The 50,263-nt window shown below is 67.6% G+C and carries 51 protein-coding genes and 1 tRNA gene; 13 read left to right on the plus strand and 39 right to left on the minus strand.

Features of this window, described 5'->3' with window-relative positions; genetic code table 11:
- Positions 1–86: 86 nt before the first annotated feature.
- From BM436_RS26345 to gpmA, 17 genes are read right to left on the minus strand one after another with little or no spacing between them, the layout of a single operon-like run.
- Positions 87–647, minus strand: coding sequence for a type II secretion system protein N (locus tag BM436_RS26345; RefSeq protein ID WP_093558508.1), 561 nt, complete (start codon positions 645–647; stop codon positions 87–89).
- 19 nt (positions 648–666) lie between these two features.
- Complete coding sequence (gene gspF, locus BM436_RS26350; protein WP_093558509.1) at positions 667–1,887, minus strand: type II secretion system inner membrane protein GspF; 1,221 nt, start codon at positions 1,885–1,887, stop codon at positions 667–669.
- Between the two features lie 3 nt (positions 1,888–1,890).
- Positions 1,891–3,318 (minus strand): type II secretion system ATPase GspE, encoded by a 1,428-nt coding sequence (gene gspE / locus BM436_RS26355; protein ID WP_093558510.1) that lies wholly within the window; start codon positions 3,316–3,318, stop codon positions 1,891–1,893.
- Positions 3,315–5,540: a type II secretion system secretin GspD gene (gene gspD / locus BM436_RS26360; RefSeq protein WP_093558511.1), complete on the minus strand. Its 2,226-nt coding sequence runs from the start codon at positions 5,538–5,540 to the stop codon at positions 3,315–3,317. Before gspD ends, gspE begins: the two co-directional genes overlap by 4 nt.
- The gene (gene gspN / locus BM436_RS26365; protein WP_093558512.1) at positions 5,540–6,316 is read right to left on the minus strand and encodes a type II secretion system protein N; all 777 of its coding nucleotides are present in this window, start codon (positions 6,314–6,316) and stop codon (positions 5,540–5,542) included. The genes gspD and gspN overlap by 1 nt, the downstream gene beginning before the upstream one ends.
- A complete protein-coding gene (locus BM436_RS26370) occupies positions 6,313–6,834 on the minus strand; it encodes a type II secretion system protein M (RefSeq protein WP_093558513.1) in 522 nt (173 codons plus the stop codon). The genes gspN and BM436_RS26370 overlap by 4 nt, the downstream gene beginning before the upstream one ends.
- Positions 6,831–8,069 (minus strand): type II secretion system protein GspL, encoded by a 1,239-nt coding sequence (gspL, locus tag BM436_RS26375; protein ID WP_093558514.1) that lies wholly within the window; start codon positions 8,067–8,069, stop codon positions 6,831–6,833. Before gspL ends, BM436_RS26370 begins: the two co-directional genes overlap by 4 nt.
- A gap of 16 nt (positions 8,070–8,085) precedes the next feature.
- Positions 8,086–9,090, minus strand: coding sequence for a type II secretion system minor pseudopilin GspK (gene gspK / locus BM436_RS26380; RefSeq protein WP_093558515.1), 1,005 nt, complete (start codon positions 9,088–9,090; stop codon positions 8,086–8,088).
- A complete protein-coding gene (locus BM436_RS26385) occupies positions 9,087–9,758 on the minus strand; it encodes a PulJ/GspJ family protein (RefSeq protein ID WP_093558516.1) in 672 nt (223 codons plus the stop codon). The genes gspK and BM436_RS26385 overlap by 4 nt, the downstream gene beginning before the upstream one ends.
- A complete protein-coding gene (gene gspI, locus BM436_RS26390) occupies positions 9,755–10,141 on the minus strand; it encodes a type II secretion system minor pseudopilin GspI (RefSeq protein ID WP_093558517.1) in 387 nt (128 codons plus the stop codon). The genes BM436_RS26385 and gspI overlap by 4 nt, the downstream gene beginning before the upstream one ends.
- A gap of 1 nt (position 10,142) precedes the next feature.
- Complete coding sequence (gspH, locus tag BM436_RS26395) at positions 10,143–10,670, minus strand: type II secretion system minor pseudopilin GspH (RefSeq protein WP_093558518.1); 528 nt, start codon at positions 10,668–10,670, stop codon at positions 10,143–10,145.
- A 36-nt stretch (positions 10,671–10,706) separates the two neighbouring features.
- Positions 10,707–11,147 carry a type II secretion system major pseudopilin GspG gene (gene gspG / locus BM436_RS26400; protein WP_093558519.1) on the minus strand — a complete coding sequence of 147 codons (441 nt, stop codon included), beginning with the start codon at positions 11,145–11,147 and terminating at the stop codon, positions 10,707–10,709.
- 55 nt (positions 11,148–11,202) lie between these two features.
- On the minus strand, positions 11,203–13,314 hold the full coding sequence (locus BM436_RS26405; RefSeq protein WP_229490742.1) for an amidohydrolase family protein: 2,112 nt from the start codon (positions 13,312–13,314) through the stop codon (positions 11,203–11,205).
- A 47-nt stretch (positions 13,315–13,361) separates the two neighbouring features.
- Entirely contained in the window at positions 13,362–14,168 is an 807-nt protein-coding gene (locus tag BM436_RS26410) for a HesA/MoeB/ThiF family protein (RefSeq protein ID WP_093558521.1), read from the minus strand.
- A 9-nt stretch (positions 14,169–14,177) separates the two neighbouring features.
- Positions 14,178–15,617 carry a S41 family peptidase gene (locus BM436_RS26415; RefSeq protein ID WP_093558522.1) on the minus strand — a complete coding sequence of 480 codons (1,440 nt, stop codon included), beginning with the start codon at positions 15,615–15,617 and terminating at the stop codon, positions 14,178–14,180.
- 58 nt (positions 15,618–15,675) lie between these two features.
- Entirely contained in the window at positions 15,676–17,265 is a 1,590-nt protein-coding gene (locus BM436_RS26420) for a murein hydrolase activator EnvC family protein (RefSeq protein ID WP_093558523.1), read from the minus strand.
- A 19-nt stretch (positions 17,266–17,284) separates the two neighbouring features.
- Positions 17,285–18,031, minus strand: a complete 747-nt coding sequence (gene gpmA / locus BM436_RS26425; protein ID WP_093558524.1) for a 2,3-diphosphoglycerate-dependent phosphoglycerate mutase — start codon at positions 18,029–18,031, stop codon at positions 17,285–17,287.
- A 93-nt stretch (positions 18,032–18,124) separates the two neighbouring features.
- Here gpmA and BM436_RS26430 point away from each other — a divergent pair, with 93 nt between their 5' ends.
- The 5 genes from BM436_RS26430 to BM436_RS26450 all read left to right on the plus strand — a co-directional run bounded on the left by BM436_RS26430 (position 18,125) and on the right by BM436_RS26450 (position 21,019).
- Positions 18,125–18,526, plus strand: coding sequence for a rhodanese-like domain-containing protein (locus tag BM436_RS26430; RefSeq protein WP_093558525.1), 402 nt, complete (start codon positions 18,125–18,127; stop codon positions 18,524–18,526).
- 20 nt (positions 18,527–18,546) lie between these two features.
- Entirely contained in the window at positions 18,547–18,807 is a 261-nt protein-coding gene (grxC, locus tag BM436_RS26435; RefSeq protein WP_093558556.1) for a glutaredoxin 3, read from the plus strand.
- Positions 18,808–18,944: 137 nt separating this feature from the next.
- Positions 18,945–19,433, plus strand: coding sequence for a protein-export chaperone SecB (gene secB, locus BM436_RS26440; protein ID WP_093558526.1), 489 nt, complete (start codon positions 18,945–18,947; stop codon positions 19,431–19,433).
- Positions 19,434–19,522: 89 nt separating this feature from the next.
- Entirely contained in the window at positions 19,523–19,966 is a 444-nt protein-coding gene (locus BM436_RS26445; protein WP_093558527.1) for an SH3 domain-containing protein, read from the plus strand.
- Positions 19,967–19,981: 15 nt separating this feature from the next.
- Positions 19,982–21,019 (plus strand): NAD(P)H-dependent glycerol-3-phosphate dehydrogenase, encoded by a 1,038-nt coding sequence (locus BM436_RS26450; protein ID WP_229490744.1) that lies wholly within the window; start codon positions 19,982–19,984, stop codon positions 21,017–21,019.
- Here the strand turns inward: BM436_RS26450 and BM436_RS26455 are convergent.
- The 11 genes from BM436_RS26455 to petA all read right to left on the minus strand — a co-directional run bounded on the left by BM436_RS26455 (position 21,000) and on the right by petA (position 28,015).
- Entirely contained in the window at positions 21,000–21,329 is a 330-nt protein-coding gene (locus tag BM436_RS26455) for a cupin domain-containing protein (RefSeq protein ID WP_093558529.1), read from the minus strand. The genes BM436_RS26450 and BM436_RS26455 overlap by 20 nt on opposite strands.
- 66 nt (positions 21,330–21,395) lie before the next feature.
- Positions 21,396–21,527 carry a hypothetical protein gene (locus BM436_RS38355; protein WP_259741444.1) on the minus strand — a complete coding sequence of 44 codons (132 nt, stop codon included), beginning with the start codon at positions 21,525–21,527 and terminating at the stop codon, positions 21,396–21,398.
- A gap of 50 nt (positions 21,528–21,577) precedes the next feature.
- Positions 21,578–21,934, minus strand: coding sequence for a hypothetical protein (locus BM436_RS36465; RefSeq protein ID WP_143133314.1), 357 nt, complete (start codon positions 21,932–21,934; stop codon positions 21,578–21,580).
- Between the two features lie 893 nt (positions 21,935–22,827).
- Positions 22,828–23,232: a hypothetical protein gene (locus BM436_RS26460; RefSeq protein WP_093558530.1), complete on the minus strand. Its 405-nt coding sequence runs from the start codon at positions 23,230–23,232 to the stop codon at positions 22,828–22,830.
- Positions 23,229–23,732 (minus strand): Panacea domain-containing protein, encoded by a 504-nt coding sequence (locus BM436_RS26465; RefSeq protein ID WP_093558531.1) that lies wholly within the window; start codon positions 23,730–23,732, stop codon positions 23,229–23,231. Before BM436_RS26465 ends, BM436_RS26460 begins: the two co-directional genes overlap by 4 nt.
- Before the next feature lie 128 nt (positions 23,733–23,860).
- Positions 23,861–23,936: transfer RNA gene (locus BM436_RS26470), tRNA-Thr, on the minus strand.
- A gap of 25 nt (positions 23,937–23,961) precedes the next feature.
- On the minus strand, positions 23,962–24,465 hold the full coding sequence (locus BM436_RS26475; RefSeq protein ID WP_093558532.1) for a ClpXP protease specificity-enhancing factor: 504 nt from the start codon (positions 24,463–24,465) through the stop codon (positions 23,962–23,964).
- Positions 24,466–24,469: 4 nt separating this feature from the next.
- Positions 24,470–25,081 (minus strand): glutathione S-transferase N-terminal domain-containing protein, encoded by a 612-nt coding sequence (locus BM436_RS26480; RefSeq protein WP_093558533.1) that lies wholly within the window; start codon positions 25,079–25,081, stop codon positions 24,470–24,472.
- A 116-nt stretch (positions 25,082–25,197) separates the two neighbouring features.
- The gene (locus BM436_RS26485; protein ID WP_093558534.1) at positions 25,198–25,962 is read right to left on the minus strand and encodes a cytochrome c1; all 765 of its coding nucleotides are present in this window, start codon (positions 25,960–25,962) and stop codon (positions 25,198–25,200) included.
- A 29-nt stretch (positions 25,963–25,991) separates the two neighbouring features.
- Entirely contained in the window at positions 25,992–27,404 is a 1,413-nt protein-coding gene (locus BM436_RS26490; RefSeq protein WP_093558535.1) for a cytochrome b, read from the minus strand.
- Positions 27,405–27,406: 2 nt separating this feature from the next.
- The gene (gene petA, locus BM436_RS26495; RefSeq protein ID WP_093558536.1) at positions 27,407–28,015 is read right to left on the minus strand and encodes a ubiquinol-cytochrome c reductase iron-sulfur subunit; all 609 of its coding nucleotides are present in this window, start codon (positions 28,013–28,015) and stop codon (positions 27,407–27,409) included.
- A gap of 234 nt (positions 28,016–28,249) precedes the next feature.
- On the opposite strand from petA, the gene mscL reads away from it, so the two are divergent.
- The 4 genes from mscL (at position 28,250) to BM436_RS26515 (ending at position 31,500) form a co-directional block, all read left to right on the plus strand.
- Positions 28,250–28,672: a large conductance mechanosensitive channel protein MscL gene (gene mscL / locus BM436_RS26500; RefSeq protein WP_093558537.1), complete on the plus strand. Its 423-nt coding sequence runs from the start codon at positions 28,250–28,252 to the stop codon at positions 28,670–28,672.
- Positions 28,673–28,717: 45 nt separating this feature from the next.
- On the plus strand, positions 28,718–29,875 hold the full coding sequence (locus BM436_RS26505) for a Do family serine endopeptidase (RefSeq protein WP_093558557.1): 1,158 nt from the start codon (positions 28,718–28,720) through the stop codon (positions 29,873–29,875).
- 13 nt (positions 29,876–29,888) lie between these two features.
- Positions 29,889–30,581: a DUF2461 domain-containing protein gene (locus BM436_RS26510; RefSeq protein WP_093558538.1), complete on the plus strand. Its 693-nt coding sequence runs from the start codon at positions 29,889–29,891 to the stop codon at positions 30,579–30,581.
- A 157-nt stretch (positions 30,582–30,738) separates the two neighbouring features.
- Complete coding sequence (locus tag BM436_RS26515) at positions 30,739–31,500, plus strand: GIN domain-containing protein (protein WP_093558539.1); 762 nt, start codon at positions 30,739–30,741, stop codon at positions 31,498–31,500.
- 23 nt (positions 31,501–31,523) lie between these two features.
- Here BM436_RS26515 and BM436_RS26520 read toward each other — a convergent pair whose 3' ends face one another.
- The 10 genes from BM436_RS26520 to BM436_RS26565 all read right to left on the minus strand — a co-directional run bounded on the left by BM436_RS26520 (position 31,524) and on the right by BM436_RS26565 (position 40,904).
- Entirely contained in the window at positions 31,524–32,453 is a 930-nt protein-coding gene (locus tag BM436_RS26520) for a type II secretion system F family protein (RefSeq protein ID WP_093558540.1), read from the minus strand.
- Positions 32,450–33,424, minus strand: coding sequence for a type II secretion system F family protein (locus BM436_RS26525; RefSeq protein WP_093558541.1), 975 nt, complete (start codon positions 33,422–33,424; stop codon positions 32,450–32,452). The genes BM436_RS26520 and BM436_RS26525 overlap by 4 nt, the downstream gene beginning before the upstream one ends.
- Before the next feature lie 10 nt (positions 33,425–33,434).
- A complete protein-coding gene (locus tag BM436_RS26530) occupies positions 33,435–34,790 on the minus strand; it encodes a TadA family conjugal transfer-associated ATPase (RefSeq protein ID WP_093558542.1) in 1,356 nt (451 codons plus the stop codon).
- A gap of 10 nt (positions 34,791–34,800) precedes the next feature.
- Positions 34,801–35,976: a CpaE/TadZ family protein gene (locus tag BM436_RS26535; protein WP_093558543.1), complete on the minus strand. Its 1,176-nt coding sequence runs from the start codon at positions 35,974–35,976 to the stop codon at positions 34,801–34,803.
- A 31-nt stretch (positions 35,977–36,007) separates the two neighbouring features.
- Entirely contained in the window at positions 36,008–36,331 is a 324-nt protein-coding gene (locus tag BM436_RS26540) for a DUF3613 domain-containing protein (protein WP_093558544.1), read from the minus strand.
- 8 nt (positions 36,332–36,339) lie between these two features.
- Positions 36,340–37,839: a type II and III secretion system protein family protein gene (locus BM436_RS26545; protein ID WP_229490746.1), complete on the minus strand. Its 1,500-nt coding sequence runs from the start codon at positions 37,837–37,839 to the stop codon at positions 36,340–36,342.
- Positions 37,840–37,848: 9 nt separating this feature from the next.
- Positions 37,849–38,697 (minus strand): Flp pilus assembly protein CpaB, encoded by an 849-nt coding sequence (gene cpaB / locus BM436_RS26550; protein ID WP_093558545.1) that lies wholly within the window; start codon positions 38,695–38,697, stop codon positions 37,849–37,851.
- Entirely contained in the window at positions 38,694–40,061 is a 1,368-nt protein-coding gene (locus BM436_RS26555; RefSeq protein WP_177307523.1) for a DUF8689 domain-containing protein, read from the minus strand. The genes cpaB and BM436_RS26555 overlap by 4 nt, the downstream gene beginning before the upstream one ends.
- Before the next feature lie 69 nt (positions 40,062–40,130).
- Complete coding sequence (locus BM436_RS26560; RefSeq protein ID WP_093558546.1) at positions 40,131–40,673, minus strand: A24 family peptidase; 543 nt, start codon at positions 40,671–40,673, stop codon at positions 40,131–40,133.
- A 54-nt stretch (positions 40,674–40,727) separates the two neighbouring features.
- Positions 40,728–40,904, minus strand: coding sequence for a Flp family type IVb pilin (locus BM436_RS26565; protein ID WP_093558547.1), 177 nt, complete (start codon positions 40,902–40,904; stop codon positions 40,728–40,730).
- A 414-nt stretch (positions 40,905–41,318) separates the two neighbouring features.
- Between BM436_RS26565 and BM436_RS26570 the strand changes: the two genes are divergently transcribed.
- Entirely contained in the window at positions 41,319–42,368 is a 1,050-nt protein-coding gene (locus BM436_RS26570; protein ID WP_093558548.1) for a GGDEF domain-containing protein, read from the plus strand.
- On the opposite strand, the gene BM436_RS26575 is transcribed toward BM436_RS26570, so the two are convergent.
- Complete coding sequence (locus BM436_RS26575) at positions 42,365–43,585, minus strand: HD-GYP domain-containing protein (protein WP_093558549.1); 1,221 nt, start codon at positions 43,583–43,585, stop codon at positions 42,365–42,367. The two genes, BM436_RS26570 and BM436_RS26575, sit on opposite strands and share 4 nt — an antisense overlap.
- A 98-nt stretch (positions 43,586–43,683) precedes the next feature.
- Here BM436_RS26575 and BM436_RS26580 point away from each other — a divergent pair, with 98 nt between their 5' ends.
- The 3 genes from BM436_RS26580 to BM436_RS26590 form a co-directional block, all read left to right on the plus strand.
- The gene (locus BM436_RS26580; RefSeq protein WP_093558550.1) at positions 43,684–44,613 is read left to right on the plus strand and encodes a LysR substrate-binding domain-containing protein; all 930 of its coding nucleotides are present in this window, start codon (positions 43,684–43,686) and stop codon (positions 44,611–44,613) included.
- A gap of 271 nt (positions 44,614–44,884) precedes the next feature.
- Positions 44,885–48,442 carry an indolepyruvate ferredoxin oxidoreductase family protein gene (locus BM436_RS26585; protein ID WP_093558551.1) on the plus strand — a complete coding sequence of 1,186 codons (3,558 nt, stop codon included), beginning with the start codon at positions 44,885–44,887 and terminating at the stop codon, positions 48,440–48,442.
- 143 nt (positions 48,443–48,585) lie between these two features.
- The coding region (locus BM436_RS26590) for a cobalamin-dependent protein (protein ID WP_177307525.1) at positions 48,586–50,263 on the plus strand (1,678 nt) is incomplete at its 3' end.

Consider the following 50,263-nt stretch of genomic DNA (forward strand, 5'->3'; position numbering starts at 1 on the left):
CGGGGACAGACCCGCGACCAGAGCCACGTGCCTCTGCGACAGCTTGTGGCGCGAGGGTCTGTCCCCTCGGATACGACGTACCTACTTTACTGGCGCGGCGGCACGTTGGTCGGCGGCGGCATGTCGACGCCGGGCCGCATCGACGGCGTGACCACCGGCGGCGCGGGAGGCTGCTGCGGCTGCTGCACGGGCGGCGGCGCCTGCTGCTGCATCGGCATCGGCGGCGCCATTTCCGCGCCGCCGGAACCCGGCGCGTCCTGCATCAGGTCGACCCGCTTGGGGACGCCGCCCTCGGCCAGCACCACGTGCTTCGCGTGCACCTCCTGCACCCTGACGCCGCTGGCCACCTCCGATCCCACCGGGTAGGCCTTGGCCGGCTGGCCGTCGGCGGCGATGATGGCGACGCTCTCGCGCCCGACGCCGGAGGCGACCACGCCGCGCAGCTGGTAGTTGCTGGGCGCGGCGACGGCGGTGTCGCCGCCGAACAGGCCCTTGGCCGCCGTGATCAACGGTTCCGGCGCGGCCTGCATCGGCACCGCGGCGATCGGCCGTTGCTGCGGCTTGAACAGCTGCAGCCCCCAGTAGGCGCACGAGGCGGACAAGGCCACCACGGCGACGAATACGGCTATGACAGGCAAACGCTTCATGAGGTCTTTCTAACGTGGTTCAGCGCACGAGCTGGTTGATTTCGATAATGGGCATCAGCACGGCCAGCACGATCAGCAGCACCACCACGCCCATGGCCAGGATCAGCGCCGGCTCCAGCAGGCCGGCGATGCGCAGCGTGCGGCGCTCCAGGTCCGCCTCCTGGGCGGCGGCGGCGCGCTCCAGCATGGCCGGCAGTTCGCCGGTGATCTCGCCGGCCCGTATCATGTGGATCAGCATCGGCGGGAAGTGCTTTTGCGCCGACAGCGCGCGCGCCAGGCTGACGCCCTCGCGCACCGAGTCGGTCGCGTCCTCCACCAGGTGCTGCATGGCGACGTTGGTCAGCGTGTCGCGGCTGGTCTGCAGCGCGCGCAGGATGGGCACGCCGGAACCGCTGGTGATGGCCAGCGTGCTGGCGAAGCGCGCCGTGTTCAGGCTGCGCTCGAACTTGCCGTACAGCGGCGCCGTCAGCAGCCAGGTGTGCCAGCGCGTCTTCAGCGCGGGGTTCTGCAGCGCGCGGCGCCACGCGAACCAGGCGCCGATCAGCAGCACCAGCACGATGACGCCGTAGTTGCGCACGAAGTCCGACACGGCCAGCATCACCACCGTCAGCACCGGCAGCTTCTGCTTGGTGTTGGCGAACACGGACACGATCTGCGGCACCACATAGGTCAGCAGGAAAATGACGATCGAGAACGCCACCACGGTGACGATGGCCGGATAGGTGAAAGCCAGCTTGACCTTGTCCACCAGCGCGTTGCGGCGCTCGATGTAGTCGGCCAGGCGCGACAGCACGCGCGACAGGTGGCCGATCTGCTCGCCCGACGCGACCAGCGCGCGGTAGATCTCGGCGAAGTCGCGCGGGTGGCGCGCCAGCACGTCGGACAGCGCGGCGCCGCCGATCACCTCGGAGCGGATCGACGCGATCAGGTCGCGCACATAGGGGCGCTCGGCCTGCTCCAAGAGGGCCGAGAAGGCCTGCTCCAGCGGCAGCCCCGCCTCCAGCAGGCTGGCCATCTGGCGCGTGAACAGCGCCAGCTCGGTGGTGGACAGGCGCTCGCCGAAGCCGTGCCGCGTGGCTTTGCCGGCCGCGTCGACCTGGGCCGAGATGGCGTCCACCTTCAGCGGCGTCAGGCCCTGCGTGCGCAGGTCGGCGCGCGCCGAGCGCGGGCTGTCGGCGTTGACCACCCCCTTCCTGGTGGCGCCGCCGGCGTCGACGGCTTCGTAGCGGTAGGCCGGCATGGCTTAGTCCTTCGCCACGCGCAGCAGCTCGGCGCGGGTGGTCACGCCCTGCGCCAGCCAGCGTTCGCCGTCCTCGCGCATGGTGATCATGCCGTCCTTCTGGGCGGCGCCGCGCACCTCGGCCTCGGACGCGCGGTCGTGGATCTGCGCGCGTATCGGCTCGGTGGTCTGCAGCAGCTCGTAGATGCCGACCCGGCCGTGGTAGCCGGTGTGGCCGCACTGCTCGCAGCCGACCGCGTGCCACTGGCCGTCGCGCTCGTCGTACTTTTTGCAGGACTCGCACAGCTTGCGCACCAGGCGCTGCGCCAGCACCCCCAGCAGCGAGGACGACAGCAGGAAGGGCTCGATGCCCATGTCCAGCAAGCGGGTGACGGCGGCGGCGGCGTCGTTGGTGTGCAGCGTGGCCAGCACCAGGTGGCCGGTGAGCGAGGCCTGCACCGCGATCTGCGCCGTTTCCAGGTCGCGGATCTCGCCGATCATGATCACGTCCGGGTCCTGGCGCAGGATGGCGCGCAGGGCCTTGGCGAAGGTCATGTCGATGCGCGCGTTGACCTGGGTCTGGCCCACGCCCTGCAGGTCGTACTCGATCGGGTCCTCCACCGTGAGGATGTTGGTGGTGGTCGAGTTCAGCATGGACAGCGCGGCGTACAGGGTGGTGGTCTTGCCGGAGCCGGTCGGCCCGGTCACCAGCACGATGCCATGCGGCTGGTTGATCAGTTGGTCGAACCGCGGCAGCATCGCCGCGCTCATGCCCAGATGGTTCAGGTCCAGCCGGCCGGCCTCCTTGTCCAGCAGGCGCAGCACGGCGCGCTCGCCGTGGCCGGTGGGCAGGGTCGAGACGCGCACGTCCACCGGCTTGCCGCCCACGCGCAGGGTGATGCGGCCGTCCTGCGGCAGGCGCTTCTCGGCGATGTCCAGCTGCGCCATGATCTTGATGCGCGAGATCAGCGAGCCGTGGATGGCCTTGCGCGGCTTGACGATGTCGCGCAGCGCGCCGTCGACGCGGAAGCGCACCACCGAGGTCTGCTCGAAGGGCTCGATGTGGATGTCGGACGCGCCCTCGCGCAGCGCCTGCGTCAGCAGCGCGTTGATCATGCGGATCACCGGCGCGTCGTCGGACGATTCCAGCAAGTCCTCGATGGCCGGCACGTCCTGCAGCAGCTTGGTCAGGTCCAGGTCGGCGTCGAACTCGTCGGCCACCTGCGAGGCGTCGCCGCCGGCGCCGGCGTAGGCGGCGGCGATGGCCTCCTCCAGGTCGGCGCGGCCCAGGTGCCGGATGTTGACGCGGCCGAAGCGGCGCGACACCTCGGCGATGGCGGCCGGCGCGGTGGCGGCGGACACGAACACGTCCACCGCGTGCTCGGCCTGCTCGCCCGGCTTGGCGAGCACCGCGTAGTCGCGGGCGAAGGCGTAGGGCAGCAGGTTGCTCATTCTGGTTGCTTGTTGTCGGTGGGCGGGACGGGCACGGGTGCGGGGGCGCCCGGCGCGACCGGCAACGCCAGGTGGCCGTTGCCCGGCAATGGCTGGCCGTTGTTCAGTTGCGGCAGCATGGGCTGGCCCAGGTCCTTGATCAGCACCGAGTCCTCGGGCTTGACGGCCTGCTGGGTGGCGCGCATGAAGTCGTAGCGGTCGGTGGCCAGGTTCATGCCCTGCTCGCGGTTGCGCATCACGACCGGGCGCAGGAACACCATCAGGTTGGTCTTCTTGCGGGTGCGCGACTGGTACTTGAACAGGTTGCCGATGACGGGCAGGTCGCCCAGGCCGGGCACCTTCTCCACGCCGCCGTTGGCGTCGTCCGAGATCAGGCCGCCCAGCACGACGATCTGGCCGTCGTCGGCGATCACGTTGGTCTCGATGGCGCGCGTCTTGAGGATGATGCCGCTGCTCGATGTGACCGAGGTGTCGATGCTGGAGCTCTCGTTGTAGATCGCCAGCTTGATGGTGCCGCCCTCCGAGATCTGCGGCCGCACTTTCAGCGTCAGACCCACGTCCTTGCGGTCGATGGTCTGGAACGGGTTGGTGGTGGTGCCGGAGGTGGTGGTGAACTGGCCGGTCAGGATGGGCACGTTCTGGCCGACGCGGATGGTGGCCAGTTCGTTGTCCAGCGTGACCATGTTCGGCGTCGACAGGATGTTGGTGCCGCTGTCGGCCTGCAGGGTGTGCGCCACCGCGCCCAGGCCCAGCGTGCCGTTGGCCAGCTGCTTGAAGATGCCGACCGAGAGGCCGTTGCCCACCACCGGCGTGTTGTTGGAGATGCCGGCGGCGATGTTGAGCAGGTTGTTGTTGCCGCTGCTGAGCGATTGCAGGCCGCCCACGCGGTAGGTGCTGTTCTCGTTGCCGCTGGCGCCCACCCACTGCACGCCGAATTCGGACGTCTTGTCGGCCGTGACCTCGACGATCAGCGATTCGATGTAGACCTGGGCGCGGCGCACGTCGAGCTGGTCGATCACGTTGCGCAGGTTGCGGTACACCGATTCCGGCGCCGTGATGATCAGCGTGTTGGTGGACGCGTCGGCCTGGATGAAGCCGCCCGCGCCGCCCGCGTTCAGCTGGTTGCCGGTGTTGCCGCCGCCGCTCAGCAGCGGATTGGTGGAGCCGGTGGTGGCGCCCATGCCACCCTGGCCCTGCGCGCCGGTCATGCTGTTGCCGCCGGCCTGGCCAGTGCCGCCGGTGCTCTGGTTGTTCAGGCCGGCCGCGCCCAGCGCGGCGCCGGTCAGCGAGCTGTCGCCCGAGATCACCGAGCGCAGCGTCTGCGCCAGCTTGGTGGCCTCGGCGTTCTTCAGGTACACCACGTGCACATTGCCCAGCTGCGCGGTCGGCTGGTCCAGCTTGGCGATCAGCGACTTGGCCAGGTTGGCGCGCGCCAGCGACGGCGCGCGCAGCACCAGCGAATTGGTGCGCGGGTCGGCCAGCGCGCTGACGCGGCCGGCGTCCGCGCCGCCGGCGCCGCCCGGCTCCATCAGCTTGTTGACCATGGTGGCCAGGTCGCTGGCGATGGCGTAGCGCACCGGGATCACGTCCAGGTCGGAGCTGGCCGGCGCGTCCAGCGCGGCGACGATCTTGCCCAGGCGTTTCAGGTTGTCCGCGTAGTCGGTGATGACCAGCGAATTGTTGCCGATGTTGGCGTTGATGGTGTTGTTGGGCGTGATCAGCGGGCGCAGCACGGTCACCAGGTTGGCGGCCGACTCGTAGTTCAGCGGGAACACCTGGGTCGCGATCTGGTCGCCCTTCAAGGTGGTCGCGCCGATCTGGGTCGGCGTGGCCTGCAGCTTGGCCTCGGCCTCCGGCACCACCTTGGCGTAGCCGTCGCCGCTGACGATGGCGAAGCCCTGCAGCCGCAGCGCCGAGGCCAGCAGCGCGAAGGCCTGCGACTTGCTCAGCGAGCCCTCGGACACCAGGGTCAGCGTGCCTTTCACCCGCGGATCGATCAGGAAGGTGATGTTGGTGTAGTGGCCCACCGCCTTGATCACCGACTCGATGTCGGCGCCGACGAAGTTGAGCGCGGCCTGGTCGGCCGGCGCCGGCGCCGCCCACGCGGCCAGCGGCGCCAGCAATGGCGCGGCGGCCGCCGCGCAGCACATCAATGCGGCCGCGCTCACGCGGCGGGAAACACGCATTGGAAGGGTCGATTTGCCTACAGACTGTTTTTTCATTATCTGAACTCTAAAGCGATGATGTTCTTGCCGTCACTGGTGGGACGGCGCTGGCCCAGCAAATTCAACAGATTGCCCAACGTCTGCTCATAACCGTCGGCCGCCTGGGCCTGCCCGGAGAACTGCAGGCGCCCGTTTTGCAGGCTGCCTTTCCCGCTCAGCAGCAGCGGGCCTTTCAGGGAATGCAACTCCAGCTGCGCCTGCTGGCCGCGCCAGTCCAGCGCCAACTGGTACGTGCCCAGCGGCTTGATCGGCGACAGCTTGGACGACATGTCCGCCATCTCCAAGGTGGTGCGGCCGTTCACGTCCACCCGGTCGCCCTGCAACGCCAGCTCCAGCGTGGTCCACGACAGCTTGACCCTGCCGCTGGGCGCCAGCGTGTTCAGCGGCGCGCCCAGCCCGGCCAGGCCGTCGGCCGGCAGCAGCAGCGCCGACGGGCTCAGGCGCCACTGCGTCCAGCCGCCGTTGAAGTTGACCGGCTGCGCCAGCGCCTGCTCGTTGGCCAGTTCCAGGTCCACCACGCCCGCCAGCGCCAGCGGCGACAGCTTCCACGCGAAGCGGCCCGGCAGCAGCGGCGTGACCGCCCCGCCGGCGCTGGCCGCGCCGCCGATGAAGGCCGAACCGCGCCACAGGGTACCCTGTGCGTCGCCCAAGGTCAAACGCCCGCCGGTCTGCTTCTCGACCATGCTGGACATCCACGCCGCCGGGAAGAACAGCAGCAGCGTGGCCGCCGCCCCCAGCAGCGCCGCCAGCAGCCAGAGCAGGCTGCGCCTCACCGCGCCCCGCCCGCCGGCTGGTGCAGCGTGAGCGCCGCGTCCACCGTGCCGGGCGCCGCCAGGCCGGTGATCGCGCTTTCCTGCACCACGATGCCGGCGCCGCGGCGCTGCGCGTCCAGCCAGGCCACCAGGGCGGCGAATTGCGCGCCCTTGAGCTCCAGCTTGGCGTATTCGCCGGTCAGCGCCAGCGACTGCGCCTTCAGGCCGTTGGCGGCCAGGCTGGCCGTCATGCTCTCATTGGTCATGCGCGGCGCCTGGATGGGCGGGCGGGCCGCCAGTTCGGCCGCCGTGCGCGCCAGCGCCTGCAGCTCGGCGGCCTCCTGGCGCAGCAGCGGCAGCGAGGCGCGCAGCTTGGCGCGGCCCTCCAGCGCGGGGTCGATCAGCAGGCCGTACACCAGCGCCAGGCCGACCACGGCGCCGCCGACGCCGAGCATGCGGCGTTCCTGTTCCGTGCGCTCCTGCCAGAAGGCGGTGGCGGCGGCTTGCAGCTTGTGCGCTTTCACGCTGAGTTCGCTCACGATTTGCCTCCAGTGCGGGTTTGCGAGATCTGCCAGACGCCGGCCCCGGTCTCGGTCAGCGCCAGGCCGCGCGCGGCCAGCGCCGCCTGCGCCTGCGCCAGCGTGTTGGCGTCCACCGCGTTCGGTTTCAGTTTCACGGTCAGCACGCGCTGCTTGTATTCCAGCCCGGCCACCACGTCGCGCTTGCCCAGGCCCGCCAGCGCCTCGCCGAAGGCGGCCGCGACGGCGGTGAACTCGTCGGCGGCGATTTCGCCGCTGCCGGCCTTGGCCAGCGCGATGTTCTTGCGCATCTGCGCGGCCGCGTCCAGGATCACGGTTTCCTTCGGATAGGCGGCGCGGAAGGTCTGGTCCATCGTCTTGCGCACCTCGGCCGCCTCGCGCTTCATGCGCAGCCAGTCGGCGTTCAGGCCGGCGATGTTGACCGCCACCGCCAGCAGCGCCAAGCGCAGCGGCCAGCGCCAGCGCTGCCAGGCGCGCGACTGCGCGCCGGTGGCGCCCAGGCCGGCGGCCAGGTCCGGTCCCGCCGTCTTGGCGCCCGCCATCCAGTGCTCCCACTGGTCCGCCTCCAGCGCCACGCCCGGCATGGCGCCGGCCAGCGGCTCGAACTGCGGCGCCAGCGAGCCCGGCACGTACACCGTCAATGGCGCGTCGCCGGCCAGCGCGCGCAGCGTTTGCAGCGCGGCCTCGGGCTGCGGCGAGACGGTCAGGCCCAGGCCCTGCTGCTGGTCGGTGCGCAGGGTCAGTTCCAGGCCGGCGCCGTCCTGCGCCAGCGCGGCGGAGACGCCGCCCGGCTGCAACGGCAGGCACAGCTGCGCGGGCAGCGCGGACACGCCGTGCGCGCCCTGCGCCACCAGCGTCTTCACCAGCACCTCCAGCCAGGCGCGCTGCACCACGGCCACCACGCGTGTTTCGACGTCGCCCAGCACCGGCGCCAGGGCCAGGACGCAATCGGCCGGATCGCCCAGCAGCTGGTCCTCCACCAGCGCCGGCAGGGCCGCCTTCAGGCGCGACGCAGACAGCGGCGGCACCTTCACGGTCAACAGCGTGACGTCGGCGGCGGCCAGCAGCAGCACCACGCGGCGCGCGGACGCCACCAGCTCGGCCAGGTTGCCGAGGGCGGACACGCCCTGCTGCGTCACGCCGCCGCTGTCGCCCAGCAGCGCGTAGTGGCAGGGCTGGACGGCGCCGCTGTCGGAGGCGGCGCGGGCCGGATACCGGATGTATAGTGTCGTCAAAGGTTCTCGCTTTCGTTCAATTTTCCCGTATCCACACCAGGGTGGCCTGCTTGTTCGCGCGCCGTATCAGCGACTCCGCGTCCAGCGCCGCCCGGCCCAGCCGTATATGGCTGAGCACCAGGAAGAAGTCGCTCTTCACGGTGATCTTGTCGCTGCGCAGCGTCTTGCCGGTGAGGGCCGCCTTGAAATCGTCCGTCCTCAAGAACGGCGTGCGCTTGCGGAACTGCACCAGCGACGCCGCCTCCGACACCGAGTAATTCTCCACCAAGGCCGCCAGCAATTCGGGCTTAGCCATGTTTACGTTGATGGCCGTCACTCCGGTGCCCGTGTCGGGCAGCACCACCACGAATTCGCGCAACCGCTCTATGCCCTGCTGCGTGAAGCCGCTGACCGCCAGCAAGTCCTCCACCCGCATCAGTTCCACCGGCTCGGTGCCGTCGGTGCCCACGGGCTGCGGCGTGCCGGCGGGCGGCGCCGTGCCGCCGGTGTCCGGCGCCTTCCCCTTCTGGCTGCGCGCCACCCGTTCCGCCACCGCCTTGGCCAGCGCGGGATTGAGCTGCAGGTTTTCCAGCAGCTTGCCGAACACGGCCACCTGCCCCGCGTCCAGCAACCTGTCCGCCGCCAGGTTGGCGAGATTGTAACGCGCCTGCGCGTCCGTGATCTGGCCCGACAGGGTGGCGTCGTACCGTTCGTTGTCGGTGCGCTCGCGCTCGACGTAGTCGTCCAGCCGCGTCTCGGCCAGCGCGGTCGCCCACACGCTGGTCTCGGCCGTGATCGAACTGTCGCGGTCGTCCTGCTGCAGGATCAGCCGCGCCCAGTCCAGCGCGCCGCGCAAGATCCACTTGGTCTGCAAGTGCAGGCGCTGGTTCTCGATCGAGCGCACCTGCACCTGCTGCTGCCAGAACAGGCTGGCCACGATGGTGACCGCCAGCGTGGTCAGCAGCAGCGCGGTGATGATGGCCACGCCGCGCTGGCGGCCCGGCGCGCGGAAGCGGGAGCGGAACCCCAGCTGCGCCGTCATTTTGCCCCCAGCAGGAAGATCTTGACCAGCGGATTTGCCTGGTTTTGCAATTGCAGGGACCACTCCAGCCCGGCCGGACCGGCCGCCACGCCCAGCGCCGCCGTCACCATCGCCGGCTGCGGCTGCGCGGTGGCCGCGCCGCCGGCCGCCTGCGGCGTCGGCGCCGGCTGCCAGTCGCCGTTCTCCCACAGCCGCGTCGTCATCGCCTGCACGCCGGCCTGCAAGGTCACGTCCGGCGCCGGGTCGGTGTCGCCCAGCGCGGCCTGCCACAGCTTGTCCAGCTGCAGCAGGTCCAGCGTGCCGGCCGACTCGCGTCGCAGCAGCACGCCGTCGCGGATACGGTAGGAGACCACCTGCAAGCGAGAAGGTTCCCCTTCCATGAACACGGAGCGCACGAAATCGATGCGGGTGGCGTCGGCCACCAGCTGCCGCCGCTGGCGCAGCGACGGCACGGTGGCCAGTTGCTCCAGGTCGCTTTGCAGCTGGGCGAAGGCCAGCTGGGCGCCGCGGGTCTGGTCCATCTGCTCGGTCAAGGCCTGGCGCGAGCGGACGATGCCGTCCAGGCCGCGCCAGCCCAGCACGGCGACGATGGCCAGCACCGCCACCGCCACCAGCAGCTCGACCAGGGTGAAGCCGCGCGGCGCGCGGCGGCTGCGCGCCGCGTTCATTCCTGCAGCACCAGCTGCACCAGCTTGATGATCAGGCGGTCCGGCTGGCGCTCGTCGAACACGCTGACCTCCAGGCGGCGCAGGCGCGGATTGGGGGTGGCGATCACCTCCTCCTGGCAGATCAGCCGCATCTCGCCCTGCGGGCATTCGAAGGAGGTCTTGCCGATGGCCGGATAGCGCTTGGCCAGGCGCACCAGCACCAGCCGGTTCTCGGCCGACCAGGTGGCCATCATGGTGGCGCGCAGGCCGTCGCTGTTCTGGGTCAGGCTGCCGACCGCGCGCAGCGAGGCGCCCAGCGCGGTGCCGACGATGACCAGCGCCACCAGCACCTCCAGCAGGGTGAAGCCGCGCGCGCGGCGGAGCGGGGGGAAAAGGCGCGCCATGTCAGTCCACCGTGAAATGGCCGATGCCGTCGGCGCGGATGGCGACGCTGATGTCGCCGCTGGCCATGGTCAGCACAAAGGGTTTGTCGACCGGTTCGCGGCCGAAGATGATGCGCAGCGTGTCGCCTGGAACCGTCGAGGCCGGCTGCAGCAGCAGGGTCACCGGGCTGTTCTTGAACGGGCGCTCGCGCAGCAGGTCGTCCTGCGTGACCGGCTCCCACACGCGCTGCTCGCCGCGCACCAGGAAACGGTAGGATTCCGGCCCTGCCTCGAAGGCCACCAGGCGGTTGCGCACGATGGCCTCGTCGCGCGCCAGTTGCAGCAGCAGCGCGATGCGCTGCGCCTCCTGCTGCATGGACTGGCGCTGGCTGGGCGCCGAGTTCAGCGACACCAGCCCCAGCGTGATGCCGAAGATGACCAGCACCACCAGCAATTCGATGAGCGTGAAGCCGCGGGCCCGGCCGCGCGGACGGGAGGGGTGCGCAAGCGCGCGCGCGGTCGCGCGCGGCGGATGGCCCGGGGCCTGCATGGCGTTCGCCGACGCTGCCAGGTTGGCCTGGGACGCTTAGTTGTCCCAGGAGCCGATGTCGGCGTCGTCGCCGCTGCCGCCCGGCTGGCCGTCGGCGCCCAGCGAGAACACGTCGATCTCGCCCTTCACGCCCGGCGACAGGAACTGGTAGGGGGCGCCCCATGGATCCTTGGGCATCTTCTCCAGGTAGCCGCCGGCCTTCCAGCCGTTGGCGGCGGGGCCGGCGGTGGGCTTGCTCAGCAGCGCCTGCAGGCCCTGCTCGGTGGTCGGATAGCGCTGGTTGTCCAGCTTGTACAGCTTCATCGCCTGCATGATGGTGGCGATGTCCACCTTGGCGGCCGCGATTTTCGACTCGCCGGTACGGCTCAACAGCTTGGGCACGACCAGCGCGGCCAGCACGCCCATGATCACCACGACCACCATGATCTCGATCAGGGTAAAGCCGCGCGCGCGGCGGCGGAGTGTTACGTTTTGCATAGAAAGAGGACCAGTAAAGGATAAAAATGCGCGTAAGAGTGGCGAAGTATAAGCCTTAATCGTGGCGCCGTGCGGACATGCCGACACGCTTCGGCGCCGCCCCGTTGCCGCCCGCCGCGATGTTGGACGACACCGGCGCCAGCGCCTTCAGCCGCGGCGCGCCGGCGACGAAGGGCGCGATGCCCAGCGCCTGGTCGATCTCGTGCGGATACACCAGGTAGCCGCGCGTGATGACGGCCGCGACCTTGCGCACGTCGGCGATGTTGGTGGTCGGGTCGCCGTCCACCAGCACCAGGTCGGCCAGCTTGCCGGGCGCGACGCTGCCGCGCTCGTGGCTGGTGCGGGTGTACAGCGCGCCGTTGCGGGTGGCCACCTGCAGCGCCTGCGACGGCGTCAAGCCCGCCTGCACCAGCAACTCCAGCTCGGCCTGCAGCGTGAAGCCGGCCAGCTCGTCGGTGCCGGCCACGATGGGCACGCCCGCGCGGTGCAGGCGGCCGACGAAGTCCACCATCTTGGCGTAGGACTTCTCGTAGCGCCCCAGGGTCGCGTCGTCCGCGATCTTCATGGTGCCGACGTGGAAGTTGCGCTGCACGTCGGGCGGCATGTGTTTGGCGATGGGCGCGAACGGCGCGTTCATGTCGCCGTCCCTCTGCTTCAGGAAGGCGAAGGTGGCCAGCGTGGGGTCGATCACCGTCTTTTGTTTCGCCAGGCGGGCGATGAAGTCCTTGACCGGCTTCGAATCGAAGTCCAGCGCGGCGGTCTTGTCGGCCGGCAGGATGAAACGCTCCAGCGTGCGCGTCTCGGTGGCCGGCGTGGCCAGGAAGTTCAGCATCACCTGGTTGATGTGCTGGATCTCGTCGTAGCCCAGGTCCAGCGCCTCGAACGCGCGCAGGCCGGCCGGAACGTGGCCGGACACGCGCATGCCGCGGCTGTGCGCGTAGGCCACCGTGTCCTTCAGGATGGCCTTGGGGAAGGAATTGTAGATCTTCAACTGCGGATAGCCGTGCTCGGCGTACCAGTCGATGGCGTTCCTCGCCTCCGGCAGCGACTTGACGACGAAGCCGCCGTTGGCCGAATAGGCGCTTTCGCCCTCCAGGAAGCCGGTCGGCACGATCTGCGGCGACAGCAGCTTGCCGGCGGCGGTCTCGTCCAGCATCTGCTGCAGCTGGGCGTTGTCGTTGCCCATGTCGCGCACGGTGGTGACGCCGGCCGCGAGGTTCAGGCCGCCTTCCCAGCGGCTCACGTGGCCGTGCATGTCGAACAGGCCGGGCAGCATCACGCGGCCGGCGGCGTCGATCTCGTTGACGGCGCCGCGCACCGGCGAGCCGGCCGGCAGCACGGCGGTGACGCGGCCGCGCAGCACGTACACGTCGGACGGCTTGCCCAGCACCGCCTTCTCGCTGTCGAACACGCGCGCGTTGCGCACCACCGTCAGGCCGTTCAGCGGATGCTGCAGCGTGGCGGCCAGCTCGGCCAGCATCTTTTGCTCGGCCTCGTGCTGCAGCCCGGCCAGCGCCTTGCCGTTGGCTTCCCAGCCCGCCTCGATGGCGGTGAAGGAACCCGGCTCCACCACGGCGAACAGGCGCGGCTTGGCGCCGGTGGTGGCCCAGTAGAATTGCGGCGACAGGCCCAGGCCGGTCTGCGCCAGCAGCTGCACGGTCCGCTCCTCGCCGGCGTTGACGACCCTGGCCTCGACCAGCTTGCGCTGGGTCAGCGTGCCGGACGGCAGCAGCGGCAGCTTGCCGTCCGGCGCGGCGGCCAGCGCGGCGATGGAGGCCGACACGGGTTCGAAGGAGCTGTTCAGCGGCACGTACATGGCGCCGCCGGCCACGGCCAGCTCGCCCTTCTCGGTGGTCGAACGCCACGCGGCCCTGCCGTCCTTGTGCTCGAAGCGCTCGTCCACCACGGCGCCGTAGGTGGAATTGCCCTTGACGCTGTAGCTGGCCATGGTGCCGTCGGCGGCGTAGCGCAGCTCCTCGCTCAGTTCGGGGCCGCGGCCGTTGTCCTTGTAGATGAAGCGCACCCTGGTCAGCCCGTCGTCGCCGCGCTCGACCACCTGTTCGCCGGTCTGCTTGCCGTTCTCGGAGATGATCACGTAGCGCGTGTTCTGGTTCGCGGCGTGCGCGCCGGCCGGCGCGTAGGCGGCGAGCGCGGCGGAAAGGAGCATGGACAGGACTGCTGGGGTGCGTTGCTTGACAGACTGAATCATTCGCTTCATCGGACGGGTTCTCCTGGGGATGGTGGTGCGCCCGGCGCCGCGCTTGTGGCGCAAACCGGGCAGGATGCATTGCGGGCGATACCGATACTGGTCCATTCCATGCGCAGCCCGTCCAGCAGCAGCAGGCGGCCGGACAGCGGCTCGCCTATGCCCATCAGCAGCTTGAGCGCCTCGGCCGCCTGCATGGCGCCGACCACGCCCACCAGCGGCGCGAACACGCCCATGGTGGAGCAGGCCACGTCCTCGAAGGGCTGGTCTTGCGGGAACAGACAGGAATAACAGGGCTGGTTCGCGCCGCGGGCGGCGCCGCCGCGCGGGTCGAACACGCTGATCTGGCCGTCGAAACGGATCACGGCGCCGGACACCAGCGGCACCTGGCGCGCCACGCAGGCGCGGTTGACGGCGTGGCGGGTGGCGAAGTTGTCGGTGCAGTCCAGCACCACGTCGGCGCCGGCGATCAGCTCGGACAGGCGCGCCTCGTCGGCGCGCTCGACCAGCGCCTCGATGACGATGGTGGGATTGATGGCCGCCAGCGTGGCGCGCGCCGACAGCGCCTTGGGCTGGCCCACGCGCTCCATGTTGTGGGCGATCTGGCGCTGCAGGTTGGTGAGGTCGACCGTGTCGTTGTCGACCAGGGTCAGCCGGCCGACGCCGGCCGAGGCCAGGTACATGGCGGCGGGCGAACCCAGGCCGCCGGCGCCGATGACCAGGACGCGCGCGTCCAGCAATTTCTGCTGGCCTTCGATACCGATTTCGTCAAGCAGGATATGGCGCGAATAGCGCAGCAGCTGGTTGTCGTCCATGCGTCTTTCTTATTTTTTCTTCGGCTCTTTGACGGCGGTTTCCAGTTCGCGCACCACTTCGGTTTTCGACAGTTTGACCGGCAGTCCCTTGAAATGGTTCAGCGCCTGGGCCAGCTGGAAGTCGTCCTTGCCGCCGAACTCGACCGGCTTCTGGGTCCTGGCCAGCGCGGCGATGCGCTGCTCCTCCTCCAGCTCGTCGTGGCGGACCGGCGACGGCAGTTCCTGCTCGTCCTTGTTGCCGAGGTGCTTGACCAAGTCCGCCTCGCGCAGGCGCAGGCTGTTCAGGCCGTCGCCGTCGGCGGTCTCGTCGACCAGCATGTCGGGCACGATGCCGCGCGCCTGGATCGAGCGGCCGTGCGGCGTGTAGTAGCGCGCCGTGGTCAGCTTGACGGCGGTGTCGGCGGTGAGCTGGCGCAGCGTCTGCACCGAGCCCTTGCCGAAGGTCTGCGTGCCCATCACGACGGCGCGCTTGTAGTCCTGCAGCGCGCCGGCCACGATCTCGGACGCCGAGGCGGAACCGGAATTGACCAGCACCACCATCGGCACCGTCTTCAGCGCGGCCGGCAGCTTGGCCAGCGGGTCGCTGTTCTGGCGGCCGGAATAGTATTCGGGGCGAGCGTGGAACGATTGCTTGGAGTCGGGCAACTGGCCGTTGGTGGACACCACCACCACGTCCTTGGGCAGGAAGGCGGCCGAGACGCCGATCGCGCCCGGCACCACGCCGCCGGGATCGTTGCGCAGGTCCAGCACCAGGCCCTTGATGCCGGGGTTCTGCGCGTACAGCGCGGCCAGCTTGCGGGCCATGTCCTCCACGGTGGGCTCCTGGAACTGCGACACGCGCACCCAGGCGTAGCCGGGCTCGACCATCTTGGCCTTGACGCTCTGCACCCGGATCTCCTCGCGCATGATGGGCACCACCAGCGGCTTGTCCTCGCCCTTGCGCGACAGCGTCAGCACGATTTTCGATTGCGGCTCGCCGCGCATCTTCTTGATCGCGTCGTCCAGCGACAGGCCGCGGATGGGCGTGTTGTCGAGCCGGGTGATCAGGTCTCCCGCCTTGATGCCGGCGCGAAACGCGGGCGTGTCCTCGATCGGCGAGACCACCTTCACGTAGCCGTCCTCCATGCCCACCTCGATGCCGATGCCGACGAACTTGCCGAGCATGGTCTCGCGCATTTCCCGGAAGGCCTTCTTGTCCAGGTAGACCGAGTGCGGATCGAGCGAGGCCACCATGCCGGAGATGGCCTCGGTGACCAGCTTCTTGTCGTCCACGTCCTCCACGTAGTCGGACTTGATCAGGCCGAACACGTCGGACAGCTGGCGCAACTCCTCCAGCGGCAGCGGATTGCCAACCGATTTCTGCGCGACGGCGGAAAACTGCAGGGTGGCGGCCATGCCGGCCACCATGCCCAGGCCGATCAGGCCGAAACTATTGAACTTGTTGCCCATGATTCTTCCGCGATTGCGGCGCGCGCGCCGCTGGTCTGTTGCGTGGATATTGCGTGGATTAAAACTTGACCCAGCCCGCCGGATCGAACTCTTTACCCTTGTGCCTGAGCTCAAAGTATAAACCCGATTCCTCGTTGCCACCGGTATTTCCGGCCGCCGCGATGACGTCGCCGCCCTTGACGGCCTCGCCCGCGCGCCGCAGCAGCGACTGGTTATTGCCGTAGATGCTCATGTACTGGCCGCCGTGGTCGACGATGATCAGGTTGCCGAAGCCGCGCAGCCACTGGGCGAACACCACCCGTCCGGCGGCGACGGCGTGGATCTCGGCGCCCTCGGCGGTGCGGATGAACACGCCCTTCCAGCTGGGACCGTCGCCGCGCTTGCTGCCGAAGCGCGCCGCCAGCTTGCCCGACACGGGCGGGCGCAGCTGTCCCTTCAGCGCGGAGAAGGCGCCCTCCGGCGCGGCCGGGGCCAGCGCCACGTCGGCCGCGCGGGCCGGCGGCTCCTCGCGCGCCGGCGCGGCGGCGGGCTGGCCGGCGGCCGGCGCCGGGGGCGCGGACGGCGTGGCCGGCGGCGCCGGACGCGACGCCAGCGTGTCGCCCGCGCCGGCCGGGTCCGGCCTGTCGGGGCGGGGCTCCGGCCTCGGGTCCGGCTTGACCGGTTCCGGCGCCGGCAAGGGCTTGGGCGCGGGCTTGCCCTGCTGCCTGGCGATCCGTTCGCGCTCGGCCTGGGCCGCCTGCGCCGCCTTGGCGCGGGCCAGCGCGAGGGCGCGCGCCTGGGCCTGCGCCTTGGCCTCGGCGGCGGCCTGGGCCTCCGCCCTGGCCTTGGCGGCCTTGGCGGCCGCCACTTGTTCCTGGCGGCGCTTCTCGGCGGCGGCCGCCTTCGCCTGTTCCTCGATCAGCTTGTTCAGGCGGTCCACCAGCCCCGCCATGCGCTGCTCGTCCTGCGCCAGCTTGCCGGCCTCCTTGCGCTGCGCCACCAGGCGCTGCGACAGGCCGGCCAGCACGGCGGCGCGTTTCGCTTTTTCCTGTTCCAGCACGGCCTTCTGCTGGCGTTCCTCCTGCGCGATCTCCTCCAGCTCGTCGCGCGCGTTCTGCGCCTCGGCCTGGTTGCCCTCGACGGCCGCCAGGTTGGCGCGCAGCGATTCCAGCAACCGCGCCTGCGCCTGCGACACGTAGGCCATCATTTGCAGGTCGCGGTTGATGCGGTTCGGGTTGTCCCCGGACAGCAGCAGTTTGATGCGGTCCTCATTGCCCGCCACGTATTGCTCGCGCAGCAGCTTGGCCAGCTGGCGCTTTTGCAGCTCCACCGTGGCCTGCAGGCGCAGCTTCTCCTCCGCCAGCGTTTTCAGCTTGAGGTTGGTTTGCGACTGCTCCTCGGCCAGCTCGCGCAGGCTGCGGTTGGCGTTGGAGATCGCCTCCTCCGACTCGGCCAGGGTGTCGGCCGCGTCGTCCTTGGCGCTCTCGGTCTTGCCGATGTCGCGCTTGAGGTTGCTGAGCTTTTGCTGCAGCTCGGCGCGCTCTGCCTCGGCGGCCAGCTTCTGCTTGCTGCGCTCGGTGGCTTTGGGCGCGCCATGGGCGGCGCCCATCGCCAGCAGCGCGGGCAGCAGCAAGGCCCCCGCGCGGCGGGAAATGAAAGACCAGGACATCTCGTGGTTTACCGGAGCCTTACTTGGCCTTGCCCTGGTTGGCGACGGCGGCCTGCGCGGCGGCGATCGCGGCCGGGTCGCCCAGGTAGTAGTGGCGGATCGGTTTCAGGTCGGCGTCCAGCTCGTACACCAGCGGCTGGCCGTTGGGGATGTTCAGGCCGACGATGTCGCTGTCGCTGATGCCGTCCAGCATCTTGATCAGCGCGCGCAGGCTGTTGCCGTGGGCCGAGATGATGATTTTCTTGCCGGCGCGGATGGCCGGGGCGATCTCCTCGTCCCAGGCCGGCATCACGCGGGCCACGGTGTCCTTCAGGCATTCGGTCAGCGGGATGCTGGACTTCGGCAGGCCGGCGTAGCGCGGGTCGTTGTAGGAGGTGCGCTCGTCGTCCTCGGCCAGCGGCTCCGGCGGGGTGTCATAGCTGCGGCGCCACACCAGCACCTGCGCGTCGCCGTACTTGGCGGCGGTTTCCGCCTTGTCCAGGCCCTGCAGCGCGCCGTAGTGGCGCTCGTTCAGGCGCCAGTCGTGCTTGATCGGCAGGTACATCATGTCCATCTCGTCCAGCGTCAGCCACAGCGTGCGGATGGCGCGTTTCAGCACCGAGGTGTAGGCCAGGTCGAAGGTGTAGCCCTCGTCCTTGAGGACCTTGCCGGCGGCTTTGGCTTCCGCCACGCCCTTCTCGGTGAGGTCGACATCGGTCCAGCCGGTGAAGCGGTTTTCCAGATTCCAGGTGGATTCGCCGTGACGCATGAAAACGATTTTGTACATAGCTCTGTCTATAAAAGTGTGAAAAAAGCTGCTGAGGTGGGTTTCAAGCTTCTATTTTATAATGCGCGGATAACCTGTAACCATTGGAAACCCGTGAAATTCCTCATCGACCAAATCTTTCTGATCGGCATCGCCGTTCTTTCCGGCGGCGCGCTGCTGTGGCCAGTGCTGACCCAGCGCGGTAAAAAAGCCTCCCCGCAGGAGGTGACGCTGTTGATAAACCGCGCCAAGGCCACCATCTTGGACATCAGGGATGCGGCCGCTTACGCGGCTGGCCACTTGCCGGAGGCCAAGAACATCCCGTCCGCCGAGCTGGCCAACCGCGCCGGCGAGCTGGAAAAGTTCAAAACCCGCACCATTGTCGTGGTTTGCCAGACCGGCGGCCGCGCGTTTGGCGCCGCCAAGACCCTGGAAAAGGCTGGATATGAGAACGTGGTGGTCCTCGACGGCGGTCAAGCCGCCTGGCAGACCGCTGGCTTGCCTTTGGCCAAGTAAAGACATTGGAGGAAACCGACATGACAGCCCATGTATTGCTCTATAGCACCGCCGTGTGCCCCTATTGCGTGCGCGCCGAGCGCCTGCTGGAAAGCAAAGGCGTGACCGGCATCGAAAAGATCCGCGTCGACCTCGATCCGGAACAGCGCGTGATCATGATGCAAAAGACCGGCCGCCGCACGGTGCCCCAGATCTACATCGGCGACACCCATGTCGGCGGTTTCGACGATTTGTATGCGCTCGATCAAGCCGGGCGGCTGGACCCCTTGTTAAAAGGCTAAGCGCCCTCAAATTGGTTTTCGCGACATCGGTTTTTGATACAATTACCGGCGCGCCTGCGCGGGCCACGTTAGCGCTCGCAGCGAGCGCGACCGCCTGAGCGGCCCCGCCGCTCTTTTCCAATCTTAGAAAGCGTTCCATGTCTGACGAAAATCTGCAACCAGTATTCCAAATCCAACGCGTCTACCTGAAAGACATGTCGCTGGAACAACCGAACTCCCCGGCCGTTTTCCTGGAACAGGAAGCGCCTAGCATCGAAGTCGCGCTGGACGTGGCCGCCGAGCCGCTGGCCGAAGGCATCTTCGAGTCGACCGTGACCATCACCGTGACCGCCAAGGTCAAGGACAAAGTGGCCTTCCTGGTAGAAGGCAAGCAAGCCGGTATCTTCGAGGCGCGCAACATTCCGGCCGAACAGCTGGATCCGCTGCTGGGCATCGGCTGCCCGAACATCGTTTACCCTTACCTGCGCGCCAACATCGCCGACCTGATCACCCGCGCCGGCTTCCCGCCAGTGCACCTGGCCGAAATCAACTTCGAAGTGTTCTACCAGCAGCGTCTGCAAGCCCTGGCCGAACAGCAAGCGGCCACCGCCGCCGCCGCCGCGCCAGCGGATGGTGCGACGCACTAATTGTAATTCCAGTAATATGTAGTACCCCTCAAAGGCCGGCAGCGGCCTTTGAGTTTTTCCACACCCGATTTTCGCTACAGAGGCCAGGCATGACCGTATTCCGATTGATCGCAGGCGCAACGCTGATGCTGGCAGCCGCGGCCAGCCACGCGCTCGACTTCAAATCGGTGGGCGCCGCGCCGGTCATCCTGTACGACGCCCCGTCCACCAAGGGCGTCAAGCAGTTCGTGGCGCCGCGCGGCATGCCGGTGGAGATCGTGCTCAGCTACGGCGAATGGGTCAAGGTGCGGGACGCCAACGGCGACCTGGCCTGGACCGAGGCCAAGGGCCTGAGCCCGCGCCGCACCGTGGTGGTACGCAACGCCAATGTGAAGGTCCGCGCGGCCGCCGACGAGAACGCCGCCCCCGCCTTCACCGCCGACAAGGGCGTGCTGCTGGAACTGCAGGAAGTGGCCGGCGGCGGCTGGATCAAGGTGCGCCATCGCGACGGCGCGACCGGCTACGTGAAAAGCAGCGACATCTGGGGCATCTGAAGCATGCATGACAATATGAGCAACACCGCGCCCGTCCTCGGCGCGCGCAGGATCAGTGTGCTGGGCGCCGGCGCCTGGGGCACCGCCGTCGCAATCGCCCTGGCGCAGCGCCACGAGGTCGTGCTGTGGGGCCGCAACACCCTGGTCATGCAGGAAATGGCCGCCGCGCGCGACAACGTCGCCTACCTGCCCGGCCATCCCTTCCCGCCCAACCTGTCCATCTCCTTCGATTTCGACGCCGCCGTGGCCCACGCCGCCGACGGACTGCTGATCGCCGCCTGCCCGGTGGCCGGCCTGCGGCCACTGTTGCAACAACTACAAGGCCACGAGATTCCCAACATCGTCTGGCTGTGCAAGGGATTCGAGTACGAGACCGGGCTGCTGCCGCACCAGATCGTCCAGGAAGTGCTGGGCGACAAGGTGGCCGGCGGCGCGCTGTCCGGTCCGTCGTTCGCGCAAGAGGTGGCACGCGGCCTGCCGTGCGCGCTGACCATCGCCTCCGGCTCCGACGCCTTGCGCGACAACGTGGTCGCGACCGTGCACGGTGGCAATATCCGTGTCTACTCCAGCGCCGACCTGGCGGGGGTGGAAGTGGGCGGCGCCGTCAAGAACGTGCTGGCCATCGCGACCGGCATCGCGGACGGCCTGGGCCTGGGCCTGAACGCCCGCGCGGCCCTGATCACGCGCGGCCTGGCGGAGATCACCCGGCTCGGCGGCGCACTCGGCGGCCAGGTCGAAACATTCATGGGCCTGACCGGCATGGGCGACCTGATCCTGACTTGCACCGGCGACCTGTCGCGCAATCGCAGGGTCGGTCTGGGATTGGCCCAAGGTAAATCGCTGGACACCGTGGTCGGCGAATTGGGACACGTGGCCGAGGGCGTTCCCTGCGCCAAGGCCGTGCGCGAATTGGCGGCCAAACTGGGCGTCGATATGCCCATCACCAATGCGGTGGCCGGCGTGTTATTCGACGGCGACCAGCCGCAAGCCATGGTCGCGAGGTTGTTGGCGCGCGATCCGCGCGGTGAATCCGTTAATCCCGCAGCAAAATAGTTTTCAGCGCCAGCGTATCCTGTTCCGCCTGCACCATATGCGGCGTGCACGCGGCCAGATAAAGCATTTCCCCCGCGCGCAACAAGGTGGTCCGGCCATGCGCCGTGATCGCCAATTCCCCTTGCAGGCATTGCAGCGTCACCTCGCCTTTCACTTGGTGCGAAGGCAGGACTTTCCCCTTCGGTATCACCATCCTCATCAATTCCAGCTGCTCGGTTTTAACCAGCGCGATGGACGCGAATTGGCTTAAATCCTCCGCCGATTTGACGAGCGTAATCGCCTGTCCGGATGAAGCGTGCTGTAGCGCCATAATGCCCTCCCATTAAAAAAGGGCAGCGCATTCCTGCCACTGCCCTTTTATTCGGCCGCTAGGCCATTAGCAGCAATCCGCCAGCATACGCAGGCAGCATTCTATGCTCGCGCAGCAATCCATATTGGACGCCAGCGCCACGGCGGAAATCGTCATTAGCACGGCAGCCGCGGAAAGTTTGATCAGTTTGGATTTCATGGTTATTCCTTTTAATGAGTGAAGTTCAATTCGGTTTCGTCGAATGACATTCAATCAGGCGGACACCATACTTCGCTGATCCGTTGAGGCAAATACCACACCAATTCCGTTGAAGGGCCAACCGGCTTTGCGATGGCGGGCGGCGCGATAATCAAGGCGGCGAATTGCGGAGGCTGTTCCGTCAGGCAACCCATCGCGGCGCATTGCACCACGCCGCAATCCATTTCATCGCAACAACTATGCACCGATCCCGCCGCGCTTGAGGAAGCTTGCAGCAGGAATACCAAAGCGACGAGGAAAAGGCGGAGATGGCGCATATGGCCATTCTTGCACAAAAATGGCCACCATGGCGCGTACAGCTGCGGTTTTGCGCCAATTATTGGCATGATCATGCCGGAAATCGGCATGCAGACGGCGCGAGAGCCCGGGAAGGAGAGCAATAGTCAAGATGTTCAATGCCAGAAAACCCAACGTATATAGCGATAAATATTATCGCTATTCATCACCTATACCGGCCTCCGGATAAAGGCTAATACTTTGGTCGTCAACATGCGAGGCAAAAGCGACCGGGCGGTGCACTCCCCCGTCCCGTCATTTGAATGAATTCAACGCGCGCCAGCAGCTGGCTCGTCAACCGTACTCCATTCTCGCAAGACTTCAAGAAGAAACGCGCCCATTCAGTCAATCCGCGCGCAGCATCCAACACTTCGTTGGCGTTGTGAGGTGCAAGGGACAATCCTGCCGGTGGCGGGAAAAACTGCGAATGGGCGATCACTCCAGCCCTCGGTCATCCTCACTCAGCCGTAATATGAATCCGCATGGGAGGCCAATAGAAAATCCGGCGCCGGATATTTCCGGGTTTGGCCATCACTTCCCAAACGCGGCCTGCCGCTTGGCATCCCCGCGTGGGAATGAACGGTATAGAGCTGCTGAGCATCAGTTACGCTGGCAATAACCTGGCAATAACCTGGCATCCACCGGCACCAAGACTGTCAACGGCGACGCGTTCAACAATAAGATTCGCGTGGAGAGCGATGTCGGCAAGATTGATGGCGGCTCAGGCTTTGACGAGGTCGTATTCTCCAGCGGTCGCGATATTTATATCGTCGACAAGGATGCTGGCGACACTGTTTCCGTGATGGACGCGAATTCCGTTTTCACCAGCCTTTCCAATGTCAAAGCGCTGAGAACAAGTCGCGCTGGTGGGGATCACGGAGGACGGGATTTTCTTCAGCTGACCAACGATGGCTTTGCCCGCGCTCGCAGCCGCGTTAGCGCGATTCCGGATAGCGGCCGGTCGCTACGGCTCCTTCTTGGCGCCCTTTTTCCCGCCGGGCTTTTTGGCTTGTTCGGAGGGAAAGAGTCCTCGTATGACGCCGAGGAACGCGGCCAGGACGTTGATCGTCACGCCCGTGGTGATCGCGATCAGCGCGGTGTCGCTGATCATTTGTTTGCCGGTGCAGGCGTAGACGATGGCGTTCGAGGAAATGGCGAAGGCCCAGAAGATGATACATGCGGAAGCGAGGAAATAAGCCTTGTCCGCGTAGGTGGCGCGCAGCGCCCGGTTGGCTTTCTGGTTTTCCGCTTCCTCATTAATGAGGACGTCCTGAAGAGGACCGCTTTCGCCGACATATGCCTCGGGCGGCGCGTCTTCGGTTGCCTCGACCGGTTCAGGCTCCTGGCCCCCGTCCTCCCGCTGACTCAAGCCGCGCCCCGCGCCTTGAACCTGCCGTCCCGCAGCGTCGCCTCGCGCAACATGTCGTTCGGGATGGGATTGCCATCCACGCCGCCCGAGGTGGACCAGGCGGAGTCTTTCTCATGCGTCATGGTTGAAAGCGTCGAACCCGAGTAGGCGCCGTATTCCGCCAGGATCTCGTCGATCAGTTCCCAGGTGCGCGTATCCTGCTCGCTGACGATGGGGCGGCGCTTGGTGAGCGCACCCTCCTCCTCCACAATATGCCCGCCATAGGCCGTGATGGGATTCGGCCCGTATTCCTTGAACTCGTGATACAGGGATGGAATGACCGGACCGTACTTCCAGCGGCAGAAAAAGTCGTCGATCAGCGGCCGCCCTTGTTTCGCCAGATGCCAGGATTGCACGTAAAACAAGAGCTTCTGCAGCTTCATCGGCGAAAGATGGGCGACCTTGCCCTCCTTCGCGCGCTTGACCAAGGCATTCGCAACGGCCATTGCTGAGTACGCCATATTGCCTCCTTAGTGAAGTGAACAAGCTTTGCAAAAGCATATAGTGACACATTCGCCGACTCCAAGCTGTATAAATATACAGTCCGGACAGCAAAAAGCCCAGCCATATAGGCTGGGCTCGCGAATGCTGGTGCCGGCTGCCGGTTTCGAACTGGCCACCTGATGATTACAAATCAACTGCTCTACCAAATGAGCTAAGCCGGCGTAACTTTTCCGCGTGGATTATACCTTATTTGATACGGGTCAGCGTCGGGCGGCCGCCTTTTTTGGGCGGTTCGCCGCCGTCGTCCGGACCGTCGTCGCCGCGGATCTCGGCGGGACGGGATTCGGCCGCCGGGCTGGGCACCGGCGCCAAGGTCGGCGCCGCGGGCGCGGCCGGCGCGCTGGCCGTCGGCGCCTGCGTGTCCGGCGCGTACATGCCCAGTTGCGGCTCGAACGCCATGCCCTGGCCGTTCTCGTTGGCGTAGATGGCCATGACGTTGTTCACCGGCACGAAAATCTCGCGCGACACGCCGCCGAAGCGGGCGTTGAAGCGGATACTGTCGTTGTCCATCTTCAGCCCGGCGGTGGCGCCGAAGCTGATGTTGAGCACGATTTCACCCTTCTTGACGTACTCCATCGGCACCGTGGTGGCGGCATCGACCTTGACGGCCAGGTAGGGCGTGTAGCCGCTGTCGGTGCACCATTCGTAGATGGCGCGCAGCATGTAGGGCTTGGTAGAGATCTCGGACATGGTGTTAACGGCGCATGACCTTTTCGGATGGCGTCAGCGCTTCGATGTAGGCCGGACGCGAGAAGATGCGCTCGGCGTACTTCATCAGCGGCGCGGCGGTCTTCGACAGCTCGATGCCATAGTGGTCCAGACGCCACAGCAGCGGAGCGACCGCCACGTCCAGCATCGAGAATTCGTCGCCCAGCATGTACTTGTTCTTCAGGAACAGCGGCGCCAGGGTGGTCAGGCGGTCGCGGATTTCCGCGCGCGCCTTGTCGTGGCTCTTGTCGTTGACCTTGGCGCGCTCGCTTTCCAGCGTGTGCACGTGGACGAACAACTCCTTCTCGAAGTTGAACAGCATCAGGCGGGCGCGCGCGCGCATCAGCGGGTCGGCCGGCATCAGCTGCGGGTGCGGGAAGCGCTCGTCGATGTACTCGTTGATGATGTTCGATTCGTACAGGATCAGTTCGCGCTCGACCAGGATCGGCACCTGGCCGTACGGGTTCATGGTCGAAATGTCTTCCGGCTTGTTGAACAGGTCCACATCGCGCACTTCGAAGTCCATGCCTTTTTCGAACAGGACCAGGCGGCAGCGTTGGGAGAATGGGCAGGTCGTGCCCGAATAGAGAACCATCATTTTTGTAGTTCCTTAGAAACAAAATGGGATGTAGCCGTAAACACGGCTCACCCCAGGACGCGCCCGCCACGCGGGCGGCGCAAAACACACACGCCGGACCAGCCGGCATGCCTCACTTATTTGACTTCTTTCCAGTACGACGCGTTCAGGCGCCAGGCCAGAAGGGCGAAGCCGGTCAGGAACAGCAGCACCCAAACGCCGAGGCGCTTGCGGGTCTGCTGGGCCGGCTCGGCCATCCATTCCATATAGCCGACCAGGTCCGCCACTGCGGTGTCGAACTCCAGCTTGCTCATGCTGCCCTTCTGCACCTGCTCGAACCCGACGAACTTGTGCACCGTCTTGCCCGCGTCGTGCGGATCCTTCTCCTCGGCGAACTTGGCGGCCTGCACGCCCTGCATTTCCCACAGGACATGCGGCATCGCCACGTTCGGCAGGATCAGGTTGTTCCAGCCGGTCGGGCGCGAGTCATCCTTGTAGAAGGTGCGCAGATACGTATACAGGTAGTCGCCGCCGGTGCCGCCGGGGCCCGATTTCGCGCGCGAAATCACCGACAGATCCGGTGGCACCACGCCGAACCAGACCTTGGCGTCCTTGGCCGGCATCGCCGTGGTCATCATTTCGCCCACTTTTTCGCCGGTGAACAGCAGGTTGCCCTTGATCTGTTCCTCCGTCAGGCCCAGGTCCTTCAGGCGGTTGTAACGCATGGAAGACGCATTATGGCAGTTCAGGCAGTAGTTCACAAATAACTTGGCGCCGTTTTGCAGGGCGGCCATGTTGGTGGAACGGTCCGGCGCCTTCTCCAGCGGGTGGCTACTTTCACTGGCCAGGGCCAGGGCCGGCGCCAAGGCCAGGATCGCGAGCAGTTTCTTTGCAAAATTCATGTGTTGTCCTCTTCAGCGATGATCGGCGTTTAGTGCGGGTGGAAGGTCACGCGGGACGGGACAGGTTTGAACTGGCCCATCGCGCTCCACCATGGCATCAGCAGGAAGAAGGCGAAGTAGTACAAGGTGCACACTTGCGAGACGATGGTGCCGATCACGCTCGGCGCCTGGGTGCCCAGGTAGCCGAGGGTGACGAAGGCCAGGCCGAACAGGGCGTACACGTATTTGTGCCAGTCCGGACGGTAACGGATCGATTTCACCGGCGAGTGGTCCAGCCACGGCAGGAAGGCCAGGATCACCACCGAGCCGCCGAAGAACACCACGCCCCAGAATTTCGCGTCCAGCACGGAAGGCAGCATGCCGACGATGGCGACCAGCGCGATCACGGCGATGGCGGCCTTGACGGTGAACGACAGGCGCGACTTCAGCCACAGGAAGGCGACGTAGGCGGCCACGGCGGCCATCAGCACCCACATGAAGTCGGCGGTGGTGGCCCGCAGCACCGAGTAGAACGGCGTGAAGTACCAGGTCGGCGCGATGTGCAGCGGGGTCTTCAGCGAGTCGCCCGGCAGGAAGTTGTTGTATTCCAGGAAATAGCCGCCCATTTCCGGCGCGAAGAACACGACGGTGCTGAAGATCAGCAGGAACACCGACACGCCGAACAGGTCGTGCACGGTGTAGTAGGGGTGCGACGGGATCGAGTCGACCGGGTGGCCGTCAGGACCCAGGTTGTCCTTGACCTCGATGCCGTCCGGATTGGACGAGCCCACCTCGTGCAGCGCGATCAGGTGCGCCGCGACCAGGCCCAGCAGCACCAGCGGGATGGCGATCACGTGGAAGGCGAAGAAGCGGTTCAGGGTGGCGTCGGACACCACGTAGTCGCCGCGGATCCACAGCGACAGGTCGGGACCGATCAGCGGAATCGCGCCAAACAGGTTGACGATCACCTGCGCGCCCCAGTACGACATCTGGCCCCATGGCAGCAGGTAGCCGAAGAAGGCCTCGGCCATCAGGCACAGGAAGATGGCGAAACCGAACAGCCAGATCAGCTCGCGTGGCTTGCGGTAGGAGCCGTACAGCAGGCCGCGCGTCATGTGCAGGTAGACGATGATGAAGAAGGCCGAGGCCCCGGTCGAGTGCATATAGCGCACCAGCCAGCCCCATGGCACTTCGCGCATGATGTATTCCACCGAGCCGAAGGCCAGGTTGGCGTCCGGCTTGTAGTGCATGGTCAGGAAGATGCCGGTGACGATCTGCAGCACCAGCACCAGCATGGCCAGCGAGCCGAAGATGTACCAGAAGTTGAAGTTTTTCGGGGCGTAGTACTTGCCCCACTGGTCGTTCCACAGCTTGGTCAGCGGGAAGCGGTCGTCGACCCAGCCCAGCGCCTTCTGCGCGGCGGGGGCGTCGGCCGGGAATTTGGTCTCTTTGAAAGCGGCCATGTTTATGCCTCGCCTTTCTCGTCTTTACCGATCACCAGCTTGCCTTCGCCCATGTACATGTGGCGCGGCACCGGCAGGTTGTCCGGCGCGGGCTTGTTCTTGAAGACGCGGCCGGCCAGGTCGAAGGTCGAGCCGTGGCAGGGGCACAGGAAGCCGCCCTGCCAGTCGTCCGGCAGCGACGATTGCGGGCCGGGCGCAAATTTGGTCGACGGCGAGCAGCCCAGGTGGGTGCAGATGCCGATCGCGACCAGGTATTCGGGTTTGATGGAGCGGTATTCGTTCATGCAGTATTCCGGCGTGAACTCGGCCGGATTGCGCTCGGATTTGGCGTCGGCGACCTGGGCGTCGGTCTTCTTCAGCGACGCCAGCATGTCGGGGGTGCGGCGCAGGATCCACACGGGCTTGCCGCGCCATTCGACGGTTTTCATTTCGCCCGGCTGCAGCGACGAGATATCGACTTCGACCGGTGCGCCGGCCGCTTTCGCCCTTTCGGACGGCTGGAACGTACTAACCAAGGCACCTGCAGTGGCCAAACCCACTACGCCACCCGCCGCGCATGTCGCCGCGAGCAAGCCACGTCGGCCAGTATCGACCTGCTTTTCGTTACTCATACACAAACCCCAATCATCAAATTGCGAAATAGTTATTATGCGTCAACAGAGCTTCCAGCAACCTTAAATTATAGGCGAACAAATAAGCGAGTTAAAGCGAAACTGTTGTATTTGTCTAAATTCAGCCCCATATCGATCGATTGCGGCTATCGACGAATTGTCGGTAAGCAATGATGTTGTGAATGGCAACAAAAACCGGCTATCATCGGACCACACTTTAGCCGGGAGGGCGCGATGGGCATGATGCAGGAGTTCAAAGACTTTGCCATGAAGGGCAACGTGGTCGACCTGGCGGTCGGCGTGATCGTCGGGGCCGCCTTCAGCAAGATCGTCGATTCGCTGGTGCAGGATATCATCATGCCGCCCATTGGCAAGCTGGTCGGCGGGCTCGATTTCGCCAACTACTACCTGCCCCTCAACGGCCAGGCCACCAGCCTGAGCCTGGCCGAGGCCAAGAAACTGGGCGCGGTGCTGGCGTACGGGAACTTCCTGACCATCCTGCTAAACTTCGTCATACTGGCGTTCATCATCTTCCAGATGGTGCGCGTGCTGCAGAAGGCCCGCCGCGCCGAGCCGCCGCCGGCCCCGGCCGATCCGGCGCCCACGGCGGAGGACATCCTGCTGTTGCGCGAGATCCGCGACGCGCTGAAAAAATAAGGCTGGACGGCGGCGGCGCCGGCCCGCCGCCTGGGACGAAACATGATGCGACGACTGTGGTTATTGTTTGCACAAGCGGTGACCGTGGTGCTGGCGCTGTATTTCGTCTACAGCGCGATGCGGCCGGACTTCCGCGCCGCGCCGCCGGTGGCGCGCCTGCTGGGCGGCGGCAACGCGCGCCCGGCCGCCATCCTCGAGGCCGGCGGCGCGCCCTCGCCCGGCTCCTACCGCGCGGCCGCCGCGCGCGCCATGCCGGCGGTGGTCAATGTGCTCACCAGCAAGGCGCAGCGCCGCAAGAGCGAGCTGACGCGCGACCCCTTCTTCAAGAAGTTCTTCGGCGACCGCGATCAGGACGGCGAGCACGACGATGAACAGTCCAGCCTGGGCTCGGGCGTCATCGTCAGCGGCGCCGGCTACATCCTGACCAACAACCACGTGGTGGACGCCGCCGACGAGATCCAGGTGGTGCTGGCCGACGGCCGCAAGGCCGCCGCCAAGGTGGTGGGCACGGACCCGGAAACCGACCTGGCCGTCATCAAGGTGGACCTGGACAAGCTGCCCGTGATCGTGCTCGGCCAGGCCGAGGCGGCCAAGGTGGGCGACGTGGTGCTGGCCATCGGCAACCCCTTCGGCGTCGGCCAGACCGTCACCATGGGCATCATTTCCGCGCTGGGCCGCAACAATTTACATATCAACAACTTCGAGAACTTCATCCAGACCGACGCCGCCATCAACTTCGGCAACTCGGGCGGCGCGCTGATCGACACCAGCGGCAACCTGCTGGGCATCAACTCGGCGATCTATTCGCAGTCCGGCGGCTCGGTCGGCATCGGCTTCGCCATTCCCGTCTCGACCGCCAAGTCGGTGATGGAGTCCATCATCAGCACCGGCCACGTGACGCGCGGCTGGATCGGCGTGGAATCGCAGGAGATCACGCCCGAGCTGGCCGAGAGCTTCGGCCTGAAGCGCCAGAGCGGCGCCATCATCGCCGGCGTGGTGCGCAACGGCCCGGCCGACAAGGGCGGCATGCAGCCGGGCGACATCCTGCTGTCGGTGGAGGGCAAGGCGGTCAACGACACCAACGACATGCTGAACCTGATCGCCCAGCTGCCGCCGGGGGAAAAGGCTAAAATGCGCGTGCTGCGCAAGACGCGCGAAACCGAGCTGGCCATCACCGTCGGCAAGCGCCCCCGTTCCCGTTAATCCCCTATCCGTTATGCACCTGCGCGACCTGAAAAACTATCTCACCGAACTGGCCGAGAACAACAACCGCCCCTGGTTCATCATGAACAAGCCGCGCTACGACATCCTGCGCGAGGAATTCCTGGAACTGGTGACCCAGCTGATCGTGGAACTGGGCAAGTTCGACCCGGCGGTGAAGTTCTGCAATCCGAAGAAGGCGCTGTTCCGCATCAACCGCGACGTCCGCTTCGCCCACGACAAGAGCCCGTACAAGACGCGCTTCTCGGCCGCGGTGGCGCCCAACGACATGCGCCGGCCGTCGATGGCGGGCGGCCCCACTTATTACTTCCAGCTGGACGGCGAGGGCCGCCTGCTGTTCGGCGCCGGAGAGTACATGCCGCCGCCGCACCGCGTCAAGGCGCTGCGCCGGGCCATGGTGGAGGACGCGGCGGGCTTTTCGAAGGTGCTGAAGAACAAGAATCTGAAGCTGCGCTACGGCACCATCCAGAACGAGGGCAAGCTGCAGCGCCCGCCCAAGGGATTCGATGCGGACCACGAGCACATCGAATTCATCAAGCTGAAGAGCTTTTTCGTCTGGACCGAGATCGACCTGGACCTGAACAAGCCGGAGCTGCTGCTGCCGCTGATCGCCAACGGCATGCGGGACGCCTATCCGCTGGTGGCGTGGATGCGTTCGGCGCGCGTGGACGAGGAGGAGGCCGCCTGACGGCCGGGCCCGCGCCCGCGCAAACGCATTCCATGTCGCCGAAACCGCGGTTCGTCGCACGCCGCTGGGGCGGCGCCCGTCCGCTGTCTATAGTTGGGTCCATGGCACATGTCATGGACCACACAACTCAACGACACGCAACCGGACGGAGCAAACAATGAACAAGTTTTTCAGCGCCACCATGATGGCCGTCTCCCTGTACGCCGCGCACGGCCTGGCGATCGCCGACGAGGTTGTCAGCGAGGTCCGCAACATCGACGGCCGCGCCGTCAAGGTGGTGCTGGACGGGGTCATCAACCTCAAACTGAAACAAGGCGGCAACGCCTCGCTGGTGGTCTCCGGCGACAAGCGCCACCTGTCCAAGGTGACCGTGACGCAGAACGGCGACACGCTGCGCATCGGCACCGACCTGCGCGGCGTACACATGGGGAACACCAGCCTGAACGCGGAACTCACGCTGCCCGACCTGCGGGAACTGGTGTCGGCCGGGGTCGGCTCGGCCGAGGTGAGCGGCTTCACCGGCGACGCCGTGCGCCTGGCGCTGGAAGGCGCCGGCTCGGTCAACCTGGTGTCGCGCTACCGCGTGGTGAACGCGCGGCTGACCGGGGTGGGCAGCATGAACGTGAACGCGGGCGAGTCGGAACAGGTGGACCTGAACCTGCGCGGCGCCGGCCAGATCGTCATCAGCGGCCAGAGCAGGAACCTGCGCGCGACGCTGGGCGGCATCGGCAGCCTGGACGCGCAGCGGCTGCGCGCCGACAGCGTCGACGTCGACCTGTCCGGCCTGGGCGGCGCCACCGTGTACGCGAAGAACTCGGCCAGCCTGCGCCTGACCGGCCTGGGCTCGGCCACCGTGTACGGCAAGCCGGCCAACCGCAACGCCAGCTCGCGCGGGCTGGGCAGCGTGGCCTGGAACTGAGCGGCGGCGTCCCCGGTGGCCGATTAGCGCGCGCCCAGGGTGGTCGCCAGCACCCGCGTCAGCTGCAGCATGGCCGGCCCCAGCAGCACCAGCATCAGGGCCGGGAACATGCAGAAGATCAGCGGGAACAGCAGCTTGAGCGCGATCTTGGCCGCCTCCTCCTCCGCCAGCAGGCGGCGCTTGGTGCGCAGGTTGTCGGCGTGGATGCGCAGCGAGTCGCCCATGCTGGTGCCGAAGCGCTCCGACTGGATCAGCATCGCCACCAGGGTGTCCATGTCCTCCACGCCGCTGCGCAGCGCCAGGTTGCGCAAGGCGCGCTCCTTGCTGAAGCCGGCCCGCAGCTCCATCAGCACCAGTTGCAGTTCCTGCGCCAGCGGCACGCTCTTGATATGGATCTCGGCGGCCACCTTGGCCAGCGCGCGCTCCAGGCTCAGGCCGGCCTCCACGCACACCGTCAGCAAGTCCAGCGCGTCGGGCAGGTGCTCGAAGATGGCGCGCTGGCGGCGCTGGGCCAGGCGCGCCAGCACCACGTTCGGCAGGTAGTAGCCGCAGGCGGCCGCGCCGAGCAGCAGCGTCATCCAGAAGCGCTGCGACGCCGCGCCGGCGCCGGCCGCCAGCAGCGCGGCCAGCGCCGGCAGCGCCAGCGCCAGCACCGTCTTGGCGGCGAAGTACAGCGTGGGCGCGGCCGGATGGCGCCAGCCGGCCGTGATGAAGCAGGTGCGCAGCGGCGAGCGCTCCCAGCCCTCCTCGGGCAGCGACAAGCGGGTGAACGGCTGCGCCACCCTGGCCATGCGTTCGACCCAGCCGTCGGCGCCGGCCGCCTGGTCCGGCGCCGCGCCCCCGCCCAGGCGCTGGCGCAGCGCGCCCGGCGCGAACAGCAGCAGGCCCGTGAGCGCGATCGCGGCGACCACCACGAACACCACCGCCAGGAACACGAGTTGGGCGGCGCTCATGCGCGTATCCTGATCAGCTTGCGCATCCACACCGCGCCGCACAGCATGGCGCCGGCGCCGTACCACAGCAGTTGCTGGCCGGCCTGGTCGGTCCACAGCACGCTGACGTAGCGCGGATGGACCAGGGCCATCACCAGCAGCAGCACCGGCGGCAACAGCCCCAGTATCCAGGCCGACAGCCGGCCCTCGGCCGACATCACGCGCACCTGGGCCATCAGCTTGAGGCGGGCCCGCACGATGGCGCTGATGCTGCCCAGCAGCTCGGCCAGGTTGCCGCCCGACTCGCGCTGGATCAGCACCGCGATCACCAGGTAGCGCAAGTCCGTCAGCGGCACCCGCGCGGCCAGGTTGTGCAGCGCCTCGTTCATCGGCACGCCGTAATTGATCTCCTCGTAAGCCATGCGGAACTCGCCGCTGATCGGCTCGGGCATTTCGCTGCCCACCATTTGCAGCACGTTGGCGAAGGAATGGCCGGCGCGCAGCGCGCGGCTGAGGAAATCGGCCACCTCCGGCAATTGCTGCTCGATCTTGTGCAGCCGCGCGGCGCGCGCGCGCAGCAACAGCATGGCCGGCGCCAGCAGCGCGCCGCCCAGCGCGGCCAGCAGCAGCGGGGCCGGCGCGGCCAGCAGCGGCGGCCCCGCCAGCGCGGCCAGCAGCAGCGCGCCCTGCGCCGCCAGGAACTGCGCCACCGACCAGCCCCGCCCCGCCTGCAGCAGCAGGCGTTCCAGCGCGGCCAGTTGCGGCACGCCGCGCAGCCAGCGGTCCAGGCGCGGCATGTCGCTGTAACGGCGCTGCTTGAGGATGGTGACGCGCTCGGCGCCGTCGCCCTGCGCGGCCATCAGGCGCAGGCGGCGCGCGATGCGCCGCGCGCCGCCGCCGTGGCTGCCGGACCACCACAGCCACAGGCCCTCGGTCAGCAGGATCACGGCGGCGAACAGCAGCACGGCGAAAGCGGAAAAGACCATGTCCATCGCATCCCCCTTATTCGTATGATTTGTCCGGATCGAAGGCGGCGTCCGGCACCGGCACGCCGTACATGCGCAGGCGCTCGGCGAAGCGGGGCCGCACGCCGGTGGCGCGGAAGCGGCCCTGCACCTTGCCGGCGGCGTCGATGCCGGTCTGTTCGTAGCGGAAGATCTCGTGCATGGCCACCATGTCGCCCTCCATGCCCGTCACCTCCTGCAGGCTGACCAGCTTGCGCGCGCCGTCGGTCAGGCGCGACACCTGCAGCACCACCGTCACGGCCGAGCAGATCTGCTGGCGCATGGCGCGCGGCGTCAAGTGCACGCCGGCCATGCCGACCATGTTCTCCAGCCGCGCCAGCGCGTCGCGCGGCGAGTTGGAGTGGATCGTGGCCAGCGAGCCCTCGTGGCCGGTGTTCATGGCCTGCAGCATGTCGATCGCCTCGGCGCCGCGCACCTCGCCCAGGATGATGCGGTCCGGCCGCATGCGCAGCGCGTTGCGCACCAGCGCGCGCTGGGTGACCTCGCCGCGGCCCTCGATGTTGGGCTGGCGCGTCTCGAGCCGCACCACGTGCGGCTGGCGCAGCTGCAGCTCGGCCGCGTCCTCGATGGTGACGATGCGCTCGGAGGCCGGGATGAAGCCGGACAGCACGTTGAGCAGCGTGGTCTTGCCGCTGCCGGTGCCGCCCGAGATCAGGATGTTGATCTTGGCCTGGCTGAGCGCCTCCAGCACCTGCACCATGGGCGGCGTCAGGCTCTTGTAGGCCAGCAGGTTGGCGATCGTGAGCGGATTGGCGGCGAAGCGCCGGATCGACAGGATCGGGCCGTCGATCGCCAGCGGCGGGATGATGGCGTTCACGCGCGAGCCGTCCGGCAGGCGCGCGTCCACCATCGGCGTCGACTCGTCGATGCGGCGCCCGACCCGCGACACGATCTTCTCGATGATCTTCATCAGGTGGGCGTTGTCGTGGAAGGTCACGCCGGTCAGCTCCAGCCGCCCGGCGCGCTCGACGTACACCTTGCCGTGGGTGTTGACCAGGATGTCGGACACGCCGGCGTCGGCCAGCAGCGGCTCGAGCGGGCCGAAGCCCAGCATCTCGTGCTGGATGTCGAGCACCAGCCGGTGCCGCTCGTGCTGGTTGAGCACGATGCGCTCGTCCTCGATCACGCGCTGCACCAGCAGCGCCAGCTCGTGCTTGAACTGCTCCTGGGTCAGCTGCTTGAGCCGCTCCAGGTCGATGCGGTCCAGTATCGTCTGGTGCATCGATTTCCGCAATTCCTGGTAGACCGCGTCGGGCAGTCCGGCCGGCGGCGCCGGGGGCAGGCTGGCCAGGCGCGCGTCGTCGGTCCCGGCCAGGCGTTCACGCAGACTCATGATGGCTCCTTCACAGTTCGGCGTCGCCGCGACCGAACAAGCGGTCGAACAGCCCCTTGCTTTCGGACACGCGGCGCGCGGTCACCTGCTCGACCAGGTCGGCCAGGCTGCGCGCCAGCGGGCTGCCGCGCGACAGCCGCAGCAGCGGCACGCCCTGGTTGACGGAATCGGTCGCGGCCGGGTAGTCGTTGGGCACCGTGTGCACCACCTCGGCCCCCAGCGCCGACTCGAGGTCGGCCAGGCGCAGCTTGCCGCCCTTTTCGTAGCGGTTGACGATCAACCGGATCCGCTCGCCCGGATAGCCGAGCGAACGGAAGATGTCGAGCAGGCGGCGGCCGTCGCGGATGTCGGGCAGCGCCAGCTGCAGCACCGGGTAGATGGTGTCGGCGTTGTCCAGCGCGCGCAGCGAGATGGCGTCGATCTGGCGCCCCACGTCGAGCACGATGTAGTCGTAGTGCTGGCGCGCCACGCGCAGGATGGTGTCCATGTGGTCCGGTTTCATGTCGACCGTGTGGCCGGCGTCGTCGGCCGCCGCCAGCACGCCGAAGTTGGGCGCCACGTGCACCAGGCAGGAATCGAGGAAGGCGCCGTCCATGCGGCCGATCTGGCCGCAGACGTCGGACAGGGTCATCACCGGCTTCTGGTCGGACACGTACAAGGTGGCGTCGCCGAACTGGCCGTGCAGGTCGATCAGCAGCACCTTGCGTCCGGCCAGCTCGGCCAGCGCGTAGCCGAAATTGGTGGCCAGGAAGGTGGCGCCGCTGCCGCCCTTGCAGGAGATGAAGGCCAGCGCCTTGCCGTCGCGCATATGGGTGACGCCGGTCTCCACCTCGATGCGGTCCATCGCGTCGTGGAAGGCGCGGTGGTCGAGCGGCAGCGCCAGCACCTCGCGCATGCCGGCCCGCATCGCGCGGATCAGCAAGTCCTGCCGCGGCGCGCGCGTCAGCAGGATGTAGCTGGCGCGCGGATAGTGCTTGCCGAGGCGCTCGACCAGCGCCTCCTCGTCCGGCCCCAGCTCGCTGGCGTCCAGGATCACCAGTTCGGGCGGCTCCGGCAATTGGCGCTCGATGGCGTCGCGCAGGCCGTGGCGCGAGGAGGACACCTGCACGGCCGGCACGCGGGCCGAGCCCTGCGCCTCGATTTCCGCGTACAGCAGGCTGTCCTTGCTGATCAGTAGCGCTTTCATGGGGTTTCCTTCGCTTGGACGGGGCGGTGTGTCATTTCCCCTCCCCCGCGCCGATGGCGAACACGTCCGGCTGCCGCGCCGGCGCGGCGTAGGACTTCAGGTAGCGCTCGTGCGCGCGCGCGGCGGTGGCGCCGTCGATGCCGGCCGCGCGGCCGGCGGCGGCGGGCGCCGGGTTGGCCACCTGCAGCGCCAGCGCGGAGCGGGTGGCGACGCCGAAGGGCTGCGGCGCGCGCGGGGCTGCGCAGCCCGCCAGCAGCAGGCACAGCGCCAGCAGCGGGACGGCGGCGGACCTCGCCGCGGCGGCGGCGGCGGGGCCGGTGGCGGGTTTCAGGGCGGATTGCGTGGCTGGTTTCATGACGGACCTCATGGCTGCTCTTGTTTGCCGCCCAGGAACCGTTCGGCGCGCGACGGCGGCGTCATGTCGCCGGTGGGCAGCGGCTGGCCCGGCGGCAGCGGTTTGGCCAGCCGGGCGGTGATCACGAACAGCAGATCGGTGCGCTCGTGCTGGAAGTCGGTGCTGCGGAACAGCGCGCCCAGCACCGGCACATCGCCCAGCAGCGGCAGGCGCTTGCCGCTGCTGCTCTGGTTGTTACGGATCAGGCCGCCGATCGCGAAGCTCTGGCCGTCGTACAGCTGCACCGTGGTCGAGGCGCGCCGGGTGGTCACCAGCGGCAGGATGGCGGTGCCGCCGATGCCGCCGGCCTGGATGCCGACGCCCTCGCGCGACAGCTCCGACACCTCCGGCGACACCTTCAGGTTGATGCGCCCGCCCGACAGCACGGTGGGCGTGAAGCGCAGGCCGACGCCGAACTCCTTCTCCTCCAGCGTGACGCGGCGGTCGTCCTGCGCCACCGGGATCAGGATCTTGCCGCCGGCCAGGAAGCTGCCCTCCTGGCCGCTGACCGCCATCACGGTGGGCTCGGCCAGGATGCGCACCAGGCTGTCCTGGCTCTCGGCGTCGATGGTGAGGCGCCGGGAGCCGGTGGCGCCGCTGTTGCGGCTGGCGTCGAACTGGCCGCGCGCCACGCCGGTCAGGAAGTTCGACAACAGCGTGGCGGCCCAGCCGCCGCCGGCGTAGTGCAGCATCACGCCGGCCTCCAGCTTGTCGAGCAGGGTTTTCGACACCTCGGCGATCTTCACCTCCAGCATCACCTGCTGCGGCGCGGCCACCGCCAGCAGGTTGATCACGCGCGCCCCCTGCGCGGTGGCGGACTCCGCCTTCGGCGCGGGCGCCGCCCGCTCGCCCTCGCCGCGCAGCACGGCGGACTGGGGCGTGGCGCGCCGCACGTGGGCGTGCGCCAGTTCCAGCACCTGCGCCACGGTCGGGCCGTCCTCCACCGTGCCGCTCAGCACCAGCGCGTCGGCGGCGGCGCTGACGCGGATGTCCTTCTCGTGCGGCAGCAGCGCCGCCAGGCTGGCCTGCAGCCCGGCCGCGTCCATGCCGACGTCGACGTCGACCACGCTGCAACGCCCGCTCTTGAACTGGACGATCATATTGGTGCCGCCGAAGTCGACGCCGGCCACGTACAGCGTGTCCGGCGCCACCAGCATCGCTTGCGCCACGGCCGGGTTGCCGACGCTGCGGCTGGCCACCGTTTCCGGCAGGCGCAGCAGCGTCGACTTGCCCGGCTGCAGGGCCAGCCGCGAGGGCGCGCCCAGTTCGCCGGTGCAGCGCGGCCCCTCGTTGCGCGCCGGGGCGGCGGCGCCCGCCGGGAGGGCCGCGGCCGGGCGCGGCGGCGCGGCCGGGCGCGCCGCCGCGGGGGCGGCGGACGGCGCGGCGGACTGGGCCGCGGACGGGACGGCGGCGCCGGCGGCGCCCGCCGCGGCCATGCAGGCCGCGGCCAGGAGATCGGAAGTTTTCATGGCTGGTCCTCAAAGGCATTCCCGGCTGCTGCGCACGCCGTCGATGACGCCGACGCAATGCCGGGTGTCCGGCCGCGGGGCGGCGGCCGGCGCGGGAAGCTGCGCCAGGCGCGGCCGGGGGGCCGGCTCGGGTTTCGGCGGCTGGAGCGGCGCCTCCTGCGCGCCCAGCAGCGTGAGCTTGGTGGCGCCGTCCGTGACGCCGGGACGCGGATCGACCTGGTTGCGCAGCGCCAGCGACAGCGTGCCCACCGAGCGCGCCAGGTCCAGGTGCTCGGCCTGCTCGGGCGTCACCTCCAGCGTGACGGCGTTCACCACCCGCGGCTTGGTGTCGTCGCGCCCCACCTCCTGCGCCACCGCCAGCACCAGGATGCGCTCGAGCACGATCTTGGAAATGTCGTGCTCGCGCTGCGATTCGCCGCCGGTGCGCGTGTGGACGATGATGTCGACGTAGTTGCCCGGCAGCGCGAAGCCGGCCACACCCACCACGTCGTTGACGCGCACGGTGATGGCGCGCTTGCCCTCGGCGATCAGCGCCGACAGCCCGCCCAGCGTGCCGGCCGGCGCCAGCTTGGCCTCGCTCAGCGGCTCGCCGCGCAGCATGCCGTACTTCAGCACGCGGCCGGCCACCTTGCGCGGGTCGCGCAGCGCGCCCGGCGGCAGGCTGTCGGCCGGCCAGTCGGCCAGCTTGACCATCTCCACGGTCAGGCGCTGGCCCAGGCTGGCGTCGGTGGCGGCCACCACGATGCGGCCGGCCGCGCCGGGCTGGCGCCCCAGCAGCCAGCGCGACGCCAGCAGCACCGCCCCCAGCCCGAGCAGCACGGCCAGTCCCAGCATCAAATAGGCGCGGCGGTTCTTCATGCCATCCTCGCTTCGCGCTGGGCCTCGGCCGGCTGGCCGGCCGCGAACATGCTGGACCAGGCTTGGTCCAGCGCCGCCACCGTCAGGCATGGCGCCTCGCCGGCGTAGCTGGCGAAGTCGGCCAGCCGGGCCAGGATGTCGCGCGGATAGCTGGCCAGCAGCGGCTGGCCGCCGCCGCCGTGCAGCTCCTCGATCAGGTAGCGCAGCGCGGCCTCGTCCGGCGCCAGGTTGGCGGCCCGGCACAGGCGCCGGAACAGCGCGCGATAGTTCGCCTCGCTCAGCTCGCCCACATGGATCTTGTAGCCCAGCCGGCGCAGCGCCGAGCCGTCCAGCAGGGTTTGCGGCGGCAGGTTGGTGGCGAACACCAGCATCGCGTGGAAGGGCATGGCGAACTTGTAGCCGCCCTGCAGCGTCAGCTGGTCCTGGCCGGCGTCCAGCGGCTGGATGAAGCGGTTCAGCAAGGCCGCCGCCGGGATGCGCTGGCGGCCGAGGTCGTCGACGACGATCAGGCCGTGGGTGGCCTTGCAGTGCGCCGGCGCCTGGTAGCAGCCGGAGAAGGCGTCGTGCCGCAGCTCCAGCATGGACGCGTCCAGCTCGGCGCCCAGCTGCACCAGCGGACGCTGGCACAGCATCCAGCGCGCGTCGCCGCTGCGCCGCTCGAGCACCGGCCGCGGCAGCGCGCCCGGCTGCGGCGCCGGCGGCTGGTGCACGGCGGGGTCGTACAGTTGCACGATCTCGCGTCCCACCGCCACCGCGTGCGGCACCAGCACCGCGCCCGGCAGCAGCCGGCCCAGCTTGCGCGCCAGCGTGCTCTTGCCGCTGCCCGGCGCGCCGTACAACAGCATCGAGCGGCCGGCGTGCATGGCCGCGCCCACCAGGCGGTGCACGCCGGCGTCGAAGCCGCAGTCGCCGAACACCGCCTCCACCTCGTCCGGCGTGACGGTGGCCGTGGCCAGCTGCGCGGCCTGGCGCGCCGCCATGGCGCGGTAGCTCTCCAGGGGCACCGGCGCCGGGCCGACATAGGGCGAGCGCTCCAGCCAGCCGGCGGCGCGCTGCTTGCCGGCCGCCGTCAGCTGGTATTGCACGTCGATGTCGGCGTCGCCGCGCCAGGCCACCTCGGCGACCTGCTCGGCCACCATGAAGTCCAGCGCCTCGCGCAGCACGTTGACCGACAGCCGCAGCCGCGTGGCCAGGATGGGCAGGTGGGTGCGGCCGCCCGTGAAGATGGCCTTGGCGATCAGCTCCACGATCAGTTGCTGCTCCAGCCCGGTTTCGCGCACATTGCGCGGCTGCGGCGGCAGCACCGCGCCGTTTTCCTCCTCGGCGACGCGGGTGGCGGGCAGCAGGGATTCGACATCCATCATGATGTTCTCCTCGGTGAGGAATCGATACTAGCAATTGCTTTCCTGGCGGATATTGACCGTCAGCAAACCTTAACCTGCCGTGTGGAAATGCCCCGACAGTATGGACAGCGCCGAGCCGGCCGCCACCGCCACGGCGTAGGGCATGCCGCCCACGCTGGCTCCGCGCGGCAAGGGCACAGGCTGCGCGGGCACGCCGGCCAGCCGCAACAGCATGGGCCACAGCAGCGTGGCCAGGTTGCGCAGGCCCTGCCGCAGGCGTCCGCTGGCCGCCATCATCAGCAGGCCCAGCACGCCACCGGCCATAATGCTCAGCAGGGCGATGTGCAGCGCCTGCGCGGGGCCCGCGAAGGCGCCCACCATGGCCATCAGCTTGACGTCGCCCGCCGCCATGCCGCGCAGCGCGTACAGGGGCAGGAACAGGAGGAAACCGGTCGCGCCGCCGGCCAGCCAGGACGACAGGGTCGCCCAGGGCGGCCCCATCCTCCAGTGCAAGGCCAGTGCCAGCAGCAAGCCGCTGAGCACCAGCACATTGGGGATCTTGCGCACGGCAAGATCCGTGACCGCGGCCTGGATGACAAGCCACAGCAGTACAACTTCGATCGCGTTCAGCATCGCGTTCTCCGTTGCCAGACGCGCCGGCGAAACCGCCGGCGCGCCGCGGCAGCGTTACGGCGTCAGCTTGTCCACGATGTCATCGAAGGCGGCGTCCAGGCCGCCGGTCAGACTGGTGAACAGGGTGGTGAGGCCCAAGGCCATGACGGCCGCGATCAGGCCGTATTCGATGGCTGTGATCCCTTCCTCGTCCCGGGCGAAATTACGGATGGTTGTGATGACTGTGTTCATGATGTGCTCCTTGAAAAAGGTTGAACAAACCCTGGCGGACAGCCTGTCTGCAGCCACGCCGCCGCCATTACGTCCACTATAGGCGCGGTGCTCGGATGCATGTTGATAGGGAACAAGCTTTCCATGTGGAATTATTTTGAGGGCGATTCGCGCGGGATTCGCGCGCCCCTTGCGCGGCAAGGCCCGCTGCGGCGCGCTCAAGCTTGGCGCGGAGAGGTAGAATCGTGGCGTTTTAGCAGAATTTTCGCATTGACGAATTGCCTATAATATAAAAAGCGATTATTCTGCTTAGCTGTCTTTTGGAAAGGCCTCGTGCTTCCAAGCACTGTGAGCCTTGCAGCCGCGGCAAAACTCGCTATGATGGGCTTTCTGGTATGAAGCTTGAGGCTATGGGTGTGTGATCAGAGAACGACGATGGATTCCCTACTGAAACACATGGTGGACATGACCGGCCACCGCGATCACACAATGCTCGACATCTCCGTGATCTCGGCGGTGCAGGAGCTCGCCGGTGCGCGGCAGACGCGCGTGCTGACCCTGACCACCGTGCGCGGCCAGATCTTCGTGCGCAGCCGCGCCACCATCTCGGTGGGCAGCGCCGCCCGCATGGAGGAGCACGCCGACCCGGCCGGCGCCGGCGACCCGATCGGCAATTTCCCGGCGCTGGCGGCCTGCCTGGCGCGCCACGAGTCGAGCGCCGACCAGCTCGACGCCGACGGCAACCACACGCTGTGGCTGCCGATCTGGCTGGGCGACAAGGCCAACACCTGCCTGGAAATCGTCGACCCCACGCCCTACAACAACGAGACCATCCACATCGTGGCCGGCATCGTCAGCGTCTACCGCAACTTCCAGAACCTGCTGGACTACAGCGAGCGCGACTCGCTGACCGGCCTGCTCAACCGCAAGACCTTCGACGACCAGCTGGCCAAGATGCTGCAGGCCAGCAGCATCGAGCAGGACGCGCTGGCGCTGCCGCCCGGCGAGGAGGAACGCCGCCACCATTCGGACCAGGAAAAACAGTGGCTGGCGGTGGTCGACGTCGACCACTTCAAGAACGTCAACGACAAGTTCGGCCACCTGTACGGCGACGAGGTGCTGATCCTGATCGCCAACCTGCTGACCTCCTCGTTCCGCGCGCAGGACCGCGTGTTCCGCTTCGGCGGCGAGGAATTCGTCGTGCTGCTGCGCTCGACCACGCAGGCCAACGCGCAGCGCATCATCGACCGTTTCCGCATGGACGTGGAGGCGCACGAGTTCCCGCAGGTGGGCCGGGTGACGGTGAGCGTGGGCTACGTCAGCATCAGCGCCTACGAGGCGCCGGTGATCATCCTCGGCCACGCCGACCAGGCGCTGTACTACGCCAAGAGCCACGGCCGCAACATGACCTGCCACTACGACGAGCTGGTCAGCGGCGGCTTGCTGCAGACCATCGAATCCAACGACACCGCCGAATTCTTCTAGGCCAGCGACAAAAACCGCATCGGATCCACGTTCCACTTGGACGGCGACTCGTGGCCGACGATCTTGTCGGCGCCGCCGAAGCCGACGCCGCGCGCCAGGTCCACGGTTTCCGGCTTGATGTAGACGTTCTTCCTCGTATGGAAGAACACGTTGACCTTGGGCGCCAGCAGGTTGCTCTCGTGCGGTTCCACCACCACGCCCAGCCGGCCCGATTCCAGCAGCACCATGGTGCCCACCGGGTAGATGCCCACGCAGCGCATGAACTCCTGCGCGTACTGCGGATTGAAGTGGAACTTGCTCCACTCGTAGATCTTGCGCAGCGCCGCCGCCGCCGACATGCCCTTGTGGTAGCAGCGGTCCGCCGTGATGGCGTCGTACACGTCGACGATGGCCGCCATCTGCGCCAGCTCGCTGATCTGGTCGCCCGACAGCTGGTGCGGATAGCCGCTGCCGTCGCGCCGCTCGTGGTGGTGCAGCGTGATGTCGAGCGCGATGTCGTTCACCTCCGGCGACTGGCGCAGGATCTCGTAGCCGTCCTGCGGATGCCGGCGGATGACGGCGAACTCCTCGTCCGTCAGCGCGGCCGGCTTGTTCAGCACGGTGTCCGGCACCAGCGCCTTGCCGGTGTCGTGCAGCAGCCCGCCCAGGCCCGCCTGGCGCGTGGTCTCCGGCGCGATGCCGCGCGAATGGCAGAACGCCACCAGCAGCGCGCACACGCTGACCGAGTGCAGGAAGGTGTAATCGTCCTTGTTCTTGATGCGCAGCAGCCCGACCAGCGCGCCCGGATTGCGCAGAATGGACTCGGTGATGTTCTGCACCACCGGCTGCACCTGGCCGATCTCGATGGCCTTGCCCAGGCGCGCGTCCGCCATCACGGTGCGAACCAGGCTCGAGGCCTGGTGGCGGATCTGCGCCGCGCGGGCCAGCTCCTCGCCCAGCGGTACGCGCAGCATGGGCGCCGGCTGGGACGCCAGTTCCGTCAGTTCGCGCTCGGTGGCCAGTTGGGCCTCCTCCAGCGTGGGCGCGTCCTGCACGTCCAAGCCCTTGGCGCTGTCGATCACCACGTCGTGAATGCCGGCCTGGACGATCTTGCGGATCTCGTCCTCGCTGCCCAGCAGGAAACGGTTGCGCATGAAGGGGTGGGTCATCCAGTCGCAGCTCAGGTCCTGGACGTACATGCCCACTTTCAGCTGGGAGGAATCGACTTTCTTGAGCATACGCAAAACCTGCGGGAGGCGATGGAAGGGTTAAAATCAGTATAACAAATAGTTTCCACCCGGACTCATTGTTTTATCCTCCACACAACATTCTTTAAATGGAATTACGCCAACTCCGCTACTTCGTCGCCATCGTCGACCACGGCTCGCTGTCGCGCGCGGCCACGGTGCTGCACGTGGCCCAGCCCGCGCTGACCCAGCAATTGCGCCAGCTGGAAGAGGAGTTGGGCGCGCAGCTGCTGCACCGCTCCGCGCAGGGCGTGCTCAGCACGGACGCGGGCAAGGTCTTCTACGAGCACGCGCAAGCCATCCTGAAGCAGGTGTCGGACGCGCGCTCGGCGGTGACGCAATCGGCCACCCGGCCCTCCGGCAGCGTCACGCTGGGCCTGCCGCACAGCATCTCCGGCGCGCTGGCCCTGCCCCTGCTGACGGCGGCGCGCGCCCGCTTCCCCGAGATCACCCTGCAACTGACCGAGGAACTGACCGGCAACCTGGTTGAGCAGCTGAAATCGGGCCGCGTCAACCTGGCGGTGCTGTTCGACGACGGCCAGCTGGCGCCCTTCGTCTGCACGCCGCTGGTGGAGGAGGAGCTGCGCTTCATTTGCCGCGCCGACGCCGCCTGCGGCGCCGATCGCGGCGACATCTCCCTGGCCGACGCGCTGGCCGCGCAGCTGATCCTGCCGGGACCGCGGCACGGCGTGCGGCCGCGCGTCGAAAGCGTGGCGCGCGGCGCCGGGCTGGCCACCGCCAACGTCATCGAAATCAACTCCATCGCCATATTGAAATCCGCGATCCTGGCCGGCATGGGCGCCACGATATTGCCGGTGGCGCCGGTGCTGGCCGAGGTCGAGCGCGGCGACATGCGCGCGCTGCCCATCCACGGCCCGGCGATCTCGCGCACGGTGGTGCTGTGCGGCTCCAAGAACATCCCCCTCACCAACGCCGCCGCCGCCGTCGGCCGGCTGACGGCCGAAGTCGCCGCCGACCTGTGCGCCAGCGGCTACTGGCTCGGCGCCCGCCTGCTGTAAGCGCGCCGCGCGCCGAAAAAGCGCCCAGGGCTATTTATTTAAATAGCCCTGGGCTATTTTTCGGTGGCCATCATTTTTTCTTATGGCCCTATCCCGAATCGGTATTTCCGTATACGTCAACTTGGCCGTAAACTAGGCGACTGAACGGATTTTTTAGACTTAAACTATCCGTATGCGCCGCCCACCCGCGGCGCCACCGCCAGACCTGAACGCGCCTACCCGGCGCACCCAAGTCCGGCGCCATCCCGAATACCATTTTGGAGACATCACCATGGCCGATATCACGGCACCCGCCACGCCCGCGTCCGCGGAGCAGGCCCCTTCCCGCCTGGGCACCGTCAGCCTCGACGACAAATACACGGCCACCTCCGGCACCATCTTCCTGTCCGGCATCCAGGCGCTGGTGCGCCTGCCGATGATGCAGCGCGTGCGCGACGAGGCCGCCGGCCTGAACACGGCGGGCTTCATCTCCGGCTACCGCGGCTCGCCGCTGGGCGGCCTGGACGAGAACCTGTGGAAGGCGCAGAAGCACCTGGAGGCGCACCACGTGCAGTTCGTGCCGGGCGTGAACGAGGACCTGGCCGCCACCGCCGTCTGGGGCTCGCAGCAGGTGGACCTGATCGGCCCGGCCAAGTACGACGGCGTGTTCGCCATGTGGTACGGCAAGGGCCCCGGTGTGGACCGCTGCGGCGACGTCTTCAAGCACATGAACCACGCCGGCACCTCGAAGCACGGCGGCGTGCTGCTGGTGGCCGGCGACGACCACGGCGCCTACTCGTCCACCCTGCCGCACCAGTCGGACCACCTGTTCTCGGCCTCGATGATCCCCGTGCTGTATCCCTGCAACGTGCAGGAATACCTGGACCTGGGCGTGCATGGCTGGGCCATGTCGCGCTTCTCGGGCTGCACGGTGGCGTTCAAGGCGCTGGCCGACACGGTGGAATCGTCCGCCTCGGTGGACGCCAACCCCTTCCGCGTGGAGGTGAGGATCCCGCACGACTTCCACATGCCGGAGGGCGGCCTGAACGCGCGCCTGTCCAGCATCCCGCTGGGCCAGCAGGCGCGCAACCAGGAAGCGCTGATGCAGGACTATAAGATCTACGCCGCCCTGGCCTACGCCCGCGAAAACAAGCTGAACCACACCACCATCGACTCCAAGGACGCAAAGCTGGGCATCATCGCCTCCGGCAAGTCCTACCTGGACGTGCTGGAAGCGCTGGAGGAACTGGGCATCGACGAGGACATGGCCGCCAAGGTCGGCCTGCGCCTGTTCAAGGTGGCCATGCCCTGGCCGCTGGAGCCGGACAGCGTGCGCGAATTCGCGCAGGGCTTGGACGAGATCCTGGTGGTGGAGGAAAAGCGCCAGATCGTCGAGTACCAGTTGAAGGAACAGCTGTACAACTGGCGCGACGACGTGCGTCCGCGCGTGATCGGCAAGTTCGACGAGAAGGGCGAGTGGGTCGCGCCGCGCGGCGAGTGGCTGCTGACGTCCAAGGCCGACTTCTCGGTGTCCCAGGTGGCGCGCGTGATCGCCAGCCGGGTCAAGCGCTACATCGGCGACACCCATATCCAGGACCAGATCAAGGCCCGCCTGACCTTCCTGGACGCCAAGGACGCGGTGCTCAAAAAAGCCATCAGCACGCCGTTCCGCCCCGCGTTCTACTGCTCCGGCTGCCCGCACAACACCTCGACCAAGGTGCCCGAGGGCAGCTTCGCGCTGGCCGGCATCGGCTGCCACGTGATGGCCACCTCGATCTACCCCGAGTTCAACAAGCTGACCACCCACATGGGCGGCGAGGGCGCGCCGTGGATCGGCCAGGCCGCGTTCTCGACAGTGCCGCACGTGTTCCAGAACCTGGGCGACGGCACCTATTTCCACTCCGGCTACCTGGCGATCCGCGCCGCCGTCGCGGCCAAGGTCAACATCACCTACAAGATCCTGTACAACGACGCCGTCGCCATGACGGGCGGGCAGCCGGTGGACGGCACCGTGTCCGTGCCGATGATCGCGCAGCAAATGGCCGCCGAAGGGGTGAAACGGATCGCCCTGGTGACCGAGGACCTGTCGCGCTACACCGACCGCGCCGCCCTGCCCTCCATCGTCTCCCTGCACGACCGCAAGGACATGGACGCGGTGCAGCGCGAACTGCGCGAGGTGCCGGGCGCCTCCGTGCTGATCTACGACCAGACCTGCGCCGCCGAGAAGCGCCGCCGCCGCAAGAAGAACAAATTCCCGGACCCGGACAAGCGCATGGTGATCAACGAAGCCGTGTGCGAGGGCTGCGGCGACTGCGGCGTGCAGTCCAACTGCGTGTCCATCCTGCCGAAGGAAACGGACTTCGGCCGCAAGCGCACCATCGACCAGTCGTCCTGCAACAAGGACTACTCCTGCGTGAAAGGCTTCTGCCCGAGCTTCGTCACCGTCGAGGGCGGCAAGCTGAAAAAATCGAAGACCGGGGCCACCAAGACCGACGACGGCTGGGCGCCGCTGCCGCAGCCGGCGCTGCCCGAATGCGAACAGCCGTACAACATCCTGATCAACGGCATCGGCGGCACCGGCGTGATCACCGTCGGCGCGCTGATGGGCATGGCCGCGCACCTGGAGGGCAAGGGCGCCTCCGTGCTGGACATGACCGGCATGTCGCAGAAAAACGGCTCGGTCACCTCGCACGTGAAGATCGCCCGCTCGCCGGCCCACCTGCGCGCGCAGCGCATCGCCACCGGCGAGGCGGACCTGATCCTGGGCTGCGACATGCTGACCGCCGGCGCGGCGGACGCGGTGTCGAAAATGCGCCCCGGCCGCACGCTGGCCGTGGTCAACCTGCACGAGCAGCCGCCCGGCACCTTCGCGCAGCAGGCCGACTGGCAGTATCCGGCCGAGGAGGTGAAGGCGCTGATCAACGAATCCGTCGGCTCGTCGGCCGACTTCATCGACGCCACCAGGCTGGCCACCGCGCTGATGGGCGACTCCATCGCCGCCAACCTGTTCATGCTGGGCTACGCCTGGCAGCGCGGCCGCATCCCGCTGACGGAGGCGTCGCTGCTGCGCGCGATCGAACTCAACGGCGTGGGCGTGGAGGCGAACAAGAAGAGCTTCCTGTGGGGCCGCCGCGCCGCCGTGGACCTGAAGCGCGTGGAGAAGACCGCGATCCCGGCGCAGGCCATCGTGGTGCAAATGCCGCAATCGCTGGACACCGTCATCAAGAAGCGCGTGGACTTCCTGACCGGCTACCAGAACGCCGCCTACGCCGCGACCTACGAGGACATGGTGGCGCAGGTGCGCGCCAAGGACGCGTCCCTCAATCTCGGCAACAAGCTGACCATGGCCGTGGCCAGGTCGCTGTCCAAGCTGATGGCCTACAAGGACGAATACGAGGTGGCGCGCCTGTACACCGACGGCCGCTTCGTCGAGCAGCTGCAACAGCAGTTCGAGGGGAATTTCTCGCTGAAGTTCAACCTGGCGCCGCCGCTGCTGGCGAAGAAGGACGCCAAGGGCCACTTGGTGAAGGCCGAATTCGGCTCGTGGATGTGGAGCGCGTTCAAGCTGCTGGCCAAGCTGAAAGGCCTGCGCGGCGGCGCGTTCGACATTTTCGGCTACACCGAAGAGCGTAAGATGGAACGCGCACTGGTCGCCGAATACCGGGAACTGGTGGCGACCGTGATGGCGCAGCTGAACGCGGGCAATTACGACACGGCCGTGGCGCTGGCCATGCTGCCCGAGAAGATCCGCGGCTTTGGACACGTGAAGGAAAAAGCGGTGGCCGAGTTCCGCGCGGAGAAGGCGCGCCTGCTGGCGATCCTCGGCGGCGGCCACCAGCACGCCGCCTAAACCAGAAGCAAAGGCCGGGGTCAGACCCGTCGGGTCTGACCCCGGAATTCGCCGCTGGTTTTTACGAATTTTTCGCTTGACTTGACGTTAACGTAAGCGTCATATAATTCAGAACACCTCGTTCCAGAACGATAAGGACACCCATGAACGACCTTTCCGCACCGAAACTCGCCACCGCGCCCGAGCAGGCCAAGCCGGCCAACAAAGTCCGTTTCGTCACCGCCGCCTCGCTGTTCGACGGCCACGACGCCTCGATCAACATCATGCGCCGCATCCTGCAGTCGAACGGCGTGGAAGTGGTGCACCTGGGCCACAACCGCTCGGTGGACGAGGTGGTCACCGCCGCGCTGGCGGAGGACGTGCAGGGCATCGCCATCTCCAGCTACCAGGGCGGCCACGTCGAATACTTCAAGTACATGCTGGACCTGCTGCGCCAGCGCGGCGGCGCCCACATCAAGGTGTTCGGCGGCGGCGGCGGCGTGATCGTGCCGGAGGAGATCGCCGACCTGCACGCCTACGGCGTGACCCGCATCTTCAGCCCGGAGGACGGCCAGCGCATGGGCCTGGTCGGCATGATCCAATGGATGGTCGAGCAATGCGACATCGACCTGTCCCAGTACTCGCCCACGGCGCTGGCGCCGCTGCGCGAAGGCCCCATCGCCGACCGCCACCGCCCGCTGGCCCAGCTGATCACCGCGCTGGAGAACGACAAGGCCTCCCCGGCGCTGCGCGCCGAACTGCTGGCCGCCGCCGAGGGCCTGCCGGTGCCCACCCTGGGCATCACCGGCACCGGCGGCGCCGGCAAGTCCTCGCTGACCGACGAACTGATACGCCGCATCCGCCTGGACCAGGGCGACGCGCTGAACATCGCCGTGATCTCGATCGACCCGTCGCGCCGCAAATCCGGCGGCGCGCTGCTGGGCGACCGCATCCGCATGAACGCCATCAACCCGTGGGCCAAGGAAGGCGAACTGCGAAGCCGAGTCTTCATGCGCTCGCTGGCCACGCGCGAAGCCGGCTCCGAGATCTCGCAGGCGCTGCCGGACGTGATCGCCGCGTGCAAGGTCGCCGGCTTCGACCTGGTGATCGTCGAGACCTCCGGCATCGGCCAAGGCGACGCCGCCATCGTGCCGCACGTGGACGTGTCCATGTACGTGATGACGCCGGAATTCGGCGCCGCCTCGCAGCTGGAGAAGATCGACATGCTGGACTTCGCCGACTTCATCGCCATCAACAAGTTCGACCGCAAGGGCGCGCAGGACGCGCTGCGCGACGTGGCCAAGCAATACCAGCGCAACCGCGAGCTGTGGAACCAGCGCCCCGAGGAGATGCCGGTGTTCGGCACCCAGGCCTCGCGCTTCAACGACGACGGCGTCACCGCCCTGTACCAGGGCCTGCTGCCCAAGCTGGCGCAATTCGGCATGAAGACGCAAGCCGGCGTGCTGCCGGTGGAAACGGTGCGCTTCAGCAGCGGCAGGAACGTGATCGTGCCGCCGGCGCGGGCGCGCTACCTGGCCGAGATCTCGGACACCGTGCGCGGCTACCACAAGAACACGGCGAAACAGGTGAAACTGGCGCGCGAACGCCAGCAGTTGCGGGAATCGAAGCGCATGCTGGCCGCCGCCAAGGCCGGCCTGGACCTGGGCGCCGATTTCGACGAACTGATCGCGGAGCGCGACGGCGCCATGGAGGCCGGCGCGAAAAAACTGCTGGCGCAATGGCCGGACATGCAGGCCGCCTACGCCGGCGACGACTACGTGGTGAAAATCCGCGACAAGGAGCTGCGCACCCGGCTGGTCTCGCACACGCTGTCCGGCACCA

It is taken from the genome of Pseudoduganella namucuonensis, from assembly GCF_900116645.1.
In the GTDB taxonomy this organism is placed as follows: Bacteria; Pseudomonadota; Gammaproteobacteria; order Burkholderiales; family Burkholderiaceae_D; genus Rugamonas; species Rugamonas namucuonensis.

Coding starts and splice junctions, on each gene's coding strand:
- BM436_RS26555 (WP_177307523.1), bottom strand. CDS start 40,061: ATGATGGATGTCGAATCCCTGCTGCCCGCCACCCGCGTCGCCGAGGAG.
- secB (WP_093558526.1), top strand. CDS start 18,945: ATGTCTGACGAAAATCTGCAACCAGTATTCCAAATCCAACGCGTCTAC.
- BM436_RS26575 (WP_093558549.1), bottom strand. CDS start 43,585: ATGCTCAAGAAAGTCGATTCCTCCCAGCTGAAAGTGGGCATGTACGTC.
- gspG (WP_093558519.1), bottom strand. CDS start 11,147: ATGCAAAACGTAACACTCCGCCGCCGCGCGCGCGGCTTTACCCTGATC.
- BM436_RS36465 (WP_143133314.1), bottom strand. CDS start 21,934: ATGCCGATTTCCGGCATGATCATGCCAATAATTGGCGCAAAACCGCAG.
- gspE (WP_093558510.1), bottom strand. CDS start 3,318: ATGAGCAACCTGCTGCCCTACGCCTTCGCCCGCGACTACGCGGTGCTC.
- BM436_RS26445 (WP_093558527.1), top strand. CDS start 19,523: ATGACCGTATTCCGATTGATCGCAGGCGCAACGCTGATGCTGGCAGCC.
- BM436_RS26580 (WP_093558550.1), top strand. CDS start 43,684: ATGGAATTACGCCAACTCCGCTACTTCGTCGCCATCGTCGACCACGGC.
- BM436_RS26545 (WP_229490746.1), bottom strand. CDS start 37,839: ATGAAAACTTCCGATCTCCTGGCCGCGGCCTGCATGGCCGCGGCGGGC.
- gspH (WP_093558518.1), bottom strand. CDS start 10,670: ATGCAGGCCCCGGGCCATCCGCCGCGCGCGACCGCGCGCGCGCTTGCG.
- BM436_RS26385 (WP_093558516.1), bottom strand. CDS start 9,758: ATGAACGCGGCGCGCAGCCGCCGCGCGCCGCGCGGCTTCACCCTGGTC.
- BM436_RS26485 (WP_093558534.1), bottom strand. CDS start 25,962: ATGAATTTTGCAAAGAAACTGCTCGCGATCCTGGCCTTGGCGCCGGCC.
- gspI (WP_093558517.1), bottom strand. CDS start 10,141: ATGGCGCGCCTTTTCCCCCCGCTCCGCCGCGCGCGCGGCTTCACCCTG.
- mscL (WP_093558537.1), top strand. CDS start 28,250: ATGGGCATGATGCAGGAGTTCAAAGACTTTGCCATGAAGGGCAACGTG.
- BM436_RS26525 (WP_093558541.1), bottom strand. CDS start 33,424: ATGGACATGGTCTTTTCCGCTTTCGCCGTGCTGCTGTTCGCCGCCGTG.
- BM436_RS26410 (WP_093558521.1), bottom strand. CDS start 14,168: ATGGACGACAACCAGCTGCTGCGCTATTCGCGCCATATCCTGCTTGAC.
- BM436_RS26540 (WP_093558544.1), bottom strand. CDS start 36,331: ATGAAACCAGCCACGCAATCCGCCCTGAAACCCGCCACCGGCCCCGCC.
- BM436_RS26420 (WP_093558523.1), bottom strand. CDS start 17,265: ATGTCCTGGTCTTTCATTTCCCGCCGCGCGGGGGCCTTGCTGCTGCCC.
- BM436_RS26510 (WP_093558538.1), top strand. CDS start 29,889: ATGCACCTGCGCGACCTGAAAAACTATCTCACCGAACTGGCCGAGAAC.
- gspD (WP_093558511.1), bottom strand. CDS start 5,540: ATGAAAAAACAGTCTGTAGGCAAATCGACCCTTCCAATGCGTGTTTCC.
- cpaB (WP_093558545.1), bottom strand. CDS start 38,697: ATGAAGAACCGCCGCGCCTATTTGATGCTGGGACTGGCCGTGCTGCTC.
- BM436_RS26570 (WP_093558548.1), top strand. CDS start 41,319: ATGGATTCCCTACTGAAACACATGGTGGACATGACCGGCCACCGCGAT.
- BM436_RS26480 (WP_093558533.1), bottom strand. CDS start 25,081: ATGATGGTTCTCTATTCGGGCACGACCTGCCCATTCTCCCAACGCTGC.
- BM436_RS26490 (WP_093558535.1), bottom strand. CDS start 27,404: ATGGCCGCTTTCAAAGAGACCAAATTCCCGGCCGACGCCCCCGCCGCG.
- BM436_RS26475 (WP_093558532.1), bottom strand. CDS start 24,465: ATGTCCGAGATCTCTACCAAGCCCTACATGCTGCGCGCCATCTACGAA.
- BM436_RS26520 (WP_093558540.1), bottom strand. CDS start 32,453: ATGAGCGCCGCCCAACTCGTGTTCCTGGCGGTGGTGTTCGTGGTGGTC.
- BM436_RS26465 (WP_093558531.1), bottom strand. CDS start 23,732: ATGGCGTACTCAGCAATGGCCGTTGCGAATGCCTTGGTCAAGCGCGCG.
- grxC (WP_093558556.1), top strand. CDS start 18,547: ATGACAGCCCATGTATTGCTCTATAGCACCGCCGTGTGCCCCTATTGC.
- gpmA (WP_093558524.1), bottom strand. CDS start 18,031: ATGTACAAAATCGTTTTCATGCGTCACGGCGAATCCACCTGGAATCTG.
- BM436_RS38355 (WP_259741444.1), bottom strand. CDS start 21,527: ATGAAATCCAAACTGATCAAACTTTCCGCGGCTGCCGTGCTAATGACG.
- BM436_RS26585 (WP_093558551.1), top strand. CDS start 44,885: ATGGCCGATATCACGGCACCCGCCACGCCCGCGTCCGCGGAGCAGGCC.
- BM436_RS26405 (WP_229490742.1), bottom strand. CDS start 13,314: ATGCTCCTTTCCGCCGCGCTCGCCGCCTACGCGCCGGCCGGCGCGCAC.
- BM436_RS26530 (WP_093558542.1), bottom strand. CDS start 34,790: ATGAGTCTGCGTGAACGCCTGGCCGGGACCGACGACGCGCGCCTGGCC.
- BM436_RS26455 (WP_093558529.1), bottom strand. CDS start 21,329: ATGGCGCTACAGCACGCTTCATCCGGACAGGCGATTACGCTCGTCAAA.
- BM436_RS26535 (WP_093558543.1), bottom strand. CDS start 35,976: ATGAAAGCGCTACTGATCAGCAAGGACAGCCTGCTGTACGCGGAAATC.
- BM436_RS26345 (WP_093558508.1), bottom strand. CDS start 647: ATGAAGCGTTTGCCTGTCATAGCCGTATTCGTCGCCGTGGTGGCCTTG.
- BM436_RS26505 (WP_093558557.1), top strand. CDS start 28,718: ATGCGACGACTGTGGTTATTGTTTGCACAAGCGGTGACCGTGGTGCTG.
- gspK (WP_093558515.1), bottom strand. CDS start 9,090: ATGACGGCGCAGCTGGGGTTCCGCTCCCGCTTCCGCGCGCCGGGCCGC.
- BM436_RS26415 (WP_093558522.1), bottom strand. CDS start 15,617: ATGGGCAACAAGTTCAATAGTTTCGGCCTGATCGGCCTGGGCATGGTG.
- BM436_RS26565 (WP_093558547.1), bottom strand. CDS start 40,904: ATGAACACAGTCATCACAACCATCCGTAATTTCGCCCGGGACGAGGAA.
- BM436_RS26560 (WP_093558546.1), bottom strand. CDS start 40,673: ATGCTGAACGCGATCGAAGTTGTACTGCTGTGGCTTGTCATCCAGGCC.
- petA (WP_093558536.1), bottom strand. CDS start 28,015: ATGAGTAACGAAAAGCAGGTCGATACTGGCCGACGTGGCTTGCTCGCG.
- BM436_RS26515 (WP_093558539.1), top strand. CDS start 30,739: ATGAACAAGTTTTTCAGCGCCACCATGATGGCCGTCTCCCTGTACGCC.
- gspF (WP_093558509.1), bottom strand. CDS start 1,887: ATGCCGGCCTACCGCTACGAAGCCGTCGACGCCGGCGGCGCCACCAGG.
- BM436_RS26450 (WP_229490744.1), top strand. CDS start 19,982: ATGAGCAACACCGCGCCCGTCCTCGGCGCGCGCAGGATCAGTGTGCTG.